79 protein-coding genes and 1 tRNA gene (1 of these 80 only partly in view) are annotated in these 50988 nt (G+C 69.5%); 70 read left to right on the top strand and 10 right to left on the bottom strand.

Annotated features, from left to right (window positions below; all coding sequences use genetic code 11):
• The 35 genes from QM714_RS00400 to QM714_RS00230 all read left to right on the top strand — a co-directional run.
• Positions 1 to 440: the 3' portion of an MT-A70 family methyltransferase gene (locus tag QM714_RS00400; protein ID WP_415096515.1), read on the top strand. Its footprint begins 454 nt before the window's first position; the window shows 440 of its 894 coding nt (coding positions 455-894); its start codon lies off the left edge, out of view; it ends in the stop codon at positions 438 to 440.
• On the top strand, positions 437 to 871 hold the full coding sequence (locus QM714_RS00395; RefSeq protein ID WP_415096513.1) for a hypothetical protein: 435 nt from the start codon (positions 437 to 439) through the stop codon (positions 869 to 871). Before QM714_RS00400 ends, QM714_RS00395 begins: the two co-directional genes overlap by 4 nt.
• Positions 856 to 1056 carry a hypothetical protein gene (locus QM714_RS00390; RefSeq protein ID WP_415096511.1) on the top strand — a complete coding sequence of 67 codons (201 nt, stop codon included), beginning with the start codon at positions 856 to 858 and terminating at the stop codon, positions 1054 to 1056. Before QM714_RS00395 ends, QM714_RS00390 begins: the two co-directional genes overlap by 16 nt.
• A 378-nt stretch (positions 1057 to 1434) precedes the next feature.
• Complete coding sequence (locus tag QM714_RS00385; RefSeq protein WP_415096509.1) at positions 1435 to 1611, top strand: hypothetical protein; 177 nt, start codon at positions 1435 to 1437, stop codon at positions 1609 to 1611.
• Positions 1608 to 1955 carry a hypothetical protein gene (locus tag QM714_RS00380; RefSeq protein ID WP_415096507.1) on the top strand — a complete coding sequence of 116 codons (348 nt, stop codon included), beginning with the start codon at positions 1608 to 1610 and terminating at the stop codon, positions 1953 to 1955. The genes QM714_RS00385 and QM714_RS00380 overlap by 4 nt, the downstream gene beginning before the upstream one ends.
• Positions 1952 to 2191: a hypothetical protein gene (locus QM714_RS00375; protein ID WP_415096505.1), complete on the top strand. Its 240-nt coding sequence runs from the start codon at positions 1952 to 1954 to the stop codon at positions 2189 to 2191. Before QM714_RS00380 ends, QM714_RS00375 begins: the two co-directional genes overlap by 4 nt.
• Positions 2191 to 2502 carry a hypothetical protein gene (locus tag QM714_RS00370; protein WP_415096503.1) on the top strand — a complete coding sequence of 104 codons (312 nt, stop codon included), beginning with the start codon at positions 2191 to 2193 and terminating at the stop codon, positions 2500 to 2502. Before QM714_RS00375 ends, QM714_RS00370 begins: the two co-directional genes overlap by 1 nt.
• Positions 2499 to 2654 carry a hypothetical protein gene (locus QM714_RS00365; protein WP_415096501.1) on the top strand — a complete coding sequence of 52 codons (156 nt, stop codon included), beginning with the start codon at positions 2499 to 2501 and terminating at the stop codon, positions 2652 to 2654. The genes QM714_RS00370 and QM714_RS00365 overlap by 4 nt, the downstream gene beginning before the upstream one ends.
• Positions 2648 to 3442, top strand: coding sequence for a PD-(D/E)XK nuclease-like domain-containing protein (locus tag QM714_RS00360; protein ID WP_415096499.1), 795 nt, complete (start codon positions 2648 to 2650; stop codon positions 3440 to 3442). Before QM714_RS00365 ends, QM714_RS00360 begins: the two co-directional genes overlap by 7 nt.
• The gene (locus QM714_RS00355) at positions 3439 to 4401 is read left to right on the top strand and encodes a RecT family recombinase (protein WP_415096497.1); all 963 of its coding nucleotides are present in this window, start codon (positions 3439 to 3441) and stop codon (positions 4399 to 4401) included. Before QM714_RS00360 ends, QM714_RS00355 begins: the two co-directional genes overlap by 4 nt.
• A complete protein-coding gene (locus tag QM714_RS00350; RefSeq protein ID WP_415096495.1) occupies positions 4398 to 4541 on the top strand; it encodes a hypothetical protein in 144 nt (47 codons plus the stop codon). The genes QM714_RS00355 and QM714_RS00350 overlap by 4 nt, the downstream gene beginning before the upstream one ends.
• On the top strand, positions 4541 to 5224 hold the full coding sequence (locus QM714_RS00345; RefSeq protein WP_415096493.1) for a hypothetical protein: 684 nt from the start codon (positions 4541 to 4543) through the stop codon (positions 5222 to 5224). Before QM714_RS00350 ends, QM714_RS00345 begins: the two co-directional genes overlap by 1 nt.
• The gene (locus QM714_RS00340; RefSeq protein ID WP_415096491.1) at positions 5221 to 5535 is read left to right on the top strand and encodes a hypothetical protein; all 315 of its coding nucleotides are present in this window, start codon (positions 5221 to 5223) and stop codon (positions 5533 to 5535) included. The genes QM714_RS00345 and QM714_RS00340 overlap by 4 nt, the downstream gene beginning before the upstream one ends.
• 461 nt (positions 5536 to 5996) lie before the next feature.
• A complete protein-coding gene (locus tag QM714_RS00335; RefSeq protein WP_415096489.1) occupies positions 5997 to 6284 on the top strand; it encodes a hypothetical protein in 288 nt (95 codons plus the stop codon).
• 76 nt (positions 6285 to 6360) lie between these two features.
• Positions 6361 to 7188, top strand: coding sequence for a class I SAM-dependent methyltransferase (locus tag QM714_RS00330; protein ID WP_415096487.1), 828 nt, complete (start codon positions 6361 to 6363; stop codon positions 7186 to 7188).
• A gap of 192 nt (positions 7189 to 7380) precedes the next feature.
• Positions 7381 to 7644 (top strand): hypothetical protein, encoded by a 264-nt coding sequence (locus QM714_RS00325; protein ID WP_415096485.1) that lies wholly within the window; start codon positions 7381 to 7383, stop codon positions 7642 to 7644.
• 274 nt (positions 7645 to 7918) lie between these two features.
• Entirely contained in the window at positions 7919 to 8095 is a 177-nt protein-coding gene (locus QM714_RS00320; protein WP_415096483.1) for a hypothetical protein, read from the top strand.
• A complete protein-coding gene (locus QM714_RS00315; protein WP_415096481.1) occupies positions 8095 to 8961 on the top strand; it encodes a hypothetical protein in 867 nt (288 codons plus the stop codon). Before QM714_RS00320 ends, QM714_RS00315 begins: the two co-directional genes overlap by 1 nt.
• Positions 8958 to 10289, top strand: coding sequence for a replicative DNA helicase (locus tag QM714_RS00310; RefSeq protein WP_415096479.1), 1332 nt, complete (start codon positions 8958 to 8960; stop codon positions 10287 to 10289). Before QM714_RS00315 ends, QM714_RS00310 begins: the two co-directional genes overlap by 4 nt.
• Before the next feature lie 311 nt (positions 10290 to 10600).
• On the top strand, positions 10601 to 11494 hold the full coding sequence (locus tag QM714_RS00305; protein ID WP_415096477.1) for a hypothetical protein: 894 nt from the start codon (positions 10601 to 10603) through the stop codon (positions 11492 to 11494).
• A gap of 115 nt (positions 11495 to 11609) precedes the next feature.
• The gene (locus tag QM714_RS00300; RefSeq protein WP_415096475.1) at positions 11610 to 11777 is read left to right on the top strand and encodes a hypothetical protein; all 168 of its coding nucleotides are present in this window, start codon (positions 11610 to 11612) and stop codon (positions 11775 to 11777) included.
• Between the two features lie 374 nt (positions 11778 to 12151).
• Positions 12152 to 12436: a hypothetical protein gene (locus QM714_RS00295; protein ID WP_415096473.1), complete on the top strand. Its 285-nt coding sequence runs from the start codon at positions 12152 to 12154 to the stop codon at positions 12434 to 12436.
• Positions 12437 to 12530: 94 nt separating this feature from the next.
• The gene (locus QM714_RS00290) at positions 12531 to 13928 is read left to right on the top strand and encodes a hypothetical protein (protein ID WP_415096471.1); all 1398 of its coding nucleotides are present in this window, start codon (positions 12531 to 12533) and stop codon (positions 13926 to 13928) included.
• A 3-nt stretch (positions 13929 to 13931) separates the two neighbouring features.
• Positions 13932 to 15347, top strand: coding sequence for a phage portal protein (locus QM714_RS00285; protein ID WP_415096469.1), 1416 nt, complete (start codon positions 13932 to 13934; stop codon positions 15345 to 15347).
• A 25-nt stretch (positions 15348 to 15372) separates the two neighbouring features.
• Positions 15373 to 16041, top strand: coding sequence for a hypothetical protein (locus QM714_RS00280; RefSeq protein WP_415096467.1), 669 nt, complete (start codon positions 15373 to 15375; stop codon positions 16039 to 16041).
• Between the two features lie 88 nt (positions 16042 to 16129).
• Positions 16130 to 16603, top strand: a complete 474-nt coding sequence (locus QM714_RS00275; protein WP_415096465.1) for a hypothetical protein — start codon at positions 16130 to 16132, stop codon at positions 16601 to 16603.
• A 15-nt stretch (positions 16604 to 16618) separates the two neighbouring features.
• On the top strand, positions 16619 to 17515 hold the full coding sequence (locus QM714_RS00270; protein ID WP_415096463.1) for a phage major capsid protein: 897 nt from the start codon (positions 16619 to 16621) through the stop codon (positions 17513 to 17515).
• Complete coding sequence (locus QM714_RS00265) at positions 17515 to 17658, top strand: hypothetical protein (protein WP_415096461.1); 144 nt, start codon at positions 17515 to 17517, stop codon at positions 17656 to 17658. The genes QM714_RS00270 and QM714_RS00265 overlap by 1 nt, the downstream gene beginning before the upstream one ends.
• A 15-nt stretch (positions 17659 to 17673) precedes the next feature.
• Positions 17674 to 18162, top strand: coding sequence for a hypothetical protein (locus QM714_RS00260; RefSeq protein WP_415096460.1), 489 nt, complete (start codon positions 17674 to 17676; stop codon positions 18160 to 18162).
• Positions 18159 to 18977 (top strand): DUF6093 family protein, encoded by an 819-nt coding sequence (locus QM714_RS00255; RefSeq protein WP_415096458.1) that lies wholly within the window; start codon positions 18159 to 18161, stop codon positions 18975 to 18977. Before QM714_RS00260 ends, QM714_RS00255 begins: the two co-directional genes overlap by 4 nt.
• 18 nt (positions 18978 to 18995) lie before the next feature.
• Positions 18996 to 19187 carry a hypothetical protein gene (locus QM714_RS00250; protein WP_415096456.1) on the top strand — a complete coding sequence of 64 codons (192 nt, stop codon included), beginning with the start codon at positions 18996 to 18998 and terminating at the stop codon, positions 19185 to 19187.
• Positions 19187 to 19705: a hypothetical protein gene (locus QM714_RS00245; RefSeq protein ID WP_415096454.1), complete on the top strand. Its 519-nt coding sequence runs from the start codon at positions 19187 to 19189 to the stop codon at positions 19703 to 19705. The genes QM714_RS00250 and QM714_RS00245 overlap by 1 nt, the downstream gene beginning before the upstream one ends.
• Before the next feature lies 1 nt (position 19706).
• Positions 19707 to 20099: a hypothetical protein gene (locus QM714_RS00240; RefSeq protein ID WP_415096452.1), complete on the top strand. Its 393-nt coding sequence runs from the start codon at positions 19707 to 19709 to the stop codon at positions 20097 to 20099.
• 66 nt (positions 20100 to 20165) lie between these two features.
• A complete protein-coding gene (locus QM714_RS00235; protein WP_415096450.1) occupies positions 20166 to 20675 on the top strand; it encodes a hypothetical protein in 510 nt (169 codons plus the stop codon).
• Complete coding sequence (locus QM714_RS00230) at positions 20597 to 20986, top strand: hypothetical protein (RefSeq protein WP_415096448.1); 390 nt, start codon at positions 20597 to 20599, stop codon at positions 20984 to 20986. Before QM714_RS00235 ends, QM714_RS00230 begins: the two co-directional genes overlap by 79 nt.
• Here QM714_RS00230 and QM714_RS00225 read toward each other — a convergent pair.
• Positions 20983 to 21369, bottom strand: a complete 387-nt coding sequence (locus QM714_RS00225; protein WP_415096446.1) for a hypothetical protein — start codon at positions 21367 to 21369, stop codon at positions 20983 to 20985. The two genes, QM714_RS00230 and QM714_RS00225, sit on opposite strands and share 4 nt — an antisense overlap.
• 31 nt (positions 21370 to 21400) lie before the next feature.
• Here QM714_RS00225 and QM714_RS00220 point away from each other — a divergent pair, with 31 nt between their 5' ends.
• From QM714_RS00220 to QM714_RS00165, 12 genes are read left to right on the top strand one after another with little or no spacing between them, the layout of a single operon-like run.
• Positions 21401 to 22891, top strand: a complete 1491-nt coding sequence (locus QM714_RS00220; protein ID WP_415096444.1) for a phage tail tape measure protein — start codon at positions 21401 to 21403, stop codon at positions 22889 to 22891.
• Between the two features lie 13 nt (positions 22892 to 22904).
• Positions 22905 to 24116: a hypothetical protein gene (locus tag QM714_RS00215; protein WP_415096442.1), complete on the top strand. Its 1212-nt coding sequence runs from the start codon at positions 22905 to 22907 to the stop codon at positions 24114 to 24116.
• A 4-nt stretch (positions 24117 to 24120) separates the two neighbouring features.
• Positions 24121 to 25542, top strand: coding sequence for a hypothetical protein (locus QM714_RS00210; protein WP_415096440.1), 1422 nt, complete (start codon positions 24121 to 24123; stop codon positions 25540 to 25542).
• A complete protein-coding gene (locus tag QM714_RS00205) occupies positions 25539 to 27170 on the top strand; it encodes a hypothetical protein (RefSeq protein WP_415096438.1) in 1632 nt (543 codons plus the stop codon). Before QM714_RS00210 ends, QM714_RS00205 begins: the two co-directional genes overlap by 4 nt.
• Complete coding sequence (locus QM714_RS00200; protein WP_415096436.1) at positions 27167 to 27607, top strand: hypothetical protein; 441 nt, start codon at positions 27167 to 27169, stop codon at positions 27605 to 27607. The genes QM714_RS00205 and QM714_RS00200 overlap by 4 nt, the downstream gene beginning before the upstream one ends.
• Entirely contained in the window at positions 27604 to 28365 is a 762-nt protein-coding gene (locus QM714_RS00195; RefSeq protein ID WP_415096434.1) for a hypothetical protein, read from the top strand. Before QM714_RS00200 ends, QM714_RS00195 begins: the two co-directional genes overlap by 4 nt.
• On the top strand, positions 28362 to 28925 hold the full coding sequence (locus QM714_RS00190) for a M15 family metallopeptidase (RefSeq protein ID WP_415096432.1): 564 nt from the start codon (positions 28362 to 28364) through the stop codon (positions 28923 to 28925). The genes QM714_RS00195 and QM714_RS00190 overlap by 4 nt, the downstream gene beginning before the upstream one ends.
• Positions 28926 to 28935: 10 nt before the next feature.
• Positions 28936 to 29163: a holin gene (locus QM714_RS00185; RefSeq protein ID WP_415096430.1), complete on the top strand. Its 228-nt coding sequence runs from the start codon at positions 28936 to 28938 to the stop codon at positions 29161 to 29163.
• A 5-nt stretch (positions 29164 to 29168) separates the two neighbouring features.
• The gene (locus tag QM714_RS00180) at positions 29169 to 29435 is read left to right on the top strand and encodes a hypothetical protein (protein WP_415096428.1); all 267 of its coding nucleotides are present in this window, start codon (positions 29169 to 29171) and stop codon (positions 29433 to 29435) included.
• Positions 29435 to 31999 carry a hypothetical protein gene (locus QM714_RS00175; protein ID WP_415096426.1) on the top strand — a complete coding sequence of 855 codons (2565 nt, stop codon included), beginning with the start codon at positions 29435 to 29437 and terminating at the stop codon, positions 31997 to 31999. The genes QM714_RS00180 and QM714_RS00175 overlap by 1 nt, the downstream gene beginning before the upstream one ends.
• Complete coding sequence (locus QM714_RS00170; RefSeq protein WP_415096424.1) at positions 31996 to 32754, top strand: hypothetical protein; 759 nt, start codon at positions 31996 to 31998, stop codon at positions 32752 to 32754. Before QM714_RS00175 ends, QM714_RS00170 begins: the two co-directional genes overlap by 4 nt.
• A 9-nt stretch (positions 32755 to 32763) precedes the next feature.
• The gene (locus QM714_RS00165) at positions 32764 to 33633 is read left to right on the top strand and encodes a hypothetical protein (RefSeq protein WP_415096422.1); all 870 of its coding nucleotides are present in this window, start codon (positions 32764 to 32766) and stop codon (positions 33631 to 33633) included.
• Between the two features lie 159 nt (positions 33634 to 33792).
• Here the strand turns inward: QM714_RS00165 and QM714_RS00160 are convergent, their stop codons facing one another.
• From QM714_RS00160 to QM714_RS00140, 5 genes are all read right to left on the bottom strand, one after another.
• Complete coding sequence (locus QM714_RS00160) at positions 33793 to 34344, bottom strand: hypothetical protein (protein WP_415096420.1); 552 nt, start codon at positions 34342 to 34344, stop codon at positions 33793 to 33795.
• A gap of 1 nt (position 34345) precedes the next feature.
• Complete coding sequence (locus tag QM714_RS00155; protein WP_415096418.1) at positions 34346 to 34792, bottom strand: hypothetical protein; 447 nt, start codon at positions 34790 to 34792, stop codon at positions 34346 to 34348.
• A gap of 66 nt (positions 34793 to 34858) precedes the next feature.
• Entirely contained in the window at positions 34859 to 35020 is a 162-nt protein-coding gene (locus QM714_RS00150) for a DUF4236 domain-containing protein (RefSeq protein WP_415096416.1), read from the bottom strand.
• A gap of 3 nt (positions 35021 to 35023) precedes the next feature.
• Positions 35024 to 35311: an excalibur calcium-binding domain-containing protein gene (locus tag QM714_RS00145; protein WP_415096414.1), complete on the bottom strand. Its 288-nt coding sequence runs from the start codon at positions 35309 to 35311 to the stop codon at positions 35024 to 35026.
• A gap of 132 nt (positions 35312 to 35443) precedes the next feature.
• The gene (locus QM714_RS00140) at positions 35444 to 36415 is read right to left on the bottom strand and encodes a helix-turn-helix transcriptional regulator (RefSeq protein WP_415096412.1); all 972 of its coding nucleotides are present in this window, start codon (positions 36413 to 36415) and stop codon (positions 35444 to 35446) included.
• 61 nt (positions 36416 to 36476) lie between these two features.
• Between QM714_RS00140 and QM714_RS00135 the strand changes: the two genes are divergently transcribed.
• Positions 36477 to 37109, top strand: a complete 633-nt coding sequence (locus QM714_RS00135) for a TIGR03086 family metal-binding protein (protein ID WP_415096410.1) — start codon at positions 36477 to 36479, stop codon at positions 37107 to 37109.
• Here QM714_RS00135 and QM714_RS00130 read toward each other — a convergent pair.
• Positions 37094 to 38041, bottom strand: a complete 948-nt coding sequence (locus QM714_RS00130) for a pirin family protein (RefSeq protein WP_415096408.1) — start codon at positions 38039 to 38041, stop codon at positions 37094 to 37096. The genes QM714_RS00135 and QM714_RS00130 overlap by 16 nt on opposite strands.
• Before the next feature lie 120 nt (positions 38042 to 38161).
• Here QM714_RS00130 and QM714_RS00125 point away from each other — a divergent pair.
• Positions 38162 to 38237: transfer RNA gene (locus QM714_RS00125), tRNA-Lys, on the top strand.
• Here QM714_RS00125 and QM714_RS00120 read toward each other — a convergent pair.
• Positions 38200 to 38457, bottom strand: coding sequence for a helix-turn-helix domain-containing protein (locus QM714_RS00120; RefSeq protein ID WP_415100919.1), 258 nt, complete (start codon positions 38455 to 38457; stop codon positions 38200 to 38202). The genes QM714_RS00125 and QM714_RS00120 overlap by 38 nt on opposite strands.
• Before the next feature lie 419 nt (positions 38458 to 38876).
• Between QM714_RS00120 and QM714_RS00115 the strand changes: the two genes are divergently transcribed.
• The 21 genes from QM714_RS00115 (at position 38877) to QM714_RS00015 (ending at position 49160) form a co-directional block, all read left to right on the top strand.
• Positions 38877 to 39905: a hypothetical protein gene (locus tag QM714_RS00115; protein ID WP_415096406.1), complete on the top strand. Its 1029-nt coding sequence runs from the start codon at positions 38877 to 38879 to the stop codon at positions 39903 to 39905.
• 21 nt (positions 39906 to 39926) lie between these two features.
• Positions 39927 to 40952 carry an N-acetylmuramoyl-L-alanine amidase gene (locus tag QM714_RS00110; RefSeq protein ID WP_415096404.1) on the top strand — a complete coding sequence of 342 codons (1026 nt, stop codon included), beginning with the start codon at positions 39927 to 39929 and terminating at the stop codon, positions 40950 to 40952.
• Positions 40949 to 41110 carry a hypothetical protein gene (locus QM714_RS00105; RefSeq protein WP_415096402.1) on the top strand — a complete coding sequence of 54 codons (162 nt, stop codon included), beginning with the start codon at positions 40949 to 40951 and terminating at the stop codon, positions 41108 to 41110. The genes QM714_RS00110 and QM714_RS00105 overlap by 4 nt, the downstream gene beginning before the upstream one ends.
• Positions 41110 to 41844, top strand: a complete 735-nt coding sequence (locus QM714_RS00100; protein ID WP_415096400.1) for an endonuclease/exonuclease/phosphatase family protein — start codon at positions 41110 to 41112, stop codon at positions 41842 to 41844. The genes QM714_RS00105 and QM714_RS00100 overlap by 1 nt, the downstream gene beginning before the upstream one ends.
• Before the next feature lie 95 nt (positions 41845 to 41939).
• Positions 41940 to 42110: a hypothetical protein gene (locus tag QM714_RS00095; protein WP_415096398.1), complete on the top strand. Its 171-nt coding sequence runs from the start codon at positions 41940 to 41942 to the stop codon at positions 42108 to 42110.
• Positions 42111 to 42277: 167 nt separating this feature from the next.
• Entirely contained in the window at positions 42278 to 42427 is a 150-nt protein-coding gene (locus tag QM714_RS00090; protein ID WP_415096396.1) for a hypothetical protein, read from the top strand.
• A gap of 27 nt (positions 42428 to 42454) precedes the next feature.
• A complete protein-coding gene (locus tag QM714_RS00085; RefSeq protein ID WP_415096394.1) occupies positions 42455 to 43624 on the top strand; it encodes a hypothetical protein in 1170 nt (389 codons plus the stop codon).
• 3 nt (positions 43625 to 43627) lie between these two features.
• Positions 43628 to 43846 (top strand): hypothetical protein, encoded by a 219-nt coding sequence (locus tag QM714_RS00080; RefSeq protein WP_415096392.1) that lies wholly within the window; start codon positions 43628 to 43630, stop codon positions 43844 to 43846.
• A 22-nt stretch (positions 43847 to 43868) separates the two neighbouring features.
• On the top strand, positions 43869 to 44387 hold the full coding sequence (locus tag QM714_RS00075; RefSeq protein ID WP_415096390.1) for a hypothetical protein: 519 nt from the start codon (positions 43869 to 43871) through the stop codon (positions 44385 to 44387).
• A 99-nt stretch (positions 44388 to 44486) separates the two neighbouring features.
• Positions 44487 to 44783 carry a hypothetical protein gene (locus tag QM714_RS00070; protein ID WP_415096388.1) on the top strand — a complete coding sequence of 99 codons (297 nt, stop codon included), beginning with the start codon at positions 44487 to 44489 and terminating at the stop codon, positions 44781 to 44783.
• A 31-nt stretch (positions 44784 to 44814) separates the two neighbouring features.
• On the top strand, positions 44815 to 44952 hold the full coding sequence (locus QM714_RS00065; RefSeq protein WP_415096386.1) for a hypothetical protein: 138 nt from the start codon (positions 44815 to 44817) through the stop codon (positions 44950 to 44952).
• 1 nt (position 44953) lies between these two features.
• Positions 44954 to 45280: a hypothetical protein gene (locus tag QM714_RS00060; protein ID WP_415096384.1), complete on the top strand. Its 327-nt coding sequence runs from the start codon at positions 44954 to 44956 to the stop codon at positions 45278 to 45280.
• A complete protein-coding gene (locus tag QM714_RS00055; RefSeq protein ID WP_415096382.1) occupies positions 45277 to 45873 on the top strand; it encodes a LysM peptidoglycan-binding domain-containing protein in 597 nt (198 codons plus the stop codon). The genes QM714_RS00060 and QM714_RS00055 overlap by 4 nt, the downstream gene beginning before the upstream one ends.
• A 3-nt stretch (positions 45874 to 45876) precedes the next feature.
• Complete coding sequence (locus tag QM714_RS00050) at positions 45877 to 46542, top strand: hypothetical protein (RefSeq protein WP_415096380.1); 666 nt, start codon at positions 45877 to 45879, stop codon at positions 46540 to 46542.
• Positions 46539 to 47279 carry a hypothetical protein gene (locus QM714_RS00045; protein ID WP_415096378.1) on the top strand — a complete coding sequence of 247 codons (741 nt, stop codon included), beginning with the start codon at positions 46539 to 46541 and terminating at the stop codon, positions 47277 to 47279. The genes QM714_RS00050 and QM714_RS00045 overlap by 4 nt, the downstream gene beginning before the upstream one ends.
• On the top strand, positions 47276 to 47659 hold the full coding sequence (locus QM714_RS00040; protein WP_415096376.1) for a hypothetical protein: 384 nt from the start codon (positions 47276 to 47278) through the stop codon (positions 47657 to 47659). Before QM714_RS00045 ends, QM714_RS00040 begins: the two co-directional genes overlap by 4 nt.
• The gene (locus QM714_RS00035) at positions 47656 to 48219 is read left to right on the top strand and encodes a hypothetical protein (RefSeq protein WP_415096374.1); all 564 of its coding nucleotides are present in this window, start codon (positions 47656 to 47658) and stop codon (positions 48217 to 48219) included. The genes QM714_RS00040 and QM714_RS00035 overlap by 4 nt, the downstream gene beginning before the upstream one ends.
• Positions 48216 to 48434 carry a hypothetical protein gene (locus QM714_RS00030; RefSeq protein WP_415096372.1) on the top strand — a complete coding sequence of 73 codons (219 nt, stop codon included), beginning with the start codon at positions 48216 to 48218 and terminating at the stop codon, positions 48432 to 48434. The genes QM714_RS00035 and QM714_RS00030 overlap by 4 nt, the downstream gene beginning before the upstream one ends.
• Complete coding sequence (locus QM714_RS00025) at positions 48431 to 48610, top strand: hypothetical protein (RefSeq protein WP_415096370.1); 180 nt, start codon at positions 48431 to 48433, stop codon at positions 48608 to 48610. Before QM714_RS00030 ends, QM714_RS00025 begins: the two co-directional genes overlap by 4 nt.
• Positions 48607 to 48762 carry a hypothetical protein gene (locus QM714_RS00020; protein ID WP_415096368.1) on the top strand — a complete coding sequence of 52 codons (156 nt, stop codon included), beginning with the start codon at positions 48607 to 48609 and terminating at the stop codon, positions 48760 to 48762. Before QM714_RS00025 ends, QM714_RS00020 begins: the two co-directional genes overlap by 4 nt.
• 5 nt (positions 48763 to 48767) lie before the next feature.
• Positions 48768 to 49160 carry a hypothetical protein gene (locus QM714_RS00015; RefSeq protein WP_415096366.1) on the top strand — a complete coding sequence of 131 codons (393 nt, stop codon included), beginning with the start codon at positions 48768 to 48770 and terminating at the stop codon, positions 49158 to 49160.
• Here the strand turns inward: QM714_RS00015 and QM714_RS00010 are convergent.
• Positions 49157 to 49591 carry a hypothetical protein gene (locus QM714_RS00010; protein ID WP_415096364.1) on the bottom strand — a complete coding sequence of 145 codons (435 nt, stop codon included), beginning with the start codon at positions 49589 to 49591 and terminating at the stop codon, positions 49157 to 49159. The genes QM714_RS00015 and QM714_RS00010 overlap by 4 nt on opposite strands.
• Positions 49592 to 49792: 201 nt before the next feature.
• A complete protein-coding gene (locus QM714_RS00005; RefSeq protein ID WP_415096362.1) occupies positions 49793 to 50494 on the bottom strand; it encodes a hypothetical protein in 702 nt (233 codons plus the stop codon).
• Between the last annotated feature and the right edge of the window lie 494 nt (positions 50495 to 50988).

The raw sequence follows: 50988 nt of genomic DNA, 5'->3' as shown, positions 1-50988 counted from the left end.
GCACCGAGGACCTGTGCGCCCTCGACGTAGTGCCCGAGCACGCGGCCGACGAAGCACACCTCTACCTGTGGACCACGTCGAGCCACCTGCCCGAGGCGTTCGCGGTGATGTCCGCGTGGGGCTTCGACTACAAGACATATCTGGTCTGGGTCAAGCCGCAGATCGGCATGGGCAACTACTTCCGCGTCTCCACCGAGCTGGCGCTGTTCGGCGTCCGTGGCGGGATGCGGACCCTGCGCCGGGACGTGCGCAACCACTTCGAGGTGTCCCGCTCCAAGCACTCCGCGAAGCCGCCACAGTTCCACGACCTCGTGGCCTCGTGCTCGCCCGGGCCGTACATGGAGCTGTTCTCGCGCTGCGGCCAGGACGACATGCTCGACGGCCTTTGCCAGTGCTCCAAGTGCCGTCTCGGCTGGACCGTATGGGGAGACCAATCATGACCGGCTATCGCTGCTCCAAGTTCCGCTGGGACTGCTCCATGGACGGCTGCTACCACGAGTCGCTGCCGGACTGGGAGGACATCTGCACGACCGTCTTCCCTCGCGGCATCTACCCGACCGACGTGGACGGCATGGTCGAAATGAACGGCCACCTGCTGTTCCTTGAACAGAAGGGGCCGGGCGTCGGAATCGATACCGGTCAGCGGCTCGCCATGCGTCACCTGGCGAACCTCTCGACCAAGGTCACGGTCCTGTTCATGCGGCCCGGCAAGGCGTCCGACCTCGAAGTGCTGCTGTACCGCCGCGATGTCGAGGCGATGGGTTGGCAGCCGTGGACGCGGCCTCAACTCCTGGACTGGCTCAGACATTGGGCCGGCCGAGCAGCCCAAGACCTCACCCCGGAAGTAGGTGTCGCATGTTCAAGGAACTGATGGTGAAAGTCGTAGAGGACGTACTTGTCGACGTAGTGGCCGACAGGGTCGTCAACGAGGGCTGGATTCACAATATCGAGACCGGCCTAATCGTCCGTCGCGACCTTGCGACCGACGAGGACAAGAAGGAAGCCGTCGCGGCGTACGCCCGGATGCTCAGGATCCACGGGTTCCCAGAGTCATGACCGCCGACCTCCTCTGGTTCGACCAGCTCTTCCAGACTCCCGCCGCACCGGCGATTGGGGAATACCCGGTCGCGGCGGGACACAACGCCCTCCCCGACCCGCCCGTGTCGGGTTGAGGGCAGCCCGGGTCGCGCTACGAGGTCGCGGCCCGGGCACAGACTTCCGGCCCGCATATGGGGAGTGGGCCGGAGCAAACCAAATAACAGCGGGGCCGCCCGGACACCCAGTCACAAGCGGCCCCACCAACCACAGCAAAGGATACGTGATGACCGACCCAGTCGCAGCCATCCAGGCCGCCGAGGCGCGAGCCCTGGCCGAGCACGAGGCGGGCACCTGCTCGGAGTCCGAGTGGACGTGCAGCACATGCGAGGCGGCCCGATGAGCCCCGCCGCCCTCGTCGCCTTCGTCGTCGCTGCCGTCGTCTGTGCCATCGGCCTGTCCGGCCACGCGCAGGACTTCCTGATCGCCGTCTGGTCCCTGCGCGGGCCCATCGTCGTCGCTGCCGTGCTCGCGCTGGTCGCGGGTGCGCTCGACCGGATGGGGGTGCGGGCATGAGCGCCATGGCCCCCGAGCAAGAGCCCACCGTCATCGAGCGCACCGCGCCCCGCGTGTGGCGCGAGGTGGACGAGTCCGGGCTGCCCCGTGCGACACGGCGGGCGGTCGAGGCGTGGGTGCGGACGGTGTGCGAGTGGGTCGGGGTCCGCAAGCCACGCATCGGCTTCAATGCCGAGGACGCGGAGGTTGCGGTCACCCTGCGCAGCACCCGGGAGATCGAGCGGCTCGGCCTGGCGCTGCTGGCCGACTACTGGCAGGTGGGCATCGGTGGTGGCGGGCTGTGGCTTGTGGACCATCCGCTCGGGGTCGGGGTCATCTTCCGCACGAAGGTCGGTGCGGCATGAGCGACGACGGCCACTGGCAGAACGCCGACGGCACGTGCCCCGAGGCCACCTGGCCGCAGCCCGAGCGTGGCGTCCCTCGCACCTACATCGCGACCCTTCCCATTCCCGGCGAAGTGCCCTTCGGGCTCGACCTCCTCATCACCGTCCACCCCGACGAGGCAGACGGCATCGAGGTCGCCCCGCGCCTGGACGAGACGCGCTGGGGTGCGCCGCTGCCGGTCAGGAGGGCGGACTAGTGCCTGACGTGCCGAGCCCAAGGCCTGCCCCCGACGACCTGACCGCCCTCGCTGATGCCGTCGGCGTCCTGCGCACACCACTGGACGCGCTGGACTTCGAGCACGTGCCGATGTGCGAGGCGCGGCCCGGCTTCCACGACAAGGTGCCGCCTGCTGACTTCCTGGTCATTGTCGGCCCGACCTGCTCGTGCCCCATTCACCCGAGTAACGCCTATCTGTGCTCGGGTTGCTGGCGGTGCTACGCGGGCAAGTTCGCGGTCTGCAACGCGTGCAAGCGGTTCGTCGCCTTCCGAGCGGAGGCGCTGCGATGAGCACGCCGACCAACCTCCGCGAGGGCCTCGACGCCGCCGAGCGCGCCGAGGCAGCAGACAACGAGCGGGCGCTGCGGGTCGCCGAGTTCCTGGCGTGCGCTGACGACGAGGAGAAGGCCGAGTACTGGCGGGCGAGGGGGCGGCGATGCTAGATCCCGGCATCTACCCCAACCTCGACCGCGCCGACCTCCCGCCCGGACTGTCGTACTCCGGCGCGAAGGACATCCTCAACTGCCCCGCGCTCTACAGGTGGAAGCGCGCCAACCCGAGCGCGCCCAGCGAGGCGATGGAGACCGGTACCGTCACCCACGCCCTCATCCTCGACACGCCCCAATGCTGGCGCACCATCGACGGCGGACGCGGAGTCACCGAGCGACGCAAGGCAGCCCGCGCCGAAGGGCTCATCCCCATCACCACCGACGCGCTGGCCACCGCAGCACGCATGGCCGTCGCAGTCCGGGACCTGCCCGAGGCCGCCGACCTGCTCGACCGTTGCAGCTCCGAGAACCGCGAGGTCGCCGCCATCGCACAAGACCCCGAGACGGGCGTGTGGGTGCGCTGCTACTTCGACGCCCTGCACGACGGCGGCCGCTACGGCGTAGACGTCAAGACAGGCCGAGAGGGCACCCTGGGCGACTTCGCCCGGACCGCCGCGAATCTCGGCTACGACCTACAGGCAGCCACTTATGCCGCCGTCATGGAGTGGCTGGGGCAACCGATCGACGCGCTGCTGTTCTGCATCGTCGAGTCCTCCGAACCGCACTTCGTCGGGGTCCGCGAACTGGACGCCGACTTCCTCGCCCGCGGCCGAGCACGACTCCGGCGCGCCCTCGACACCTACGCCGCGTGCGTCGAGACGGACACCTGGCCCGGACCGGCCACCTACCAGACCATCAGCGCCCCGCCCTGGGCGCTCCGAGCAGAAGGAATCCCAGCGTGACCGTCGCAATCCACGAGCCCAGCGGCTCAACCCTCGCCATCGCCGCCGAACAGAGCGGCTTCACCGACGCCCAGGTATCCGCGCTCCAACAGATCGGCGTAGACAAGGCGTCCTCGGGCGACCTGCAAGTGTTCTTCCACGTCTGCCAGCGCACCGGCCTCGACCCCTTCGCCAGGCAGATCCATCTCATCGGCCGCCAGGTCAGCGAGATGGGCGCAGACGGCCAGTGGACCAAGGTCACCAAGCAGACCATCCAGACCGGCATCGACGGCTTCCGCCTCATCGGCCGCCGCGCCGCCGACCGGGCACACCACAAGCTGAGCGTCGGCGCGGCCGAGTGGGCGCACCCGGACGGCACCTGGCGGCCCGTGTGGTCCAAGGAGTGGGGCTTCCCGGTCGCAGCCCGCGTCACCATCCACCGCGACGGCGAGCCGTTCACAGCCGTGGCGATGTTCGACGAGTACAAGCAGACCAAGCGCGGCGGCGACCTCAACAGCATGTGGTCGCAGCGTCCGGCCGGGCAGATCGCCAAGTGCGCCGAGGCGCTGGCGTGGCGAATGGCGTTCCCGCAGGACCTCGCCGGGCTCTACTCCGACGACGAGATGGGGCAGGCCGACAACCGCCACCATGAGCCCGCGCCCAACCCGACCACCCGCCTCGCGGACCTGACCGCAGAGCCCGAGGTCGTCACCGCCGAGCGCGAGGAGTACGACGCCCTCCTCGCCGAGGCTGAGGAGAACTACCAACTGCTCGACACCACGAGCCAACTCGCCAAGCGGCTCTACGCCACGGTCGGACAGGCGGGCATCCCCGAGGAGCAGATGCACGAGTTCCTGTCCTCAGCGGTCGGGCGCGACATCCCATCCAGCAAAGACCTCCTCGAGCGAGAGGTCCGGGAGATCCTCGACAACTTCGACGCCCTCCTCGCCGCCTTCATGGCAGACGGGAGCGCGTCATGAGCAGAGCACCACGCCGCACGCCCGGGCAGATGGCCGCCGCCGACCTCACCCGAGCGCGCGGCGAGCAGCGGCGACTCAAGGCCCTGCGCAACTACCAGGCCGCGCACCCGCTGCTGGCCGAGAGCAAGGAGGACGAGTGATGGCACGCCTCCCGCACCCGACCAAGTGTGTCGGGGTCTGCACGGGCTGCAGTCACTGGCAGGTCGACGTCCCGCCCATCGCAGGCCGCGACTTCGACGGCCCCAACGCCATCGTCTGGGCCATCGGCGAACTGCACCATGAGCACGTCTACGGCGACTGCCCCGGCGGCACCGAGGGCCGCATCAAGGTCATGGGCCAATGGGTCGAGCGTCCCGGCGTCGACGACGGCACCCCCGTACAAGGCGCGCTGGCCTTCCAGATGCTGCCCGAGTGGTGGGTCTGGCGTGGACTGATGGCGGTGAACGCGGCACGGGAGTTGGCGGTGAACGCGGCACGGGAGTTGGCGGTGAACGCGGCACGGGAGTTGGCGGCGACGGGGACACCTGGCGAGTGGGTGGTACTCGGCAACTCGATCGGCGCGTCGATCGGACAGTGCAACTGCGGCACGCAAGGCATGGATGGCTATGGCCACGAGCCCGGCTGCGGCCTAGAGCAGGTTGCCTCAACTCAGGCCGACGATGCCGTCAAGATCACCAAGGCCGTCAACGCCCTGCCCGCGATAGGCGACCTGCTCGACGCGGTGGAGGGCCTGCGCAGGCACTGCGCCAAGGGGTCTGCCTGCGACTGGGCGCCGTGTCGCACCGTGCGTGCTGCGGACGCGCTCACGGAGGCACTGCGATGACCGCCCCGACGCTCGCCGAGCGGCTGAATGAGCATCAATGGACCACGTGGCGGTCGTTCACCAACGACAACACCATCCGCCGCTGCTGTGGGCAGGACTTCGGCAACGCCACCCGCAAGGGCCGGCGAGGCGATGCCGAGGCCGCTGCGGCCGCACTGAACGAGCACCTTGCCTCCGTCGCCCTCGCGTGGATGCGGGAGCGGCTGGCGGAGGTCGAAGCGCCGGGATACCTCGGGCACGGGTCTCCTGGCCGCTTCTGGTATCAAGTCGCGCTCGCCGAGGTGGCCGAGGCGCTTGGAGGCGAGTCGTGAGCGCCAAGTGCCTGTGCGACCAACTCTCGGCTGACTTCGGAGTCGGCATCAACCACTCCCGGCGGTGTCCAGCAGGCCACGGCTACCAGCCCCCCGGTGGGCTGAGCCTTGCGCCGGGCGGCAAGGCCTGCCGTCAATGCGGACACCCCGCACGAGACCACGCCGCGGAAGGTGAGTCGTGAGTATGCAATGGCTGGGCCAGTCGATCCGGGTCGAGCACCTTGTGGCTCCTGGTGGCTGGCTGACCAGTCTGGGTCGACATGTGGCCTCTTGCCACTGTCGGTGCAGCGAAGTGCAGACATGTCCCAAGTGTTTCGGACCGGCCTCCCCTGCGGCCATCAAGGGTCGCTGGGACGCCGAGGGCGGCCACACGGCGCGACCATTCGACCCCGTGTGGGTGCGGCTCTCCTGCGGCTGCGAGTTCGGAGACGCCTCGCTGGCCCACCCACTTGGAGGCAGCGATGACTGACGTCGTGCACCTGACCGAGGCCGAGATCGCCAAGATGCGCGAGGCCAGCGAGTGGCTACGCACTCACCCCGGCGCCGTGGACGTGCAGCTGTGCGCCGTGGAGCGCATCCTCACCGCCCGCCTCGCTGCCCGTGACGCCGAGTGGCGGGTCAAGATCAAGGCGCTGGCGGACGAGTGGCAGGCGCAGTACGAGGCCAGCGACTACAGCGAGCACATGTCACTCGCAGGCACCGTCGCGGTCCTCCGCCGCCTCCTGCGCGACATGGAGGCCGACTCATGATCGACCCCGTCGTCTGGTGGGACGAGGACGAGCAGCGATGGTTCCGGGTCAGCGATGTGCTCGCAGAGGGGGAAGCATGAGGCGGCCACGGCTCTTGGACCTGTTCTGCGGCGAGGGCGGGGCCGGCATGGGCTACCACCGCGCCGGCTTCGACGTGACCGGCGTGGACAACGACGACAAGCGCCTCGCGCACTACCCCTTCGAGCACCACCGCGCCGACGCACTGGAGTACCTGCTCGCCCGCGGCCGCGAGTACGACGCCATCCACGCCTCGCCCACCTGCACCGGATACACCCGCGGCACCGCAGCAATCCCCAACCGATACGAGCGCTACGACCGCCTCATCGCAGCAACCCGCGAGGCACTGCGCGAGATCGGCCGGCCGTACGTGATCGAGAACGTCGAGGGCGCACGCCCCGAGCTCATCTCACCTGTCCTGCTGTGCGGACGCATGTTCGGGCTCAGCGCCACCGACACCGACGGCACGTCACTGGTGATGGACCGACACCGCCTGTTCGAGTCCAACATCCTGCTGCTGGCACCCGAGCACGTCAAGCACGACCGCAAGCTTGCAGGTCGCCGGAGCGTACGGCGGCGCCAGACGCGACAAGCACGAGGCCCGGCACGTCCGGAAGGGCGGCTACGTCCCGGCCGACCTGGGCGTGCTGCGCGACCTCCTCAACACGCCCTGGATGACCGAGCGCGGCTGCTTCCTGTCGATCCCGCCCGCCTACACGACCTTCATCGGCGCCCAGCTCATCGAGCACCTGGAGGCCGCAGTATGACCCACCGCCCACCACCCGCAGCAGTCCCCGCCGCCCTCGCGCGCCTCATCGCCCGCCGCCCCGAGCTCGCACACATCGGCCTCGGGTGGGTCGTCGTGGTCAGGAGCGCCAATGCGTGAGACCCCCGCCCGCTGCATCGTCTGCGGGTCATCGCCAACCAAGGCCCGCGGGCGCTGCGGCGCCTGCTACCAGCGGCTCCGGTACCACTCGCGGCGAGAGGCCCTCCATGACACCGTCGCGGACCTCGCCTACACCGGCGGCTGGACGCGGCAGGGGCTCGTGCTGGTGCCCAACCAACGGAGGTGTGCGGAGTGAAGGGCTGGGAACTGCGAGCACTCAGCGACCACGCCCGGCAGCGAGCACAGTGGACCAGCGCGAAGATGGCCCGGCTCGCCTGCTCGGACCGGACGGCATTCGGGACACCGAAGCCACCCGACCACGCCAACTGCGGCGACGAGTACGGGTGCGCGTGCGAGTGTCACCGGCCCACTGACCGCGAGCGGAGGCTGTGGACGCAGATCGCCGACGAGCTGGACGCCTACCTCGCCGACGAGCAGGAGGAGGCGCTGTGGTGACCACCTGCCCCTGCGGCACCCCCATCGCCTCCGAGGCCGCCGCGCAACGCCACGCCAAGGTCTGCCCCTACCAGGGATGGCCACAGGCGGCCTACGAGCGCGACCAGGGAGCGCTGGGGCGGCTGGTGCGCACAGGCACTGTCGACAGCACCGGCAACTTGTCGGCAACACGTGGTGCACTTGTGACCACAGGGACGACGACAGAAGTCGGCCCCGGTGGCGCGCCAACGCCGAACCCGGGGCCTCGCCGATCAGAAAGGACAACGACCGACTCATGACCACCGTAAACGCGCCCCCTGACACAACACCACCCGCCACCTGTCCGACCTGCGGGCTGCCCGGCGAGGGATTCACCCGCAGCGAGCGCACCATTCACCACGCGCAGTACCAGTGCCCGGCCGGACACATCTGGATCACCAAGTGGGCCGACCTGACGGGAGGCGCCGCCTGATGCGCATCAGGTCGACCAAGCCGGAGTTCTGGCGCAGCGAGCGAATCGCCTCGGTGAGCTGGGACGCGAGGCTCGTCCTCAAGGGACTGGAGTCCTACGTCGACGACAACGGCGTGGGCAAGGACGACATCGCCCTCATCGTCTCCGACGTGTTCCCTCGCGACATGGTGCGAGACCCTCGCGAGACCCTCGCGAGGGTTGCAGACGCCATTTCTGAGCTCCACGAAGCCGGACTCGTGCACCGATACGAGGACGACGACACCGAACTGCTCTTCGTCTCATGGTGGGAATCGGTCCAGCGCATCGACAGACCCAACAAACCGCGTTTCCGCAGGCCAGACGGCACATGGGCCTACTCGGAGTCCGAAATTCGCGGAACCCTCGCGACACCCTCGCGAGTATCTCGCGACACCCTCGCGACTGGAACAGGGGAACAGGGGAACAGGGGAACAGGGGAGAACCCCTCTTGCCCATCGGCTGACGCCGATGAGGCGACGGAGGCCGACTCGCGCTTCGACGAGTTCTGGAACACCTACGCCAAGAAGGTCGGCCGCAAGAAGGCCGAGCAGCGCTGGCGCATCGCACTGAGGAAGCCCGGCGTTGACGCGGACCGGCTCATCGCGGCTGCTGGCCGCTACGTCACGGCGCAGCAGGTCAAGGGCAAGCACCCCGAGTTCACCAAGGACGCAGCGACCTGGCTCAACGGCGAGCACTGGAACGACGAGGCCGCCACGGCGACCACGACCACCACCACCCCGGCGGCGTACGCCGGGCCCATCGAGCGACCCCCGGACAACCTCAGCCCCGAGGAGTACCACGCCTGGCATATGGAGCAGGTCGCCAGGAGACGGGCGGCCAGCCAGTGATCGACGAGCCCCCGATCGACCCCGACGACGAGCCGACCCCGGGCAGCCAGATGGCCGACGTCCGCGACGCCGAGATCTCGCTGCTCGGCGCGGTGATGTCCGGCTACGACGACCTCGACGGCCTGGCCGAGCAGGTCACCGGCGCGGACTTCTACCGCCCCGAGCACGAGGAGACCTGGGACGCCGTGATGCGCGTCCACCGCGGCGGCGTCAAGCCCGACCCCGTCTCGGTGCGGCTCGCGCTCGACAAGGGCTCCCGCGTCGACCCGCTCTCGCTGCTGCACATGACGCAGATGGTGCCGCTGGTCAGCCAGGCGCCCTACTACGCCGACCGGGTCGCCACCGCCTCCGGGCTCCGCCGCATCCAAGCCGCGGGCCTGCGCATCCAGCAGCTCGGCAACGCCACCGGAGGCGACCTCGACGACATCCGCGAACGAGCCCGCGCCGAGGTCGACGCCGCCACCACCGGCCGCGTCGTCTCCCGCGCCCGCACCGTCGCGGACCTGCTGCCCGACGTCCTCGACATCGCCGAGCACGGACAGGCCAACGTGCTGGGCACCGGCTGGCCCGACGTCGACGACAGCATCGGCGGACTGGGTCCCGGCAGGCTCGTGGTCGTCGGCGCGAGGCCCGGTGTCGGCAAGTCCCTGATGGGCACCAACCTCGCGCTGCACATGGCCCACCACCACGGCCATGCCGTCCTGCTCGCCTCCCTGGAGATGCCCGAGCGCGAGGTTGGCCAGCGGATGCTCGCCGCGTTCGCACAGGCCAACCTCACCGACCTGCAGACCGGTCGCACCGACGAGCGCACCTGGGAGCGCATCGGCCGCCACGCCCAAGCCCTGATGGACCTGCCGATCACCATCGACGACAGCCCCGACCAGACCGTGACCAGCATCCGACGCGCCGCCCGCAACGTCCAACGCAAGCGCGACGACCTGGCGCTCATCGTCGTGGACTACCTCCAGCTCGTCCGGCCGGTCGACAACCGCCCCAACCGCGCCGAGCAGTTGGGCGAGGTCTCCCGCGGGCTCAAGCTGCTGGCCCGCGAGACCGGCGCCTGCGTGGTCGCCATGGCGCAGGTCAACCGCGAGTCCACCAAGCGCACCGACGGCCGCCCGATGCTCGCAGACCTCCGTGAGTCCGGGTCCATCGAGGCCGACGCCGACCAGGTGCTGCTGCTGCACCACCCCGACGACGAGCTTCCCGACCTTGAGGTCATCACCGCCAAGAACCGGCACGGACCCAAGGCGACCCGCCACCTGTACATGCAAGGCCACTACGCCCGGCTCACCTCCACGACCTGGGCACCACGGGAGGACGCATGACCTGCGGCAACTGCGGCAAGCCCACCGAGGAGCGTTGCGAGCACTCCGACCTCCCTCGCTCGTCCTGTGCGCACTGTCGGCCAGGCCAGGAATACCCCGAGAACGCACAGAAAGGCCCCTCTGAGCGCCGCAGGGCCGAAACGGGCACCGAATTACGCGGATGTGGTTCTAGGCCCTCAGAGCCCCGATTTCGCCGAATCTGGCCACCCGTCGCACCGACCCGGCCGACAGCCTCCACGTCGCCGCCCGCCGAGGAGCCCACCGACGACCCGCGCGTCCAGGTCGCCCGAGACCTCCGCGCCATCGGTCACATGGCCGCGATGCTGTCCGACCGGGCGCTCGACCTCGCCGACGACCCACACATCCCCGGCGGCGACGCGATGGTCAACCTCGCGCCGGCCGCCAACCTCGAAGCGTGGCAGCACCAGGTCGAGACCGACGAGCGGCTAGAGCTCGCCAAGCTGCGGCACGCGCCCTACACGTCCGCGGCCGACGAGGACCCCGACGAGTCCTGGCCCGCCTACCAGACGCTGCGGTACTGGTCCGAGGACTGGCGGCGCGACCTCGAACAGCCCGACATCGAGCTGCCCACCATCGCCACCGAGACCCGCTTCCTCGGCAGGCTCATCGACTGGGCATGGAGCACCGAGCCGCACTTCGAGGAGTTCGCCGCCGACATCCACGCCGCCCGCGTCAAGCTGGAGAACGTCGTACGCGACGGCATCCGTGAGACCCGCTCCCGCGTCCTGTGCGACCGGTGCAACCACCCGAAGCGACTCATCCGCAAGTACGGCAAGCGCGACCGCGAGGACACATGGAAGGCGCCGTGCTGCAAGGCCGTGCTCACCGCCGACGAGGCCAAGCGCGCCCTGGCCAGGCAACTGCGCTCAGCGGGTGCCGAGCGGTGGGTGACGCTGACCGAGGCGTTCGGTGCACTGAGCGTCAAGGGCTGGACCGAGGCGACCGTACGCGGCTGGCTCGCCGACCCCGACGTGGCGGTCGGGCAGCTGGATGACGGACGCCTGGCGATCTGGTGGCCGGACCTGTGGCGATGTCACCTGACCGCAAGTGCCCAGCGCGAGGAGCGGGCACGACGACGGGCCGAGAAGGCGGCAAGGAAGGCGGCGTGCGAGCAGGCTCACGGCACCGACTGCTGGGAACGCGGGCGCTGCACGGCGGGGAAGCGAGAGGCGCGTGTGGTCTAATGGGTCTCGCGAGGGCCCTGGTCGCCGCCGTTTACTGCGTGATACGACCGCGCCCTCAGCCGCCCACCGTCGTCGCCAAGGCCACGGTGGGTTTGTACGTTCGGGGGTGAGCCGCATGGCGTTCGTGCCACTGATGGTCCGCCTCGACCACGCACGGGGCCACCAGGGCGCGTACGACGACACGTCCTACGCGCTCGCACAGGCTGCCGTCGAGTGGGCCGAGGACAGGCTGGCTGCCGAGGGCATGGACCCCGAGGTCATCACCATCCTTCGGCAGCCGTGATGAGTCAGCACCACCGCCGGATGTCCGGACGCAAGCGACAGGAACGGAACCGCCGCATCCTCGCCGCCACCGACGTGTGTCACATCTGCGGTCACCCCGGCTCCGACGCGGTGGACCACGTGGTCGCACTAGCCCGAGGTGGCAGCGATACAGACCCGACGAACCTGCGGCCTGCACACCACGACGTACCGTGCCCGACGTGCGGGCATCGCTGCAACCGCGAGAAGGCGTCCAAGCCCTGGGCGCCCGTCGTCAGGCACTCGATGAGCCTCACGAGGCCAGGGGGCTCGCCCCCTCCCCCCACTTAGCCGGGGACTGCGGGGCCTAGGACCAATATCCCTCCGGCGTTTTCCTCATCCCCAGGAGGTGACCTCGTGGCCGCTCTCCGTGCCGTTACCCCCGACGAGAAGGCGCCTCCGAAGACGGTCACCCAGGCCGCAGCGACGGGGACGCACCGTGAGCTGCTGGTCGCGATGCGCGACCGGATCGCGAAGGCAGTCGAGGACCCGAAGTGCCCGCCGCGAGATCTCGCCGCACTGACTCGCCGGCTGCACGAGATCGCCCGCGAGATCGAGAACAACGATGCGGCCGACGAACACGAGGTGGCATCCCGTGGCGAAAACCTCGCCGACGAGAAGTTCGACCCGGAAGCCATCTGATCCACCGCGGCTGAGCGAGGCTGCTCGACACCTGGTCTATCCGGCGACGATCAAGACCTCGGGCTGGCCGCGGATTCGCCGTCGCTTGTACGACATGGGAGTCACGTTCGACCCGTGGCAAGAGGGCGCGGCGCGGCTGGTGCTCGGTAAGGACAAGGCCGACCGGTACGCCTGCACGGTTGGCGGCGTGGTCTGGTCGATCCCGCGGCAGGTCGGCAAGACGTTCACGGTCGGCTCGCTGATCATCGCGATATGCATCGAGTTCCCTGGCACGAAGGTGCTGTGGACGGCGCACCGCACCAAGACCGCCACGGATGCATTCCGAGCGATGCAGGGCATGGTGAAGCGGAAGCGGGTACGGCCGCATCTGGCGCCGACTCGCACCGATGGAATCAAGGCCGGTCACGCAGACCAAGAGATCATGTTCCGCAACGGATCCCTGATCATGTTCGGCGCCCGGGAGCAAGGCTTCGGCCGCGGCTTTACCAACATCGACATCGAGGTGTTCGACGAGGCTCAGATCCTCGGCACGAAGGCGCTTGAGGACATGGTGGCGGCGACCAACCAAGCCCAGCATCCACACGGCGCGCTGCTGTTCTACCTCGGCACTCCACCTCGCCCCGAAGACCCCTCGGAGGCGTTCCGCGAGAAGCGGAACAAGGCACTCTCGGGCAAGTCGACCAATCTGATCTACATCGAGTTCTCGGCCGAGCCGGACAGTGACCCGGACGACCGCGCGCAGTGGCCGATGATGAACCCGTCCTACCCGAAGCGAACCCCCACCGAGTCACTGCTGCGGCTGCGGGAGAACCTTCCGGGCGATGACTCGTGGAACCGCGAAGGCCGTGGCATCTGGGATCCGGTCGCCTCGGCAGGCGTCATTCCGGCGACGTCGTGGGCCGAACGCGCCGACGAGCGGTCACTGGCGGTCGACAGGTTCGCTCTCGGCGTGGAGTGCGGCCCGGACCTGTCCTGGGCGTCAGTGGCGTTCGCCGGCCAGCGCAAGGATGAGGCCTGGCACTTCGAGCTCGACGAGGACCAGCACACCAAGGGCCGTGGCGTGGCGTGGCTGGTCCCTCACGTGCAGTACCTGACCGAGCACAACTCGCAGATCCGGTCCGTGGTGGTCGATGTCGCCGGCCCGGTCGCGGCGCTGTTGGAGCAGCGGGCGGACCGCTGGTTCTTCAAGGGCACCCGACTGGCGGTCACGCCGGTCAAGGTGGCCGAGCTGGGCGCTGGCTGTTCCCGGGTGTTGGACGGCGTGGTTACCGGGTGGCTGCGCCACATCGACCAGCCGCAGTTCACGGCGGCGGCACTCGCGGCCGGCAAGCGGCCCTTGGGTGACACCGGCATGTGGGTGTGGTCACGAAAGACCGCGGAATCTGACATCACCCCGATCCAGGCAGGGACGCTGGCGCTGATCGGAGCACAGGCCTCGACGGTGCGGAAGCCGACCCGCAAGAGCGGTGGACGAAGGGTGGTGACGACCTAAGTGGTGGACACCTTCCGGCGCACCGTCGTCTCGACGCTCTCCGTCGACGAGCAGGCGGCCCTCGACGAACTTCTCGCGCAGTGGCGGGCGAAGCGCCCACGTAACAACCTGCGCACGGCGTTCTACGACATGAAGAACTCCGAGCGGAAGCTGATGAGCCGACAAGTGCCGGACGTGATCCGAAACCGCAGGTTCGTGCTCGGCTGGTCTGCCATTGCCGTGGACAAGCTGAACCGTCGTTGCAACCTGGATGGCTTCTACGAGTCCGGCGGCATCGACTTGGATGACCTCGGCCTGTCCGAGATCGTTCGGACCAATCGACTGATCCCCGAGGTCTCGCAGGGCGGGGTCTCGTCCCTGATCCACGCAGTCTCGTTCCTGGTCACTACACAGGGCGACGAGTCGGCCGGCGAGCCTCCGGTACTCATCACGGCCCGCGATGCCTCGACGTCGACCGGCACCTGGGACGTTCGCCGTCGCTGCGTCACGCAGTTCTTGTCGATCACTGCGCTTGACGACGACGGCGAGCCGGCGGCGATGACGATGTACCTGCCGAACCTGAACGTCATCATGTCCAAGGCGGGCGGCAGGTGGACCGCCGAGCGGAGCCCCCACCCCTACGGCGTCCCGGTGGACCCGATGCGCTACAAGCCGCGGCTGGGTCGTCCGTTCGGCTCCTCGCGGATCACCAGAGCCGTGATGTCATATCACCAACAGGCGCTCGCGGCGATGATTCGAGCCGACGTCAATGGCGAGGCCTACAGCCTGCCGAGGTACGTGCTCCTGGGCGCCACTGAGCAGGCGTTCCAGAACGCCGACGGGTCGCCCAAGGCGGCCTGGCAGGCAGCGTGGGACGCGGTCTGGGCGGTCGGTGACGACCCCGACGCCGACGATCCGCGCCTGGCTCGCGCGGACGTGAAGCAGTTCACCGGACAGTCCCCAGAGCCGCAGAACGCCCATCTGAGGATGCTGGCTCAGATGTTCTCAGGCGAGACCGGCATACCGATCGGCGAACTGGGCATCATCGGCGACTCGAACCCCACCAGCGCTGAGGCGCTGGTCGTCTCTCGCGATGACCTGATCGCCGAGGCAGAGCGCACTACTGACGATTGGTCGCCAGACGTATCCTCGGCGATCACCCGGGCGATGACGATGCTGAACAAGGGTGACTTGCCGCCTCGTCTCGACGTGCGTCCGGTATGGCGCAGCCCGATCTACGTTGCCCGCGCGCAGGCTGCAGACGCCGGGTCGAAGATCCTCGACAAGCTGCCATGGCTCGCTGACACGAGCGTGGGCCTCGAACTGGTTGGCTTGACGCCCGAGCAGGCTCGCCGCGCGAATGCGGAGCGGGAGCGCGCCAACGGGCTGGCTGTCCTGGACGAACTGCTCCAGCGGGGCGCACCAAGTGCCGACGCCTGACCAGGTCCGTTCCGGCCTACACCTAGTGACCTCCTCGGCGAGCGCCGACCTGGCGGATCTCGCCCGCAGGGCTCGCACTGCCAGCCAAGTCCGCCGAGTCCTGTTCGCGGCCACCCCCCTGCTGGCTCATCACTACATCGCCGGGTCGTCTGCACTGGCGGTGGACTGGTATGCGGAGGCACGAGAGGAAGCCGACCCCCCCGACCCATACTCTGCGACGCCGTTCAGGGTGGTCGACGAAGACGGCTTGGCTTCCTCGGTCGGCTGGGCCACCAGCGACCTGTACGACCTGGAGCACAGCGGAGACCCCGGCGCCAGCCTCGCGGAAGCGACAGCCGCGGCCGTCACTCTCCTTGAGCCAGTCCTCGCTAAGGCCATCATGGGCGGCTTCTGGGACACCGTCACCAAGAATGTCGTCCGCGACAAGAGCGCGGTCGGCTACCAGCGTTACGCCCGAGCGGGCGCGTGCAAGTTCTGCGTCATGCTGGCTGACCGCGGCGCCGTCTATCGCCAGGAGACCGCCTACTTCGCAGCCCACAAGGGCTGCACCTGCACCGCCGGTCCATCTTTCGACCCACATGCGGCCGAGCCGACCGAGATGCAGTACGTCGCCTCCAGGCGCCACCGCACGCCCCAGCAGCGGGCCGACCTGCGCGCCTACCTGACCGAGCACTACCCCGACCTTCCCGGCTGAGCCCGGGCAGACCTACCCCTCGCGGGGGAAGCGCACACGGCAGCGCTCAATGCCGGAGCACCACCTGACGAGGCAACGGAGAAAACACATGTCCGACGACCCGACCCCCAAGCCAGAGCTGAAGCCTGAGCCGAAGGATCAGACCTTCACCCAGGCCGACGTAGACCGGATCGTGTCCGAGCGCGTGCAGCGCGAGCGGGCACGCTATGCCGACTACGACGACCTCAAGAAGCAGGCAGAGGGCGCCAAGACGCTCGAGGACCGCCTGACCGACCTGGAGGCGAAGGGCGTCAAGGCCGAGCAGCGCGCACTGCGCGCCGAGATCGCGGCCGAGTTCGGCATCAGCACCAAGCGCGGCGCGAAGGACGAACCGTCCGACGCCGACCTGTTCTTGACCGGAGCCGACGAGAAGTCGCTGCGGTCACAGGCCGAGCGGCTGGCCGCGCGGGAGTCGGACCGCAAGAAGCAAGGCAACCACGTGCCCCGCGAGGGCGAGAACCCCCAGCCGGCCGAGGACGTGACGCGCGAGTTCGTGCGTGAGCTCTTCGGCTCTGGCGACTAGCCAAGGAGAACAAGCATGACCTCCCTTGCCACCGGATCGCTGTTGATTCCGAAGCAGAAGCTCGACCCCTGGTTGGGCAAGATCAAGAACGGCTCCACCATCGCCACCCTGTCCGACTCCATCCCCATGGTGTTCGGCGAGGGCGAGTGGATGACCTTCAACATCGGCGAGGCCGAGTACGTCGGTGAGGGCGCCGACAAGGGCGCCTCGACGGTCACTCCGACCACCAAGACGACCAAGCCCTTCAAGTTCCACAAGACCATCCGCATGAACGAAGAGGTCTTGTGGGCCGACGAGGACCACCAGCTGCAGGCCGTGGAGCAGATCCTCGCCGAGATCCAGCCGGCCCTCTCCCGGGCGTTGGACTTCGGGGTGTTCCACGAGATCAACCCCACGGGCGGCGCCGTCGTGGCTGCCATGAACGGCGGCCTGACCGACGCCACCAACCTGGTGGAGTACGTGTCCACCGACAAGCCCTATGTCAGCCTGGACGCCGCTGACGCGCTGATCCTCGCCAATGGGTACGTGCCGCGAGACATCGCCCTGGACCCGGTCTACGCATCGAAGTTCTCGGCGCTGCGGGGCACCAACTCCGAGCAGAAGCTCTACCCGAACTTCCGCCTCGGCGTGGAGACCTCCGAGTTGGATGGCCACCGCGCCTCGGTGTCGAACACGGTCGGCGCCAAGGCCATCCTGGCCTCCGACACCAAGGTGCTCGGCTTCGTCGGGGACTTCTCGGCCATCCGCTGGGGCATCCAGCGCAGCATCGGCCTGGAAGTCATCAAGTACGGCGACCCGGACGGCGGCGGCGACCTGAAGCGGAAGAACCAGGTCGCGTTCCGCGCAGAGGTCGTCTACGGGTGGGGCATCGCCTCTCTCGACGCCTTCGCCAAGATCCACGATCTCGTCTGATGCTCCGCCTGCGCAACACCCAGTCCGGCGCGGTCGTCTCCTGCTCGGAGGAGACGGCCGCCCGACTGGGGCCGGGATGGGAGCCCGTCGAAGAGCCCAAGGCGGCGGCCAAGAAGGCGGCGCCTCGCAAGCCCAAGAAGTAGCGAGGAGGTGCGGCCGTGGTCACCCCCGACGACATCGCGGTAGAGCTCGGCCGCCCTCTCCTCGACCCGGGCACACTGGCGATCGAGCAGTGGGAGCAGTGGATCGCCGATGCCCGGATGCTCATCGAGGCCAGGCTGGGAGACCTGGCCGCGCTCAACCAGGATCGGCTCGACTACGTCGTACGACAGGCTGTCGCCGCCCACATTCGCCATCCCGATGACGCCACCCAAGTGGCCGTCAGCGTCGATGACGGGTCGGTCTCCCGCAGCTACCGCTCGGGGCGGGGCAGGATCACCATCCTCGACGAGTGGTGGGATCTGCTGTCACCCAAGTCCAACAGCGGGGCCTTCTCCATCGTCCCGGCCGGGTCGGGTACCTGTCATGCAGATGTCTGCTCGGCCAACACCTACGTGGACGGCAACGGCGCCATCATGTTCGGCGGCGCCTACTGCTCGTGCGGCGCAGAAGTGGCCGGGTACCCACTGTACGAGGCCGAGGCGTGAGCATCCGCGACGCACTCACGCACGCGCTCCCTGAATTGCGCGCCCGGGCCGAGTCGCTGATGACCCTCACCCTCGCCTGGCACGAGCCCAACGGCTGGACCACCGGCACCGACAAGCAGGTCCCCGCCTTCACTCCCCGCGGCACCACACCCGGCAAGTTGCAGGGCTCGGCGGGCTCGGACTCCACCACCCGCTGGGTCTCGGTCGGCGGCGTGGAGCGGCCCATCCTGCAAGCGGGCCTGCACATCCCCGCCGATGGCCTGGTGCCCGGCATCGACTGGGAGGCCGAGGTCACTGCCGTGGGCGACCTGGCCGACACCGCCCTGCTGGGTCGCCGCTACCGGGTGACCGGGCTCTCACTCGAAATCGTTCGCCACAGCTCGGCGCCTCGATGTGGTCGAGGTGACTCCCGAGGTGACACCGTGACGCAAGAGGCCGACATCCTCGCCGTCATCATCCCGGTCTGCCAGTCCGCGCTCGGCACCGTGCCCGTCCTGACCCCGACCGAGGTCAAGAATGTTCGACCTGCCCCACCGGCCGACTACCTGCAAGTCTCAGTCGACCAGCGTCCCGGCGGCGATGCCCGCCTGGACCCGGGCGCCTCGATCTCGCGGTGGCGGCTGCTGCTGCGCGGCGTCGGCGCGACCGAGCGCAACGCCCAGGACTTCCTCTCCAAGGTCACCCGCGCCTTGGAGTACCGGCAACTGGTCGTCGGCACCACGTCGACGACCCCCATCGAGCTTGAGACCAGTTCAGGCGTCGGCGAGGACGACGACCGCTGGTCCGGCTTGCGCACGTTGACCTTCACTCTCTGACCCTCCCGAGGAGCCCCGATGTTCGAGTCGTTCGTTCGCGTCCGCACGCCCGAGGGAGCCGAGTACTCCATGCGCGAGGGCAGCCCGGTCCCCGAGGGCTGCCAGGTGCTCAAGGGCACCCCCGCTACTCGCCCGGACGGCACGCCGTTGCCGCCGACCTACCCCGAGAAGCACGGCCAGAAGGCCGAGTCCAAGAAGGAGAACGACTGATGGCCGCACCTGTCCGCCCGACGCCGAGCAAGGCGTACGGCACCGAGAAGATCATCTTCTGCCCAACCCAGACCCTCAGCGTCGCCACGTTGACCGGCGCGACCGCGCTGGACGTGACGAAGATGTTCTTCGAGTCCTCGGCTCGCCCGGACGCGACCGCCAACATGGTCGAGTCGCCGCCCCGTGTGGGTGACATCGAGTCCTACGAGTTCGTGGGCGCCACGAAGTGGACCCTCGGCGAGGTCCGGTACTCCTACAACCCGCAGGGTGCCGCGCTGTCGGACGGCGTGAAGGCGTTCGAGAAGTTCCCGGCCGGAACCACCGGCTACCTGTACTTCCGCGGCGGCCTCAACCGCGACACCGACCTGGCGACCGGTCAGTTCGCCGAGGAGTACCCCGTCGAGTTCGGTCCGCAGGTCATCACCAAGGAAGGTGACGGCGAGGGCGCGGAGTGGGCGGTCAAGCAGGGTGTGGCGGTCACTGGTGCCCCTCGCCTGAAGCAGACTCTGGCCGCCTGACATGGGCTTCTTCCGCGGCGACGCCTCCGAGGTCTACGCGCTGGCGTCCGACCTCGCGCAGATCGGCGCGGAGTCGGTGCCCGCGATGCGTGGCGTGATCGACGACGCCGGTCAGGCGCTCGCCAAGGAGTGGCAGTCCAACGCCCGGGCAACCTCCGGTGCCCACGGCGTGCACTACCCGGACAGCATCAGCGCCGAGCTCGTGTTCGGGATGACCAACATCGCGGTCGATGTCGGCCCGGAGGCGGCTCTGCCGCAGGGCTCGATGGGCCGCGGCTTCGAATACGGGAGCATCAATTCGCCCCCACACCTGGATGGACTCAGGGCGCTCGACGGCATGCAGGGCCGGGTCGAGCGGATGACCGACGCCGCGATCGGCCACCTGTTCGGCTGACCAAACCCCCCGGCCGCGTTGGCGAGACGCGGCCGGGGTCTCGCCAACACTCGCCAGGAGTAACCGATGGCCCGCACTCGCAGCCTGCTGCTGATGACCGGCGACTACGCCGAACGCCTGACCGCGCTGTACGTGGCGGCACAGAACGCGGCCAACGACGACACCCCGACCCGCATCGGTGAGTCGCCGTACGCCGACCTGCGCGAGGAGTACGACGCCCTCAAGGCCGAGGCTGAGGAGAACGGCATCCGCGTCGTCATGGAGGCCGTCAACCGCAAGGTGTGGCGCGACCTCAAGGCCAAGCACCCGGCGCGCACCGAGCACCCCGACCCCGAGGTGCTCAAGGGCGACCGGATGGCCGGGGTGAACACCGAGACCGTCGAGGACGACCTTGTCTACGCCTCGCTGCGGACCCCGGAGTTCGCCAGCCGCGCCGCCTATGACGAGTGGGCCGACGGGCTGTCCGAGGGCGACTTCCAGACCGTGCTGGCCGCTGCATGGGAGTTGGCCAACGGGTCGCGATTCGACCCAAAATCGCTGCCCGCCTCGCCGACCCGGAGCGTCTCTTCGAGCTGAGCACCGCGAAGGCGTGGGGCTATGGGATCGAGGAGTGGGAGGCACTCCCAGACGAGAAGCGCGACGAGCTGTTGGAGTACGAGCGGCAGATCTGTCCCCGCTGCGGCAACCTGCGCTCGGTCTGCTCCAACCCGGATGTGCCGTGGTATCCGCAGCGGTCGATGTGCTACGCCACTGGGGCGCGTGAGCTGACCCTGAGGCGGCTGCACAAGAAGCACAAGGACCCCGGCACCGACGCAATGGCCCCGACCGACGGCATGACGGTGTGGATGTCGCGCGACGACCTCAGCCCGGACGACGAGTTCGTCTAGTTGCCCGTGACCTTGAGGTCTATCAGCGTTGATGCCTCGCCGTCGTGCTCAACGAGACAGCGGTAGCGATTGCGGATCATCGCGCCGAACGAGTTCTCGGAGTCCACGCTCCCGGTGACTTCATAGCGCGTCTCGCCATTCGGCTCCACGACCTCGTCTGAGAACTTCGCCGACGAAGGCGACTTGAGCCGGTCCTTCACCCAGTCGCGACAAGCGACCTTGGCGTAACCGCTGGCGTCGCCATCGTCACCCGCCACCGAGGCCCAGGCGAAGCACCCCCCGATTAAGAGCACCGGCAAGAGGACGGCCCAGAGCAGGCAGCCGCTCCCACCCTTGGCGGTCGGTTCGGGCTGCAACTCATCGCTCACGACCTCGTCATCCATGCGCGAACGGTACTCCGAGAGGCGGTGGCTCGTGGCAGATCGCACGGTCGTCTACCGCCTTCAGGCGGAGATCTCGCAGTTCAAGGCCCAGATGACGCAGGCCAGCGCATCTGTGCGCAAGGCCGCCGACGACATGACGGCCAGCAGCAAGTCGAGCAAGACGTGGCGTGCCGGGCTGGAAGAGGCCGGAAAGACGGCCGGGAAGGTCGGCCTCGTTGCTGCCGCCGGGCTCGGCGCAGCCATCCTCAAGGCCGCCAACTTCGACGAGGCCATGTCGCATGTCCAGGCGGCGACCCACGAGACCGCAGATACCATGGGGCAACTGCGCGACGCTGCCCTTGAGGCTGGCCAGCGCACCGTCTACTCGGCCACCGAAGCGGCCGGCGCCATCGAGGAGCTTGCCAAGGCAGGCGTATCCACCAGAGACATCCTCGGCGGCGGGCTCGACGGCGCTCTGGATCTCGCGGCGGCGGGCACGCTCGACGTCGGCCAGGCGGCCGAGATCGCCGCCTCGGCGATGAATCAGTTCGGGCTTGAAGGAACCCAGGTGCCGCACATCGCCGACCTGCTCGCCGCCGCGGCCGGCAAGGCGCAGGGCGAGGTGTCCGACATGGGCCAGGCGCTCGGCAACGTCGGCACCATCGCCTCCCAGATGGGTCTCTCGATCGAGGAGACCACCGGCGCGCTCGCTTCGTTCGCCTCGGCAGGGCTGATAGGTGCCGAGGCCGGGACAGCGTTTAAGTCATTCTTGCTGCACCTCCAGCCGACCACCAAGGCGGCGGCAGAGGCGATGGAGGACATCGGGTTCAACGCCTACGACGCCACCGGGAAGCTAAAGCCGCTCGACCAGATCGTCGGCCAGCTGAGCACCGGCCTGAACGGGCTCTCCTCCGACCAGGAGCGCGCGGCGGCGATGCAGAAGATCTTCGGCACCTACGCCATCCAGGCCGCGAACATCCTGTCCAACCAGGGCGCCCAGGGCATCCAGGACTGGATCGACAAGGTCAACGACGCCGGTTACGCCTCCGACACTGCGGCGATCAAGCTCGACAACCTCAAGGGCGACCTAGAGCAGCTCGGCGGCGCCCTTGAGACCGCGTTAATCGGAACGGGTAGCGGCTCCCAGGGGATGCTCCGCAATCTGACGCAGGGACTGACGGACGTCGTCAATGCCTACAACAAGTTGCCACAGGGCGCGCAGTCGTCCGTGGCGGCGACTCTCGGCGCAACCGCCGCCCTCGGCGGTGGCCTATGGGTCTTCTCCAAGGTCGTCCAGAGCGCCGCCAATACTCGGAAGGCGCTCGACGACCTTGGTATCGGCGCAGACCGAGTCACTGGCGCATTCAAGAAGATGTCCATCGCCGGCGGGGCGGTCGCCACGATCTTGGCCGTCGAGCAGGCGATGGCTGCGCTGGCTCGTACCGCCGACAAGGCTGCGCCCGCGACGGAGAAGCTTCACTCGCAACCTGCTCGACCTCGACAACGCCAAGGGTCTCTCAGGTGTCGCCAGCGATCTGGGTGACTTGCGGGGCGCGATGGACGCACTGGCCGACCCGGGCTTGGCTGCCAAGATCGGAAGTGTCTACGACAAGCTCCCGGGCGGCGGCGCTTTTGCCGACACCTTCATTCCTGGCGTGCGTGGGGTACGTGCTGAGGCGCGGGACGCCAAGACGGAGATCGACGCGCTGGATCAAGCACTGGCGAACATCGTCACCCAAGGCTCGCCAGAGAAGGCCGCCGAGGTGTTCGACCAGCTCGCCCAGGCGTATGGCCTGACTGCGGACGAGCAAGCCGAGCTCCGCAAACTGCTGCCGGGATACCAGTCCGCTATCGACGGTGCGGCGAACAGCGCGACTCTCAATGCGGACGCGACCGACAAAATGGGCAATGCCACGGACCGCGCCGCCAAGAAGGCCGACCGCGCCGCGAAGGCACTAGCAGCCTCCCGCAAGGCAGCCAACGAGACCGCTACCTCGTTCTTCGGCCTGGGCGACAAGGTCAACAAGGCCGGGGTCTCCCTCGGTGCCTGGTTGCGCGACCTGGAGAAGCAGGCGAAGGCGCTGCGGGACTTCCGGATCAACGCACAGAAGGCCGCCAAGCAGGGCCTCGACGAGGGACTGATCGCCTCACTGCAGGCGGCCGGTCCTGAGGGCGCGCTGCGGATGCGGCAATTGGCGAACGCGACGGACGCCGAGATCAAGCGGGCCAACAAGGCGTGGCGCGAGGGCCAGCGAGAGATCCAGGCGTACACCGACGCGGTGGGCGGCGTGCCGTCGAAGGCGACGACGAAGGTCGAGGCGCAGACCGCGGGCGCTATGTCCGGCATCAACGCCGTGGAGTACCGGCTCAACTCGCTGCCGAACTACAAGCGGGTCACCATCGAGGTCCGCACCGTCCGCACCGGCAGCGACGGCGCGGGCGGGCCTCGTGAGACCTATGCGACCGGCGGCTACGTGTCCGGCCCCGGCAGCGCGACCAGCGACTCCATCCACGCCCGCCTGTCCAACGGCGAGTACGTCGTCAACGCCGCCGCGACCGCCCGCCACCGCTCGCTGTTGGAGGCCATCAATGCTCACGCCTACGCGGGTGGCGGCCACGTCAGCCACGGAGGTGGCAGCAGGGTGCCGGACCTGCCGTCGAACCACGACATCGAGCGTGCGGTGACCCGGGTGCTGGACCGAGCCCAAATCCGGCTAGTCGGGGCGGACGCGGGGCAGAAGGCGTACTTGATGACCGGGAAGGTGTGAGCAGGTGGCGCACTCGATCGCGTTCGTGGACTCGGTGTCGGCCTCCCCGACGACACGGCTGGACCTGAACACGGCGTCCCTGCGGTGCACGGCGTTCGACTGCCCGCCGCCGCAGCTGAAGCAGGCGGTGGCGGACAACATGATGACCGACGGCGGCGAGGTGTCCGCGTCGGCCTACGGGCTGCGGCAGCTGCGCTTCGAACACGAGCTGGTCCAGTCCACCGAGGACGCCTGGGCGGCGGCGTGGCAGTCGCTGGCGCGCGAGCTGGACCGCGAGACGAACATCATCCGGTACTTGCCGGACGGCGCAACCTCGCCGGTGTTCTTCAAGACTTGCCGCGGAAACGTCACCGACCTGTATCAGCAGATCGCCTATCGCAAGCGCCGCGTGCTCACCTTCGACCTGCTCGCCGAGCCGTTCGCCCTCGGCGTCCGAGAGTCGATCTCGGTCGGCACGGTCACCACCGCGCAGGGACTGTTCGACGTAGGGTCCGCCTCGATCAAGGGTGACGTCGAGGCGCCGTTCGTGATGGTCGACGCGACGCCGCATTCGGGATTCTCGCCCGCGACCGGGAACGCCAAACTGCGCTGGACGCTGGCCCGCACCACCCGTGACGCATCCTCCAATCCGGTGATGACCACCTGTGGCGGCATGACGCTCGGCACCAACACCACCGTCTCCTCGACGTCGGCGCTGGTGAGCTTCGCCAACACCTCATCGGCCACCAGGGTCACCTGGACGCCATCGGGGACCACTGCCGCAGCGATGCGCGGCAAGTACCGGCTGATGATCGGCGCCCGCGGCAACGCGGTCACCTCGTCGGCGACGCTGACGGTCTCGGTGTCCTACGGGTCAGCGTCGGTAGCGTCGGCGAGCGCAGACGAGGTGACCAAGTCGATGTCGCCGCTAGGCCAGCAAAGCTGGCTGATCGACTGCGGCATCGTCGGCTTCGACGCGCCGGACGCCATGACGCTCGCACCCCGCATCGAGATCGCTGCCGCGGTGAGCAATGTGACGTACTCGCGGACCCTGTATCTCGACTGGCTTTGGCTGGTCCCGGTCGACGAGTCCTGCGCGACAGCCGGCGCGACCTTCCTGCCCTCGGGCTACATGCCGGGCGGCGGATCGTATCCGACATCAAGCCCGCTGGTGTTCGACGGCGAGGCTGACGACGGGTCGGGGTCGGTGTATATCGCCTCCTCGGCGTCGCTGTGGTCCTCGGCCACTCCGGTGCTGCCGGGGTGGGTCACCTACACCGGCGCCCTGCCCCGGCTGCGACCCGGCGTCGACAACCGCTTCGCCTACATGCGCTACGCCTCGGGGATCACCGGGACGCCTCCTGTCGCGGAGTTCGCCTCGGGGTCGGGCGCCATCACGCTCTACTACCACCCGCGCTACCTGTACGTGCGACCGGCGACCACATGACGCTCAATGTCCCGCTGACCGTCCGCGTCGGAGACCGCCACATCACCCGCCAGCTCAAAGACCTGTCGCTCCGCAAGGAGGCGGTCGGCGGCGTGCAGTCCATCACGCTGGGGCTGTCGGCGCGGCTGGACTCGATGGCGGTCAGCCCCCTGGACCGGGTCTATGTCTACGACGCCCGGACCGCGGAGGTGGTCGCTGAGGGTCGCGTCGCCGACCCCGGCCGGACTGCCGACGCCGACGGGCAGACGTGGACGATGACAGCGTTCGGGCCAGCCCAGCACGCCTCGGACCTGATCCAGCCGCTCATCTACGTCGACCAGTCCATCAGTGACGGGTGGCGACGCGCGAACCGCCTCGCCAACGTGTCCGGGGAGATCGACCGGACATCCAAGCCGGGATCTAGCAGCGACTCGGCGCCGGAGTGCATCGTGTGCCGCTGGCCCCGCAACTCTTATGCTCCGGGCCAGGCGGCGCTGACGATGCGCTACGAGCGGCTACAGCAGTCGGGGCAGAAGCTGGCTCGCTACTCGCTGTCCTGGGACGGCGGCAGATCCGACTCTGACTACAGGGTCCAGATCATCCCGCTGACCGACGGCACCACCGGGTCGGCGTCGCTCAACGCCGCGCTCGGCAACACGGTGTCGGCCGTGACCGGCGTGGTGGTCACCGACTGGACCAATGGCCGCAACACCCTCGACGTGTCACTGCTGTGCAACAACGCGTCCGGCACCGGCGCGCAGCAGACTGACGACCGGTGCTGGGTGGCGTTCTACTACCCGATCCTCCGCGCGATGCTGCTCGACCAAACGGGCGCCGACATCACCACCGGCTACAGCGCCGACTACGTGCTGGCCCACGAGGTGGTCACCGACGTCCTGGCGCGGGTACTCACCCAGTTCGACGGCGCGAACGCCAGCATCGCCACCACCGGCACCTATCAGATCGACCAGCTCGCCTACCCCGATGGCGTCTCCGCGGCAGAGTTGCTCGACGACGTGATGGAGCTGGAGCCCGGCTACTACTGGACGACCGGGCCGAGCAACAGCTCCGGCCTGTACGCCTTCGCCTGGCAGCAGTGGCCGACCACGGTGCGCTACGAGGCCACCTTGGAGGACGGCGGCGACTTCCCGGTCAGCACCCAAGAGCTGTACAACCAGGTCACGGTCCGGTGGGTCAACCGCAAGGGCTCGCGGCGTACGACGCTGCGCACTGGCTCCTGCCCCATCCTCGACGCGCAGGGCATCATCCGCCGCGCCAGCATCGACGTGGCCGACGAGCTGGGCAGCAGCAATGCGGCTGTCCGCATCGGTGACAACTTCCTGGCCGAGCACCAGTACCCGGCCAATGCGGGCACCCTGACGATCGCCCGCCCGATCCGCGACCTGAGCACTGGGCGGATGGTCGAGCCGCACGAGATCGAGCCTGCCGAGCTGATCCGAGTCCGTGGCGTGGAGTCCTACCCGGACTCCCTCAATGCTTCCAGCAGCGACGGGCAGAGCGTCTTCCGGGTCTGGGCACTGAACTACACCGCCGACTCGCACTCGGCGCAGCTGGAACTCGACACCTACCCGCGCACCACGGCAGCAGCCCTGGCGCGTCTGCATCGGCGGAGGAGGCGTAAGCGTTGACCCTCGCTGTCGCCCGCGATCTCGGCGCCCTCGTCGTCTCGCTGTCGGTCCTGCTCGGCATCGCCTGGCGCTTCGTGATCATCCCCAACCTGCGCCGCGAGTTCGGGCAGCCGATCGCCGAGGCCCACCAGGTGGTACGGCGCATCGAGCACGAGGTGTCTGACAACGGCAACAAGGACCCGGACAACCCGACACTCAAGGACTACCTGTCCCAGCTTGCCGCCCGGCTCGACGCCTTCGACGAGCGGATGCAGGCACAGGAGGCGGTCTCGGCCGAGCGGGCCACGGTGCTAGAGCAGATGTCGGGCGCCACTGAGCAGTTGGCAGGCGAGGTCCATCGACACCTGACCTGGTCGGAGGACTACGTGGAGCGTGCCGACAAGCGCTCCGACCGCCAGGAGCAGCGCCTCGCCGACTTGGAGCGGGGGTCGGAATGACCATCTTCTCTGCCGCGATGCTCAATCTCGGCCCGGGCTCCCCGTCTCGTCTGCAGCGTCTCCTCGGTGATCAGCGCGGACGTGTGTCGCTGTGGTGTCTGCAGGAGGGCTCGGACTGGTGGGGTCGCCGTGATCTGGGCGGCATCGCCAAGCGGGTCGGGCTGGACGTGATGCGCGGCACGGGGCGCACGGGGCAGCTGGCGACGCCGCTGCTGTACGACCCGGACGTGTGGGACCTGGTCCGCGCGTGGGACCGGCTGCTGCTCGGCAGGGTCGAGGACGGCAAGGTGCATCGCCTCTACGCCGGACCCGGTGCCGGCGGGACATGGCTCAAGCCCAAGTGGCTGATTGGCGCTCGGCTGCGGCACCGGGAGACGGGCTTCCCTCTGCGTGTCGCGTCGGCGCACTGGCCCGCGTCGCAGTACATGCCGCGTCGTGCTGTGCTGGCGCGGCGGATGAGCGAGCAGGTCGCCGGCGAGGCTGACTTGTACCAGCGGGCGCTCGTCTTGGTGGGCGCCGACACCAACGCCAAGCCCGATGCCCGCACGCTCGCGCCGCTGCGACACAAGGGCTGGCACCTGACCCAAGCGCAGACACCGCGGCCGATCGGCACTCACGGCCGCCGCCCGATCGACGGGTTCGCCTGGCGGGAGGGGCATCACGGGCGCGCGGAGTTCCTGGCCGCCGACACGCTCGACGGCATCGGGTCGGACCACCTGCCCTATGTGGCGACGTGGCGCATCAAGGAGGACAAGTGAGCACCACCGTGTCCGGCTGGCCCGTGCTGACCAGCAACCGCACCACCGGGGCACTTCCCCGGCTCCGGAAGTGGGTCGTTCCCGGCGCCAGCCGACACCTCTACCTCCGCGACGGGTCGGCCGGCTTCCTCCTCGTCCACCTTGCGCTGTGGTGGCACCAGAGGGTGGAGCGGCTCGACCTCGGCGTCTGGGACGACTGGGGCTGGGCCGTCCGCGCCGTCCGCGGACAGACGTCCGGCTACTCCAACCACGCCGGCGGCATCGCCGCAGACCTCAACGCCACCAGGCACCCGCGCGGCGTACCCACGCGCAGCACCCTGACCGACGCGCAGATCGCCGCGGTCCACAAGCGGCTGCGGCTCTACAAGGGCCTCATCATCTGGGGCGGCGACTGGCCCAGTCCGGGCGGCTCGGGCGTCACCGACGCCATGCACTTCGAGCTCGGCAACTACTCCCGCTTCGACGACATCGAGGTCCTCGCTCGTCGGCTCACCAAGAGCCCGCGAGGGAAGCGAATCCTGGCCGCCAATCCCGGCGCCCTGGCTGTCATCAACTCCTAGGAGACCCACCATGAAGAAGTACCTGCTCGCCATCGCGGAACGCGCCACCAAGACGGCAGCGCAGGCCGCGCTCGGCCTGATCGGCACCAATGCCGTCGGCCTCACCGACGTCGACTGGCAGCAGGCAGGCTCCGCGGCCGCGCTGGCAGCGATCTCGTCGGTGCTCATGTCGGTGGCCGCGATCAAGTTCACCAAGAGCGACGGCCCGGCCGCGTTCGGCCCGGAGAGCGTGGACTGACCCTCGTGGCCTACGTCGACTACACCGGCTGCACGGTCCGCTGCCAGGTCCGCCCCTACGCCTCGTCGGAGACGGTGCTCGACACCATTCCGGCGTCGGTGGACGGCGACGGCCACATCGTGTTGTCGGCGTCTGCTGAGCAGGCGCAGGACTGGGCGGGGTATGCGGCCTCGACGGTGTACGACGTGGAGGTCACCTGGCCGTCCGGCCGCGTGGAGACCATCCTGGCTGGCCGGTTCGCGCCGAAGACCGATGTGAGCAGGAGCGCGTGATGGGGCTGCCCGGCAAGTACGACTTCGCGCCCTACGTGGGCGACACCTTCGACCGCCTCATCCGCGTCATCGAGGGCGGCGGCGTGGAGGTCGTCGGGGACGGGCAGGTCACCACGGTCGAGGTCGGCGTCGTCGGGCCACAGGGACCTCAGGGACCCGCAGGCGCGGGCGAGGCCACGGCATCGGACATCACCTACGACGCCACTGCGTCGGGGCTCGCGGCCGAGGATGTGCAGGCGGCGATCGACGAGGTGGCAGCGGGTGGCGGCGCAGGTGGCGGCGGCGAGACCCCGCTGACCGGCTTCGCGCTCACCTCGACCAGTGAGACCACGCTCGACAGCAGCGACATCTACCCGATCGGCTCCATCGACGGCACCGTCTACGGCCGCCACCCCTCCGCCGGCCGCATCTACACCACAGCCGACGACGGCGGCACGTGGACCCTGCTCACCACGGCCGCGTCCCCGTACGCCCTGCTGCCCACCGGCGGCGGCGAGGTCCTCTCCGTCGAGGGCTCCATCATCAAGCGGTCAACCGGCTGGGCCGACGACCCGGCCACCGCGACCTTCGCGACCGTCGCGACCGCCAACGGCTCGTCCGCGTTCATCGCCTCCACCGTCGCCACCTGGGGCGACTTCGCGATCGCCGCGGAGTACGCCGTCCCCCGCACCGACGCCCGCTACGTCAAGGTCTCCACCGACAACGGGCAGACGTGGACCAACGTCCGCGACCTCAACACCATGCACCCCGGCCAGGAGACCGAGACCCACTGGCACGCCGTCGCCATCGACGGCTTCCACGACGAGGACACCCCTCGGCTGTGGGCCTCCCACGGCGACGGACCCCGCGGCGTCTACTACTCCGACGACCTCGGCTCCACCTGGACCCAGTACGCCGACGACTGGCAGCCCATGCCGCTGGCCGCCACCGCCAACGGCATCGTCACCAGCACCGACGCCAACGACCCAGACGGGATCTGGCTCATCGGCCGCGACCTCGGCGACCGGCAGCTCATCGCACGCATCCCCGCCCCGTTCTGGGCCGGCGCCCTCCTCGGCTTCGGCACCGCCGCCTACACCGACCCGGCGACCGGCATCGTCTACATCGCCCACCGCGCAGACCAGCAGACCTACTTCACCGCGGGTCGCCCGGCACTCCTGCTCGCCACAGACGGCTACAAGGCCGACATCATCTACGCCACCGAGGGCACTGGCACTGTCGGCATCGCGGAGTCCGTGACCTTCGACTCGCTGCCCGCGATCAGCGCCACCGGCAGGCTGGTCGTCTCCTACACCGACGCGACCGCGCGGCACCTGGTGGTCGGCACGCCCCGCCGCGCCGCCCGCACAGTCACCGAGATCGACCCGGGCAACGCGCTCACCGGTCAGTCCGAGGACCGCTACAGCATCGGTATCGGCCCCGGCGTCGTCGCGCGGCTCGGCAACGTCCTGATCGGCCCTCTGGCCGGCGCGGAGCTCGACGACACCGACGCCGAGACCGTCCTGATCGGCGGCGAGACCCTCGGCGGGAACCGGTCCACCGGCATCGGGCACCAGGCGTCAGCCACCGACCACTGCGTCGCCATCGGCTACACCGCCGCCTCCGATACCGAGTCGGTCGCCATCGGCTCCCAGGCCGACGCCACCGGAACCACCTCAGTCGCCATCGGACGCTCGGTCACCGCATCCGGGTCCAACGCCGTGGTCGTCGGCAAGGGCGCCACCGGCACCGCGCAGGGAGCGACCTCGGTCGGCAACAACGCCCACGCCACCGGCCAGGACTCCACCGCCCTCGGCTCCAACCCGACCGCGAGCAACTACGCCACCGTGGCGATCGGCGACTGGGGCACCCTCGCCGACGGCAACTCGGCCGTTGCCATCGGCGAGTCCGCCACGTCGTCCGGGCTCCGGTCGGTCGCACTCGGGGCACTCGCAGACGCCGACCACACCGACTCCGTGGTGCTCGGCAAGGGCGCCAGCAGCGCCGCCAACCAGGTGACCGTCGGCGCCAAGCACATCGAGCTGACCGAGACCTCCGACCCCGACGCGCCCGCAGCCGACAACGGCCGCCTATACCTCAAGGACGACGGCGCCGGGAACACCGTCCTGTGCCTGCGCACATCGGCAGGCGTGAGGGCCGTGGGTATCCCCGCCACCGCGAGCCTCGACGCCGACACCGACCAGATCACATCCCTGACCATCGTCGACGACGGCACCGCCACCAGCGGCTGGCCCAACCGGTGGGAGTGGCTGTACAAGCCCCTCGCCGGGGTCGCCAAGCTCGTGCAGTGGGTCAACGAGTACGGCGAGCTGCGCCTCATCCCCGCCAAGTCCAACACCGTCGCGCTCCGCATCTTCGGCCGCACCGCCCCCGCCGACACCGCGCACACCGGCCCCGTCTTCGAGATCCAGGACAACCGCACCGACCGCAACACCGTGTTCGCCGTGGACGAGACCGGCACCGTCACCGCCGCCAACATCGGCGCGATGGTGCTCGTCCTCGGGGCAGGCGACACCGTGCCCGCCGACACCCCGGCCGGGACCGTGATCTTGAGGACGTCGTGACCCTCAGCACCCCCGCACTGCTGATCGAGGGCAGCTCCAACACGGCCGCAGCCGCCTACACCACGGCCTCCGTCACCCCCGCCGCCGACGAGCGCGTCGTACTGTTCGTCGCGTCCTCCAAGTCCTCGGCGGGCGCCCTCTGCCCGACCGGAGTCACCCACGGCGCAATGGGCGCACTGACCAAGATCTGCGACCAGGCGATCGGCAACACCAACGTATGGCTCTCCGCATGGACCGGCGTCGGGACCGGCACCGCGGGAACCTTCGTCGTCACCCACGCCTCCGCGATGGGCAACTGCCTGTGGCAGGGCGTCACCGTCGCCTCCGACCTGGGCACCGCGATCATCTGGCAGTCCGCCGTCGCCGCAGCCGTCACTGCGGGCACCCAGGGCGCCACCCTCGCCGCCACCCCGGACGCCGCCGCCTGCGTCCTCGCCGCCTACGGGTACAACAACATCGCCGCCGGGCAGACCGCTGGCAGCGGATACACCCTCATCGGCAGCAGGCTGACCGGCTCGTCCCCGGCCGTGTCGATGCAGAGCGAGTACGACGCGACGACCCCACCGGCCTACGCCTCGTTCGGCTTCTCCAACTCCTCCGGCAAGGCCATCGCCGCCATCGAGGTCCGCGACCCCGCCGCCGCCGCTGCCGCCTGGTCGCTGTGGGACGGCACCACCGAGGAGCCGCTCACCCTCGACGGCACCTGGGACGGCACCACCATCCAGACGCTCGACTACGACACCGTCACCACCTAGGAGCACCCCATGACCGCACCCGCCGACAACTCCGCCCTCCTCCAAGCCGCCGACGACATCCGCGCCTACGAGTACGCCCGCGGCCAGGAGTCACGACAGGCAGACCTCGACGCCGCGCAAGCGACCATCGCCGACCTGCGCGCCCAACTCGCCGCGCTCACCAAGCCCGCCACCCTGTTCGGCGTCAACCTCGCCAACGCCACCCCCGGGCTGGTGCCAGCCGTCGCGCGCATCTACTTCGCCGGCGGCGACTTCGACAAGACCCAGACCTGGGCAGGCAGCAAGGCCGCCGCCGCGTACGACGCCGGGACCAGGACGTTCGTGGTCTCCGTCAAGGACTACACCGCCGCGCAGATGGCCCGGCTTGGCGCCTACCTCGACACGGTGCCCGACGACGCCGTCATCCTCGGCTGCCACTGGCACGAGATGGAGGACGACATCCTCCGCAAGCAGACCCTGACCGCCGAGGCCTACCGGACCCGGTTCGAGGTCGTCAAGCCCGTCTTCCGCTCCCGCGGCCACGGCTTCGGCCCCATCCACAACGGCATGACGTGGACGGGCGGCAAGTGGGTGTGGGGCAGCGGCTACGTCGAGCCCGACCTCACCGACTGCACCTTCTGGGGCTTCGACTGCTACGACCCCAACGGCAAGGGCCCGCAGCTCTTCCAGCCCGTCATCGACTACGCGAGCCAGCACGGCCTCCCCCTCGTCGTCGGAGAGACCGCCACCCCCGCCGGACCCAAGCAAGCCGCCTGGGCCGCCGAGGCGCGCGCCTGGTTCGCCGAGCGCGTCGTCGTGGCCTGCTGGTGGCATCAGCAGTTCGCCGGGAAGCCCGACTACGTCATGTCCGCCGAGACACAGGCAGCCTGGCTGGGCTGAGCCTCCCTACTTGCGACAGCGGTGCTCCCAGCCGCACACCCCCCGCTCTGAGCCGCTTGGCTCGGGGCGGGGGGGCTTTGTCGTACCTGGGCTCCGGCCATAGCCGCACACAATTGAGACTCCCGGGACGGATGGACCGACCCGCCGAGTAGCAGGCTACTACTTGCCCAGCGCCGCCCGCACAGTCATCCGCGACAGCCCCAGATGCTTGGCGATATCCACCTCCGACATGCCCTGCTCAGCCAAACGCCCGGCCCACCCCTTCGCCGCCGCCATCGCATCGTCGCGGGCACGCTGCGACACGTCCAGCTCGTCGGCCAGCAGCCGCGACAACTGGTGGTAGTAGCCGGCCGAGCACGTCGAGGCCTGAGTGGCCGAGTACTCGGCCGGGAGCTGGTCACCGATCCTCGCGCCGACCGACACCATGAGCCGCTCAATCTCCGGTCCACGGCGCGGGAAGTTGGCCCGGACCTTGCCCACGTGCCGCATGGTGATCTGCACCAGCCGCATGTAGCTGCGCCGCGGCCGACGCCAGACCTCCCCGAGCAGGCTCCCTACCGCCTTGCTGCCGCCACGCAGGCCGTCCAGGGTGCCCGCCTCGGACAGCGCACACACGGCGTCGCACAGTGCGGTGTAACGGCCGAGGAGGTAGGGCAGGTCGTCGCGGAGCTCGATGAGGTCGGGGTAGTTGTCACCCTTGGGCTCGGCCATCTCAGAACGCATCGCAATCGGCGCAGTCCTCGCTGAAGAGGCGACCGTGGGAGCAGTGGGTCTCCTGGACCACGGGGACGTAGTCGTCGGGCCAGAGCTCGTCGAACTTGGCGAGGATTGCGCGCTTGTCGGGGTTGGTCACTGTCCAGGGGACGAGCCGGTGACCCTGCGCCTTGGCCGCCTCGCCCAGCTCGACGGCCAGGTCGAGCAGTTCGGCGTGCTCGGGGCCGTTGGCCCGGACCCGCTCGGCGAACTCGGCGTCGCCGTCGTCGGCGAGCAGGTTGCCAGCCGCGACCAGGTACTGCTCGGTGGCGTACTTGGCCAGCGGATAGACGTGGACCCGCTGGCAGGTGCAGTTGGGTAGGTGCTCGGTGCAGCGGAAGCTCACGACCGTGGTGCTGCCGGTGCGAGCCTGGGCGAAGGGGCCGGTGGTCTGTGTCGTCGTCATGTATAGGACTATACAGACTCTCGGTACGCCTGTCTACCCCTATACAGATATTCGCGCAAGAAATCCTCAGAGCTTGATGCGGAAGCCCTTGCCCAGCCGGACGGACGCCCGGCCGCGAGAGTTGACCGAGACCGGGCCGACGCGCTTGGAGACGCTGGCGCCCGACTTCGAGACGTTCAGGTCGGTGTCCTTGGCGATGCGCTTGCGGCGCTGGAAGAGGATGCCCACCGCTCAAGCCTCGCAGGCCGTGCCATCGTTGTCACGGTCCAGGCGGGAGTGGTTGCGGGCGTACACCTTCTTCGCCGCCCTGCTCGTCGACGGGCGCCCGTAGCCATCACGGACCGCCCGGTTCGCCGCCGCCTTCGACCTCGCCACCCCATGCCGGTAGTCCTTGTGCAGCTTGTCGCAGGAGGAGTAGTACTTCCCGGGCGCGGCCTCGGCGGGGCTGGCCAGCCCGAGAGGCAGGGTCAGCGCGAGGGCGGTCAGGGAGGCTGCGGCGAGGGTACGAGGCGAAGTCATGTCGGTCAGAGTAGTGTTGATGTGTCAACACCGCACCCGTTTCGGGGGTATCCGAACCCCTCCGAGTTCGGCCGAGCCTGAGCGTTGAGAGACCCGCTGAGCGTGGGGGGCGGTCAGTTCAAGTCCCGTCACTCACCCCAAGACGGCCAAGGCCGAGCGGGCAGCGGTGCGGGCATCCTCTCGAAGGTCCGGCGGGTCGAGGATCTCGACACTGCCGCCCGAGGCGAGACACAGGCCGACGAGGGAGCGCCGCAACCGCACTTCCACGGTGAGGTCGACGCTCGTCGGGTCCCGTCGGACGACGCGGGCCTCGGTCCCCGGCAGCAGCATCGTCTGGATCGCGCCGCGCAGCTCGTCTTCGTCGCTCGCGGGCAGCCGAAGGGTGGCCGACGTCGAAGGCCCCGGCCGACGCTCGAAGGTCTGCCGCAGGTCGTCCCAGACCTCGGCAAGCACGGCACCGGACGGCAGCGTGGCCGGCTCGTCGAGCACCGTGAGCGTGCGGAATCTCGCCAGCCGGTAGGTGCGTGGCTCTCCCCGGTGGTAGGCGACGAGATACCACCTGTTGCCGTTCTCGACCAGGCCCAGCGGATCGAGGGTGCGGGTGCGTGGGCGATCCTGACGCGGCGACGCATAGCGCACCCGGACTCGCCGCCGGTCGACGGCCGCGCGGCGCAGCGTGGGCAGATGGGAGATGTCCTCCGGACTGGCGAACCAACGTCGGCGGTCGACGTGGACCACCTCGCGGAGGCGGTTCGCTGGTGCCTCCAGCCGCGCCGGCGCCGAGGCGGCGAGCTTGTCCAGCGCCGAACGCAGCTCCCGGCTGAGCCCTAGGTCGCCGAAGGTGTCCAGCCCGAGGTAGGCGAAGAGCACCTGCGCCTCGACGTCGTCGAAGCCGGAGACATCGGCGCGGAACCCTTCCAGCAGCGCGAACCCGCCGTGTCGACCACGCTCCGCATAGACCGGGACGCCCGCGGAGGAGAGCGCCTCGATGTCGCGCAGCACCGTCCGCTCGCTCACCTCGAGCCGCTCGGCCAGTTGACTCGCGGTCAACATCCGCTGGCTGCGCAAGAGCAGCATGATCGAGAGCAGCCGGTCAGCGCGCATGGTCCAAGTCTGCCTGAAATACCTGACAGAGGGTGTCAGGTATTGGCCAGATGCTGGTCGCATGACAACACAGGCACCGAATCCGTCCATCTCGTCCGTCCCCGACCCGCGTCCGTTGCTGCTGCGTGCGTGCGAGGTCGCGGACACATTGATCTCCGCCGTCGCCGCCACCGACCTCGACCGACCGACGCCGTGCACCGAGTTCGAGGTGCGCGACCTGCTCGGGCACCTGGTCATGGTGGCCACGCGCGTGCGGGTCGTCCTCGGCGGAGGCAGCTTCGCCGACGTTCCGCAGGTGATCGAGCTCGCCGACGACGAGCTCGTCACGGCGTGGCAGAGCTCGGTGGCCGACCTACGGGCGACTCTGCCGCACGTCGACCTGTCCGCGATGGTTACCGCGCCGTTCGGGGTCGTCCCGGCGTTCGCCGCGGTGGCGTCGTACGCCGGCGAGGTGGCGGTCCACGGCTGGGACCTCGCCGTCGCCATCGGGCGGACAGACCTGCTCGACCAGGCGCTCGCCGTGCCCCTCCTGGAGGCGGCGCTGCAACGGCTCCCGAGGGAGGGGCGTGAGCAGCTCCCGTTCAGTGACGTGGTCGACGTGCCCGACGACCGTTCGGCCTACGACCGGCTGGTGGGCTGGATGGGCCGCGACCCCGCCTGGCGAGCGCCGGTCAAGGGTCACGCCGGGATGTGACCGAAGCAGCCTTTCCGGAAGTCCTCGTAGGCCTGCACGACCTCGGCCTTGGTGTTCATCACGAACGGGCCGGCCCAGGCCAGCGGCTCCCGGATCGGGCGGCCGCCGAGGATGACCACGTCCAGCTTCGGCGAGCGGCTCTCCTGGTTGCCGTCGGCGGCAACGGTGAGGAAGTCACCGGCGCCGAACAGGGCAGACTGTCCGGTGTGGATCGGCTGCCGGTCCGTGCCGACGGTTCCGTCACCGTTCAGGACGTAGACCAGCGCGTTGAAGTCGACGTCCCAGGGCAGCTCGAGTTGCGCACCGGGCTCGAGGGTGGCGTGCACGAGGGTCATCGGGGTGTACGTCGCCCCGGGGCCCTCGTGGCCCTCCACCGAGCCGGCGATGACCCGCACGATGGCGCCAGCGTCCTCGCTGGACAGCAGCGCGACGGTGCTCGACCGCAGGTCCTGATACTTCGGGGCGTTCGCCTTCGCCTCACGCGGAAGGTTGACCCAGAGCTGGATGCCGTGGAACAGCCCACCCTGCTGGACCAGCCACTCCGGCGGAGTCTCGATGTGCAGGATGCCGGCGCCGGCGGTCATCCACTGGGTGTCGCCGTTGGTGATGGAGCCGCCACCTCCATGGGAGTCCTGGTGGTCGAAGACCCCGTCGATGATGTAGGTCACCGTCTCGAAGCCGCGGTGCGGGTGCCAGGGCGTGCCCTTGGGCTCACCGGGGGCATACTCCACCTCGCCCATCTGGTCCATCATCACGAAGGGGTCGAGCCGGGCCAGGTCGATTCCGGCGAAGGCCCGGCGCACCGGGAAGCCCTCACCCTCGTAGCCCGCGGGAGCAGTGGTCACCTGCCAGACCGGGCGTGGCTGGTCGCCCAGCCCCGGGCGCCGCACTCGCGGCAAGGTGGTCAGGTCGTCGACAGTCACTGCTGGCATGGCGTGCATCCTTTCGTCGCGGATGTCCCGTCCAACGATAGTTGAATCTTAAATATTCCGGCTCCCGACGATTTCGCCCGACCCTCGCCCCGCTGGTAGTCTGGACGACGCTTCCGGCACGCGCCATTAGCTCAATTGGCAGAGCAGCTGACTCTTAATCAGCGGGTTCGGGGTTCGAGTCCCTGATGGCGTACCACCTCACCAACTTCCAGGCCCTCCGGTCCGTCCGACCGGGGGGCCTTTCCCGTCTCTAGCCACTCGAGCGAGACGCCGGTCCGCAGGGCCCACAAGCGGCGAGTGCCGCGCTTCGTCGGACTATGGCCCCTAGTCCATCTGCTGATCGTGGCCGGGCCCACACCCAGGTACTCAGCCATCTGGTCGTTGGTCATCCCGGCGTGCTCGAGCGCCTTGCGCATCCGGTCGCCCTCGTGGAACTCGAGCGCGACGCCCTCGTTAGCCATCTCTGTCATGTGCACATACTCGCACAAATAGCGGGATTGACGCCGGAGTGTCGTCAAGGTATTTCGTGGAAGATCTTCCATTCTCGACGTTGTGCAGATACTCAGGGTAATCCTCGGCATCTCCGAAATCGTCGCCATCGCCTTCGCGGCGTGGGTGGTCGTCATCTTCCTGCGTGACTCGTGACGAGCAGCTGGGAGCGCCGGCAAGAGCGGGCGCAGTGGCTAGCTGCGTGGCGGCGCTACGAGGCCGACAACCAGCGGGCGGCTGATGCCTACGCCCACCGGCCGTACGCGCGCCCCAAGAGCGCGAAGTGTCGGATCTGCGGGAGGCGCCGCACCGTGTCGTACACCGGTCTCTGCTCGAGGTGTCGATCATGACGCGCCCGGACTGGTGGACGTGGCAGGCCGCGGTGACAGGGATGGCGCCCAACGCCGGCGTGATCGCGACGGCGATGGTGTGGGCCAGGTGCTGCTGGAGTTGGCAGCAGGCACCAGCTGAGGACCTCGAGCGTGCACGTCCGTTGACGGTCGAGAAGCTCGCGGCCGAGTTCCCGTACCACATCGGTGATCGTCGTCTCCGACACCACCTAGCCGAGCTGAGCCGGCTGGGCCTGGTCGAGATCATCCGGGGGCACTCCCCCTCGACCGGCGGCAACACCTACGCTCCGACGCTCCCTCAAGTCGGCAGCCAGGTGCCGAATTGGACCCGGCAAACCGGCAGTTCCCTACCGGATTACCCCACGCAAATCGGCAGTTCCCTACCGGATTACGCCTCCCAAACCGGCAGTTCCCTACCGGATTACGCCTCCCAAACCGGTACTCAGCGACCGGTTTGGAATCGGGACACTGTTCCCCTTCTAGCAGAGACCCCCAGCGCAGGCGCGCGCACGCACGCACGCGAGGCACAACCCGGGGGGTGGGGGGCGAATCCGATCGGGCTAGAGACGCTCGAGCTGCTGCTGCGCGCGATGGACGTCAAGGAACCCGGAATCTCGGCTCGAGTGGCGCGAGGCTGGCGCGCTCAAGCTGCTAGCAGACTGGCCGCGCTACGTGATGCTGGTTGGCCGGCTGACGAGCTGGTGGAGCGGTTGACCGCGCGGGACTGGCGTGGCGCCGGGTCGATCGGGCGCGTGCTGAAGGCACGGATTGATGACCTCGCGCTCGAGCCACCGCCGATGACCGCGCTCGAGCGGCACCAGGAGCGCCAGGCCGCGGCCGCGGTGGCGCCGTGCGACCACCAGACCCCGGGCGGCTGCGCGGCCTGTCCGTGGTGTGCCCGCGGCCAGGCCGACGACGAGGGCGTGGTCTGCGGCCAGTGCGCCGGCTACCGCGACGGGCTCGACCCTCCGGGCGTGACACCTCCCCTGTTTCCCGAGCCGTCCGGCCCGGGTCACCCCCAGTAACACCAACCAAGGAGATTCCCCATGAGTGAGACCGCGGTCTACGACCCGATGACCGATGCCGGGCCCGAGGTGCTGGACCTGCCCGACGAGCTGCGCCTGGCCGACCCCGAGGAGGCGGGGTCGTACATGGATTCCCCGCCACACATCCCGACCCCGGACCTGGCCCGGCTGGCCGGCGCCCCGGACTACGTGTGGTTGACCTGGCTGGCCGACGAGCTGCGCGCGGCCGGTTGCTCGGTGGTCGAGCACCCGGGATGGAAGACCCGCGGCCGGCCCCGCTCAGCAGGCCCGTTCATGCCGACCGGCGTGATGTGGCACCACGACGCGTCCGCGATCGGGCCCTCGCCGGCGATGGCGGCATTCATCGCGAGCATCGGCCGACCCGGCGACGGGATCCCCGCCCCACTGGCGCAGCTGTGGGTGTGCATGGGGTGTCGGGGCCTGCACCCGGTGGGCACCTGGCACGTGCTCGCCGCCGGCCGCGCGAACCACGCCGGCCTGGGTGACGGGTTCGGCCGGATCGGCCGCGACATGGGCAACACCCGGACGGTCGGCGTCGAGACCGACAACACCACCGGGGAGAAGACCCCGCTGGACATGCTGGCCAGCCTCGAGGTCGGGACCGCCGCGATCCTGCGGCGCCTCGGGTCCGATCCGGCCGACAGCTTGTGCGGGCACAAGGAGTACGCGCACGGCCGGAAGTTCGACCCCGACGACATCGACATGATCCTGGCCCGCAAGTCGGTCGCGGCCACGATCAACCGGCAGAACCACCCACACCGGCCCGAGCTGGTCAAGTTCCCCGGCCGCAAGCACTTCACCATCGGGCACCAGTGCACCCACGGCCACGTCAAGCTGCTCGAGATGTGGCTGCTCGAGCTGGCCCCGAAGTCCACCCACAAGTCGTCGGACACCTTCACCCGGTGGACCCAGCAGCAGGTCGCCAAGTTCCAGCGCAACGACCCGAAGCTGGCCGGCGACCCGGACGGGATCCCGGGCCCCAAGACCTGGCGGCTGATCCAGCTCGCCGCGAGGGCAACCCGATGACGCGGGCCGTGATGCTGGTCGCGGCGATCGTCTACGGCTATCTGGCCGGCTACCGCCGCGCCAGGGACGAGACGCTGCGCGAGCTGGGCCGCGCGTTGCTCGAGGCCCGCCAGGGCGAGGTCGTCGCCGCACCCGAGACCCTCTTCGAGGGCCGATGATGCCGCTCGAGCACGCCCCCACGATCAACGCCGGGACGTGGAACATCGGCAAGGGCAGCTTCCAAGACCTGGCGCTGATGGCGACGAGGTGCGACCTGCTCGGCTTGCAGGAGGCCTCCGACCAGGCCGGCAAGCTCGACCGGCTCACCCACGAGCCGCAGCTCCGCGAGCGGTTCGGGGTGTGGCGCCCTCACCACGAGGTCGGGCAGGCCGCGACCCCGGTGATCTGGGACCGGCACACGATGGAGCTGGTGCGGCCCTTCGCGCGGCTGCTCTACGACGGCGGGCCGATCGGGAAGGGCACCGGCCCCGACCACGGCAAGCCCAAGTGGCTGGTGGGCGGGATCTTCCTGCACCGCCGCACCCGCACCCGGGTCGCGTTCGGCAACCTGCACTGCTACGCCGGCCAGAAGGACGGCAACAAGCGCCAGGAGGTCTCGGCCGGCATGGTCGAGCGGGCCGGCGCCCACCTGGCCAAGCGCAAGGTGGCTGTGCGGGTCCTGGTGGGCGACTTCAACGCGCTACCGAACACGCCCACCACCGCCTGGCTGCGGGCACACAACTGGTCGTGCGACCAGCTCCACCACCGGATCGGCACCCACGACGACTGGTCGCCCGACCACGTGTGGTGGAAGGGCAACGCCAAGTTTCTCGACCACTACGTCCGCAAGACCGATAGCGACCACCGTGGCCTGGTCACCTCCCTCGAGCTGCACCCCAAGGGGCGGTCGTGAGCACCCGTCGTACGTCGACGGGCGACGTGACCGGGCCGCGCGGGAGCCGGCCTTGCCCGACTGGTTGCGGCCGGCCGGCCCGACCGGGGCACCTGATGTGTTGGCCGTGCTGGTCGCAGGTCCCGGTCGGGCTCAAGGGCGAGGTCTACCGGACCTGGCGGATGTGGCGCCGCGACCTGGCCGACGCCGACCGGTTCACCGCCTACGACGAGGCGAGCGACGCCGCGGTCAGATCGGTCACTGGCGTGCGACACGTCGAGCAATAGGCGGGTGTGTGCGTGGGGTAACGGCCAGAGTCCGCGGTGGCGGGCTCTGGCCCTACCCATGACCGAAAGAGGGAGATGCACATGTCCACGCGCGGGATTCTCTACACCGCTGCGATCGCGTTGGCGGTCGTGGTGGCTTACGACAAGTACGGCAAGCGGGCCGGCTGATGGCGCGGCGTCCGGGCCGGGGGCTGGCGTTTTGGGCGGCGACCGGGATCAGCGGCGTGATCGCGTTGACGGTCCTCAACGTCGCGGCCGACCGGGCCGGCGGCGGGCTGTCGTCTTTCCGTGACTACCTGGTCCGCCGCAACGGCTGACCCCTTCCCCTGAGAGAGAGCACACCCATGGCAACTGAGGCTCCGGCCCGCTACATGCAGGGGATCGCGGTCCCCGAGTCGAGCGTGAACCCGCGGGAGTTCTTCCTGCGCACGCGGCGGCGTACCCAGCTCGAGTCGTCCAAGGCCTACGCCGGCCTGGGCCAGACCGACACGTTCGAGCTGAAGAAGACCGACATTCTGGCCGGCCTGTTCATCCGGTTCGATGGCTCCCTGGTGACGGTGAAGGGCACCGGCCAGGTCAACACCCAGGCGCGGTGGCCCTACGACCTGATCAAGCAGCTGAAGTTCACCGCCAACGGCCAGTCCAACATCATCAACTGCTCGGGTCTGAAGCTGAAGGCCCGCGAGGCGATGGGCAAGGGTGATCTGACCGACCGCGGTGTCTCGCAGAACTACAACGGCGCCACGGTCACCCAGGGCACGCTGTCGCAGGCGTGTGAGTCGTGGGGTGTGGGCTCGAGGGCGACCAACGTCCCGGACGGCACCTACGACATCGACCTGTCGTGGTTCGTGCCGGTGGCCGAGGACCAGATCGACCTGTCCGGCGCGATCTTCGCGGCCAGCTCCTCGACGGACCTGACGGTCAACATCGACTGGGCGCCGCCCACCGACGTGTTCACCCTGTCCGGCACCGCGACCGCGACCCTGACCGGCACCGTGCAGGTCGTGGCGCTGCGCTACTCGATCCCGCTCGGCCCGGACGGGCAGATCGTGGTCCCCGACCTGTCGGTGTTCCACTCCCTGATCCAGACCCGCTACACCAACCTCGCCAACGGCGAGAACGAGCTGCGGCTCATCGGCCAGGGCGCGGGCAAGACCGTGCTGCGCGCGTTCTCCCAGCTGTGGAACGGTGCGCCGGCGGTCCCGGTGGTCGTCAACGAAGACAACTTCGGGAAGATGGCCTGGCGGTTCGGCGGCAACGAGACCCCCGATGAGTACCCCGACGCGCAGGTGCTGCGCTACATCAACGAGCGGATGTACTGCTCAGACATCGGCGCGGTGTGGGGGTTCCATTGCCACGAGTTCGCCTCGGAGAACGCCTTCCGCGACGCCGTCGATCTGGGCACCGCCTCGGAGTGGCGGCAGGTGATCAACGTGCTGCCGGCGGTGGTGTTGTCCAACGCCGCGGTCGAGACCACGGTGGAGTCGATCTTCACCGCGGGCGCGGGGAGCTGAGCCGTGAACACCTGGCTCAAGCCCGTCGAGGAGAAGTACGGCGGCTCGCTGGCCGGCCCTGCTCGAGCCACGGCTGACGCGACCGCGACCACCACGGTGGCGCCGGTCGCGACGCCGCGGCTGAGCGGGTTCACCTCGACCTCCGAGCCGTTGTTCTGGTTCGGGGTCGTGGCCGCGCTCGGGGTGGGCCTGATGGCCTACTCCACCGCGGTACCCGCCTGAGTCGGTCGGGGGGTGAGAGGCGATGGCCGCTGATCCGACCGAGCTCGCTGCGCTGACCAAGAAGCTGCGCGGCAAGGGGCTCAGTGATGAGCAGGTGGTCGAGAGCCTCCGCGGGCTCGGGTTCTCCAAGGCCCAGGCAGCCGAAGCGGCCGGCGTGGGGAAGACGCCGCCACCCCCCGCCCGCAAGGCCCGGTCCGGCAGTGCTCCCCCAGCTGCCGGACCGGCACCCGTCCCCACCGGGTCGCCGGCTCCGCAGCTGGGGGTCCCGGACCTGTCCGGGCTCACCTTGACCCCGCCGAAGAAGCTGCGGGCCGGCGACCTCGGCGGGTTCGCGGCCGGCCTGGTGCTCTACGTCCTCGCGCTCAACTACCTGAGGTTCGGCGGGGTCGGGGTGTCGGGGTGGCTACGCGCGAAGTTCCTCAACCAGCCCGCCGACCTCGGCACCAAGAAGAAGACCAACCCCGGCGGCAGGGCCGGCGGGGCCAAGAAGAGCAACACCGACAACGGGCTGACCTCCACCAAGGCAGCCGTGAACGCATAGGGAGGACCCGATGGGTGGTCTGTTCGTGATGGCGCTGGGGGTCTGGGTGCTGGTCCAGGTCCTCGGCGGCGACGCGCTCGGCCGGCTCGGGCTGGTCGCGTGAGCTGGCGCGGCGTGTTCGCCGGGGTGCTGGTGCTGGTCGCGCTCGAGGCGGTGCTGCGCACCAACGCCTCAGCCAACCGGTTCGGCGCGATGCTCAGCTCGGTCGCCGGCGGCATCGAGTGGCTGATGGACCCCAGCGTCCCGGCCATCCCCGACCTGGCCGGCCGCGGCACCCCCGACCTGCTCTCCGGGCTCGGCGGCACGGGCGGGCAGAAGGGCAAGGGCGGATCCGGTGGCTCGGGTGGGTTCGCCGGCGGTGAGGGCGGCGGCGCCGGCGGCGGCGGGTCCTGGTAATCGACAACAACCAAGCAAGAGGGAGGCCGGGATGAAGACGGCACTGAAGTACGGCGGCGGGCTGATCGCGCTCTACCTGGTGGTCGCGCACGGCACGCAGTTCGGCAAGGCCGCGCGCGGCGGCGCGGCCGGCGCGAGCAACATCATCAAGACCCTGCAGGGCCGCTGAGATGGGGTTCCGCAACCAGATCACCCGACCGGTGGCCGACTTCACCGTTGACCCCAACCGGCCGGGCGTGGACGTGTTCCGTGACGTCATCACCCGAGTGCAGGGGTTCTTGGTGCCGGCGATGGTCGGCGGCGACACCGACCCGGGCCTGCAGTTCTTCGGCTATGCCGAGTCCCCCCAGGAGTTCCGCGGGGTCGCTGCCCGGGTCACCACGCCCTCGGTGCTGCCTGACGGCACCGCCGACCTGGCCGACGCCGCGACCGCCGACCCGATGGGTGACCCGGTCCGCAAGATCTTCGCTGACCGACTCCGCCGGCGGATCGCATGAGCGCCGGCCCGGAGAAGGTCTTCCCCGCCGACCCCGCCAGCTCGAGCAGCTCGGGCGGCTCGGGCGGCTCGGGGGCGCTCGCGGGCACCATCGGGGTCGGGAAGCTCCGGATCCGCAAGCGCACCGCCGCGATCGCCGGCGCAGCTGTGGCCGTGGTCGCCGGCCTGATCGCCGCCAACCGCAACCCCGCCGACGACACCGAGGAGGCCGACGGCGAGGGCTCGACCGCGATCCTCGACACCACCGACACCGACGTCTACAACGACCTCCAGGGTGCGATCGAGCAGCTCACCGACGAGCTGGGCGACCGGCCCCGCCCACCCAAGCCCGGCGGCGGCAACGGCGGGAAGAAGCACCGCGGCAACAAGCCCGGCCCCCGCGGCGGATCGGGCACCAAGGGCAACACCTACCGAGTCGGCAAGGGCGACAAGCTCAGCGTGATCGCGAAGAAGTTCAAGATCTCCCCGGTCCGGCTGTACCACCACAACCGGAAGGTGATCGAGGCCGCGGCCCGTGCGCACGGTCGCAAGTCTTCCCAGGCCGGCCGCTACCTCTACGCCGGCACCGTGCTGGAGATCCCGAAGAAGAAGTAGCCGATGGCCAAGCTGTCATACGCCCAGGTCTACGGCCTGGCGCGCGGCGCCGGGCTGGGCCGTGACGCCGCGATCACGGCCACCGCGGTCGCGTTCGCTGAGTCCGGCGGGAACAGTGCCGCGGTCGGTGATGTGAACCTGCAAGACGCCACCTGGGGGCCCTCGATCGGGCTGTGGCAGATCCGGTCGATGAAGGACGACCGCGGCACCGGGAACGTCCGCGACGCCACCCGGCTCAAGCAGCCGAGCTTCAACGCCAGGTCGATGGCGACGATCTCGAGCAACGGGCGCGACTTCGGGCCCTGGTCGGTCTACAAGTCCGGCGCCTACCGGGCCCACCTCGCCGCGGCCAGGAAGGCCGCTGGCGGCTCGTCCGGCCCCTGGCCCGACGTTCCTGCCGCCGGCGGCGCCACGGGCGCCGCAACAGGCTCTGGTGGCGGCTCTGGCGGCATCAGGGCACCGCACCCGACCCGAGGTGACACCCAGACCGCCGGCTGGGACTGGTCCCCGCTGCCCGGCGACGACGGGCTGCCCGGCTACTTCGATGACTTGCTGGGCGCAGCTGGTGACGAGATCCGCGGCGCGGTCCTCCAAGGCGTCGTGCTGGCCTCGCTGGTCGCGCTCGGCGGCACCCTGATCGTGCTCGGCGCCTGGCGGGCGGTCCAATGAGCTGGCAGCTGGGCGGGACCAAGCCGTGGGTGGCGGCCGCGGGCCGCGAGATCGGCCACAAGTTCGGGGTGGGCACCATCTACGGGCTCGGCTCGAGGCCCACCGCCGGCTCGGACCACCCCAAGGGCCTGGCGCTGGACTTCATGACCGGATCCGGGACGCCGATCGCGAACTACGCCAAGGCCAACGCCGGCCGGCTCGGGGTGACCTACGTGATCTGGCGCCAGCACATCTGGTCGGTCGCCCGCTCGAGCGAGGGGTGGCGGCTGATGGAGGACCGAGGTGACCCGACCTCGAACCACATGGACCACGTGCACGTCAGCTTCCAGGCCACGGCCCCAGCTGGCGGCGGTGGGGTGAAGTCCGGGGCCGGCGGCGGCGCCCCCGGTCCCGGCAGCAGCACCGGCACCAGCACCGGCAGCGGGGCTGGTGGCGCGAAGGGCGGCAAGAGTGGGTCGGGGTCGGGACCGAAAGGCGCTCAGAACGCCGCTGACACAACTGTCTCGATGTCGAGCTCCATTCTCGGTGGGGTGGTGTCCCCGATGAGCAACGCGATCGTGCTCGGGGGGGTCTTGTTCACCGGCGTCGCGCTGATCGCGGTCGGGCTGGCACGGATCACCAAGCCGCTGACCGACCAGGCCGCCGAGGCCGGCACCCAAGCCGCCATGGTCGCCGCCCCCGAACTCAGGGCCGCCGGCCTCGCTGCCGGCGCCACAACGAAAGGCACCAGCAGATGAGCGAACAGTCCGAACTCGACGCCCAGATCATGTTCACCGAGTGGCTCGAGACCCTCCGCACCCAGGTCATCGAGTCGGTCAACGGCGTCGCCCTGCACGGCTCCCGGCCCGTCCCTGTCGGCGCCGGCGTCACCCGACTGGCCACCAGCCCCACCAGCCTGGTCGGGTTCGCGCTCCGCAACACCAACGCCGGCGTGAGCACCCTGCTGCTGCGCGACGGGTTCGACGCCACCGGCGAGGTGATCGTCCCTATCACGCTGGCGCCCGGGGAGTCCGTGCGCGACTGGTTCGGCCCCGCCGGCGTCAACCTCTCGATCGGGCTCTACGCCGAGCTGACCGGCTCCGTGGACGGCGCGGTGTTCCTGCGGGGTGCACAGTGAGCTCGAGCGGCGTCGTCGGCGGCGGTGGCGGCGGAAGCCCCTACGAGCTACGCGGCGCCGGAAGCCCTCAAGGTGTGGTCGCCGCCCCGGTCGGCTTCTACTACACCGACGAGGCTGGCACCAACGGCGCGGTCCGCTGGGCCAAGCTGGAGGGGATCGGGACCACCGGCTGGCGCTGCATCGCCGGCGACACCGGCCGGCGTCAGCTCGACGCGCTCCTGGTCAACGGCTGGACCGTTGACATGCACATCTACGTGCGCCGAATCAACGACCAGGTCGAGTGGCGATTCGAGGGCATCAACGGCGCCGCTCGCACGCACAACGTGGGCGGCGCCGCCGAAGACTTCCTGGCCCACATCAACGGGTTCCGGCCCGCGATCCAGCCCAGCGGCCAAGGCAACGGGTTCGGGATCCCGCTCAACACCGGCTCGTTGGTGCTGCTCAACCACCACCAGTCCGGCTACTGGCGAGCCGATGGCCCGGTCTACAACGCCTGGGACTCCGTGAGGCTGCTCACCGCCGATGACTGGCCTGCCGCGCTGCCCGGGGTGGCTGGGTGACCGCCATGGACGTCTTCTGGGTAGCGGTGACCGTGCTCGTGGGGCTGGCGGTGACCGCGCTGTGGCGTGCGCTCGCGCGGATCGCGCAGCTGCCCGAAGCCGTTGACAAGCTCCGCGAGACCGTCGAGCACGCCGTGGAGCGCTACCGGGACCACGAGGCCCGGCTCCGGGCCCTCGAGGTGCCCGCCCAACAACAGAAAGCAGGACGACGATGAAGTCTCAGCTCGACCTCCTGGTGCTCGCCGCCCTGACCGCGCTCGCGCTGATCGCGGTGGTGGTCCTCGCGCTCGCCGGCGTGGCGGTGCCCGATGTGTTCGGGTACGTGGTCGCGGCCTGCATCGGCGCGGTCACCGGGATCACCATGCCCAAGCGCCGAGGCGGCTCGCAGTGAGCAGGGCCCGCAAGCCGTTCATCCCCGACCGGCAGGTGGCGCTGTGGATCGGGTACGGCGGCATCATCATCGGGGCGGTCGCGCTGTGGGACGCCTACGAGGGCCGCGGCCGGCGGCGCCCGTTCGCGACCAAGCTGCTGCCCGGCGGATAACCCCCGTGCCCCGCACGCACCTGCCCACCCAGCTCGCGCCGGCCTCGGCGTGGCTGATCGAGGACTACCGCCGCGCCGCGGTCCGCTCCCAACCGGCCGCCGGCGGTCTCGCCCAGGTCGAGCTGCCCCAAGTCCCGCAAGACGAGCTGTGGCTGGTCGAGCGGATCGTGGTGCACTGCACCTCGAGCAACCAGACCGCCGCGAGGCTCTACCTCGACAGCATCGCTCCGGCCGGCGTGCTCGACGGCTCGAGGGCGGGGAACTTCGACGTGGCCGACCAGGGCTCACCCATCCAGGTCCCTGGCGGGTCGGTGCTGATCTGTCAATGGACCGGCGCCGACAACAACGCGGTCGGCACCATGCGGGTCCAATACGTCGTGCTCAAGCAGCGCCGCTAGGCCAGCGCCACCCAGAAGAACCCGACCGTCTGGCCGGCGTCGGCGACCGCGTTGGTGGTCACGTTGCGGGCCTCGAACCACAGGGTCGTCGCGGTGTTGCTGCCCCGCATGTTCAGCATCCGCCAGTTCGCCGTGGTGGTCACCGGGCCGGTGAGCACCGCCACCGGAGCACGGCCCAGGTCGTGTGCGACCGAGACCTGCCCCGAGGCGTCCGTGGTCGGGTTGACGAAGCCGAAATCGACGGCCCGCAGACCCCTCGAGCCGTTGAGCACCAGGCCGTCACCGGTGGTGTGGATCCCGACCTTGTCGGCGTAGGCGTCGAGCTGGTTCCACGACCCGTCAGCTGCGGCCGAGAGGATCAATGAGGCGTTGCCGGCCGGGTTCTCGCCAGGGCCAGCCAGGAGCAGCTGATAGGAGTCCGGCGCAAACACCCGCGCGGCCGACAGCCGGCCGGGAAATCTGAGGCCGGGTTCGTGAAGTAGTTGATGATCCCGCGGCCGGCGACCTCAGCGATCTCGACCCGGTTGCCGGTCTCGGCGGTCTTGATGATCGCACCCGCCAGCTTGTCAGCCACCAGCTCACTGATCGCGGTCGACGGGTTACGAAACCCCACCTCGGTCTCCTCCTGGTGCTCACTGCTCGGCGTGCTTGTAGCCGGCGCTGATTGGCAGGGGTGGGCACCGGTAGAGCTCGTGCGCGCGGGCGTCATAGAGCAGGTACCAGTGCGGGCCCCGGGCGCGGGTCTCGTCCAGCGCGCGGTTGAGGTCGCCGGGCGGGACGCCGATGCCGGCGGCGACGCGCTCGCGGTCGCGCGGGTGCGGGAGGTCGTAGATCACCACCCGGTCGGCCTGGGACAACAGCAGCGGGTCGATCGTGACCGGCCGCGGCGTGCACGCGATCAGGGAGGCGTACCAGTGCCGAGACTGCTGCAACAGGGTGCGAGCTGACGGACCGGTGCGGCCGGCGGGGAACACCTCGCCGGCCTCGTCCACCCACAACAACACCCTGCGGTGCTTGGGATACAGGGCCAGGCCCACAGCCCGGTCGAGATCCTCGCGGTAGGTCTTGCTCGAGGGGTCCGCGATCCAGCGGGTGGTCTTGAAGTCACCCTTGCGGATGCCCTCGGGCAGCTGGGCCGGCAGGGTGCGGATCGTGGTCGCTCCCGGGCCCGGATCGGCGTCGCCGGTCGGGTCGATCACGAACTTGTCGATGTAGGGCCAGCTAATGAAGACCTCGCGGGCGAACACCGACTTGCCCGACCCCTTGCGGCCGATCACCAACAAGATCTGGTTCAGGTCCGGGTTGAGCAGCGGGAACGAGACCGCATCGCTCACAGGGCAACCTCGTCGGGCTGCTCGGGCTCGGCCTCGTGGCGATCTCCCCGGCGAAGGCCTGGTAAAGCTGGGTGCGCTTGACCCGCTGCTTTACCACGTAGCCGAGCAGACCGATCGCCAGACCGATCAGGTCGGTCACGTAGGGTTCTCCGGGCCGTCGCCCATACCGCCTCGAGGCCAGCCCGGCCAGCGGGTCACCGATCGCCTTGGCGTCGTCGTCATCGGGCACCCACAGCGCGCCTCCCGCTGGCGGGGGTGCCCGGGCGGGCGAACAGCTCGGCCACGATCCCGCCGGCGGTGTGCACACCGGCCCGGATAGACGGCGAGTCTTGCGAGACCTAATCCAACGGACTCTGGAACCGGAACCGGCGTCGGCGCCGAGGTTCGGGCTCGCGTTGAGAGGGCCCGACAGTGGGTCCGGGCTCGGGATCTCCTCGCTCGGGGGCGGGGTCGCCTGGGAGAACAGGCTCGCCCCCGGCCCCGTCGTCTCCGCC

This window comes from Nocardioides sp. (assembly GCF_047602075.1).
Taxonomy (GTDB): domain Bacteria; phylum Actinomycetota; class Actinomycetes; order Propionibacteriales; family Nocardioidaceae; genus Nocardioides.
This window is presented reverse-complemented; position numbering and strand designations above follow the sequence as displayed.

Excerpts from the sequence above, each read along its gene's own strand:
- QM714_RS00235 (WP_415096450.1), top strand. The coding sequence starts at position 20,166 with ATGGCCCGCACTCGCAGCCTGCTGCTGATGACCGGCGACTACGCCGAA.
- QM714_RS00315 (WP_415096481.1), top strand. The coding sequence starts at position 8,095 with ATGCGCATCAGGTCGACCAAGCCGGAGTTCTGGCGCAGCGAGCGAATC.
- QM714_RS00105 (WP_415096402.1), top strand. The coding sequence starts at position 40,949 with ATGACGCGGGCCGTGATGCTGGTCGCGGCGATCGTCTACGGCTATCTG.
- QM714_RS00085 (WP_415096394.1), top strand. The coding sequence starts at position 42,455 with ATGGCAACTGAGGCTCCGGCCCGCTACATGCAGGGGATCGCGGTCCCC.
- QM714_RS00300 (WP_415096475.1), top strand. The coding sequence starts at position 11,610 with ATGGCGTTCGTGCCACTGATGGTCCGCCTCGACCACGCACGGGGCCAC.
- QM714_RS00115 (WP_415096406.1), top strand. The coding sequence starts at position 38,877 with ATGACGCGCCCGGACTGGTGGACGTGGCAGGCCGCGGTGACAGGGATG.
- QM714_RS00250 (WP_415096456.1), top strand. The coding sequence starts at position 18,996 with ATGTTCGAGTCGTTCGTTCGCGTCCGCACGCCCGAGGGAGCCGAGTAC.
- QM714_RS00175 (WP_415096426.1), top strand. The coding sequence starts at position 29,435 with ATGGGGCTGCCCGGCAAGTACGACTTCGCGCCCTACGTGGGCGACACC.
- QM714_RS00365 (WP_415096501.1), top strand. The coding sequence starts at position 2,499 with ATGAGCACGCCGACCAACCTCCGCGAGGGCCTCGACGCCGCCGAGCGC.
- QM714_RS00360 (WP_415096499.1), top strand. The coding sequence starts at position 2,648 with ATGCTAGATCCCGGCATCTACCCCAACCTCGACCGCGCCGACCTCCCG.
- QM714_RS00165 (WP_415096422.1), top strand. The coding sequence starts at position 32,764 with ATGACCGCACCCGCCGACAACTCCGCCCTCCTCCAAGCCGCCGACGAC.
- QM714_RS00195 (WP_415096434.1), top strand. The coding sequence starts at position 27,604 with ATGACCATCTTCTCTGCCGCGATGCTCAATCTCGGCCCGGGCTCCCCG.
- QM714_RS00040 (WP_415096376.1), top strand. The coding sequence starts at position 47,276 with ATGAGCGAACAGTCCGAACTCGACGCCCAGATCATGTTCACCGAGTGG.
- QM714_RS00320 (WP_415096483.1), top strand. The coding sequence starts at position 7,919 with ATGACCACCGTAAACGCGCCCCCTGACACAACACCACCCGCCACCTGT.
- QM714_RS00155 (WP_415096418.1), bottom strand. The coding sequence starts at position 34,792 with ATGACGACGACACAGACCACCGGCCCCTTCGCCCAGGCTCGCACCGGC.
- QM714_RS00025 (WP_415096370.1), top strand. The coding sequence starts at position 48,431 with ATGAAGTCTCAGCTCGACCTCCTGGTGCTCGCCGCCCTGACCGCGCTC.
- QM714_RS00145 (WP_415096414.1), bottom strand. The coding sequence starts at position 35,311 with ATGACTTCGCCTCGTACCCTCGCCGCAGCCTCCCTGACCGCCCTCGCG.
- QM714_RS00385 (WP_415096509.1), top strand. The coding sequence starts at position 1,435 with ATGAGCCCCGCCGCCCTCGTCGCCTTCGTCGTCGCTGCCGTCGTCTGT.
- QM714_RS00130 (WP_415096408.1), bottom strand. The coding sequence starts at position 38,041 with ATGCCAGCAGTGACTGTCGACGACCTGACCACCTTGCCGCGAGTGCGG.
- QM714_RS00050 (WP_415096380.1), top strand. The coding sequence starts at position 45,877 with ATGGCCAAGCTGTCATACGCCCAGGTCTACGGCCTGGCGCGCGGCGCC.
- QM714_RS00160 (WP_415096420.1), bottom strand. The coding sequence starts at position 34,344 with ATGGCCGAGCCCAAGGGTGACAACTACCCCGACCTCATCGAGCTCCGC.
- QM714_RS00060 (WP_415096384.1), top strand. The coding sequence starts at position 44,954 with ATGGGGTTCCGCAACCAGATCACCCGACCGGTGGCCGACTTCACCGTT.
- QM714_RS00100 (WP_415096400.1), top strand. The coding sequence starts at position 41,110 with ATGCCGCTCGAGCACGCCCCCACGATCAACGCCGGGACGTGGAACATC.
- QM714_RS00095 (WP_415096398.1), top strand. The coding sequence starts at position 41,940 with ATGTGTTGGCCGTGCTGGTCGCAGGTCCCGGTCGGGCTCAAGGGCGAG.
- QM714_RS00305 (WP_415096477.1), top strand. The coding sequence starts at position 10,601 with ATGGCCGCGATGCTGTCCGACCGGGCGCTCGACCTCGCCGACGACCCA.
- QM714_RS00265 (WP_415096461.1), top strand. The coding sequence starts at position 17,515 with ATGCTCCGCCTGCGCAACACCCAGTCCGGCGCGGTCGTCTCCTGCTCG.
- QM714_RS00090 (WP_415096396.1), top strand. The coding sequence starts at position 42,278 with ATGGCGCGGCGTCCGGGCCGGGGGCTGGCGTTTTGGGCGGCGACCGGG.
- QM714_RS00140 (WP_415096412.1), bottom strand. The coding sequence starts at position 36,415 with ATGCGCGCTGACCGGCTGCTCTCGATCATGCTGCTCTTGCGCAGCCAG.
- QM714_RS00380 (WP_415096507.1), top strand. The coding sequence starts at position 1,608 with ATGAGCGCCATGGCCCCCGAGCAAGAGCCCACCGTCATCGAGCGCACC.
- QM714_RS00075 (WP_415096390.1), top strand. The coding sequence starts at position 43,869 with ATGGCCGCTGATCCGACCGAGCTCGCTGCGCTGACCAAGAAGCTGCGC.
- QM714_RS00330 (WP_415096487.1), top strand. The coding sequence starts at position 6,361 with ATGAGGCGGCCACGGCTCTTGGACCTGTTCTGCGGCGAGGGCGGGGCC.
- QM714_RS00335 (WP_415096489.1), top strand. The coding sequence starts at position 5,997 with ATGACTGACGTCGTGCACCTGACCGAGGCCGAGATCGCCAAGATGCGC.
- QM714_RS00275 (WP_415096465.1), top strand. The coding sequence starts at position 16,130 with ATGTCCGACGACCCGACCCCCAAGCCAGAGCTGAAGCCTGAGCCGAAG.
- QM714_RS00205 (WP_415096438.1), top strand. The coding sequence starts at position 25,539 with ATGACGCTCAATGTCCCGCTGACCGTCCGCGTCGGAGACCGCCACATC.
- QM714_RS00345 (WP_415096493.1), top strand. The coding sequence starts at position 4,541 with ATGGCACGCCTCCCGCACCCGACCAAGTGTGTCGGGGTCTGCACGGGC.
- QM714_RS00390 (WP_415096511.1), top strand. The coding sequence starts at position 856 with ATGTTCAAGGAACTGATGGTGAAAGTCGTAGAGGACGTACTTGTCGAC.
- QM714_RS00245 (WP_415096454.1), top strand. The coding sequence starts at position 19,187 with ATGGCCGCACCTGTCCGCCCGACGCCGAGCAAGGCGTACGGCACCGAG.
- QM714_RS00270 (WP_415096463.1), top strand. The coding sequence starts at position 16,619 with ATGACCTCCCTTGCCACCGGATCGCTGTTGATTCCGAAGCAGAAGCTC.
- QM714_RS00185 (WP_415096430.1), top strand. The coding sequence starts at position 28,936 with ATGAAGAAGTACCTGCTCGCCATCGCGGAACGCGCCACCAAGACGGCA.
- QM714_RS00215 (WP_415096442.1), top strand. The coding sequence starts at position 22,905 with ATGGACGCACTGGCCGACCCGGGCTTGGCTGCCAAGATCGGAAGTGTC.
- QM714_RS00290 (WP_415096471.1), top strand. The coding sequence starts at position 12,531 with ATGGGAGTCACGTTCGACCCGTGGCAAGAGGGCGCGGCGCGGCTGGTG.
- QM714_RS00375 (WP_415096505.1), top strand. The coding sequence starts at position 1,952 with ATGAGCGACGACGGCCACTGGCAGAACGCCGACGGCACGTGCCCCGAG.
- QM714_RS00110 (WP_415096404.1), top strand. The coding sequence starts at position 39,927 with ATGAGTGAGACCGCGGTCTACGACCCGATGACCGATGCCGGGCCCGAG.
- QM714_RS00350 (WP_415096495.1), top strand. The coding sequence starts at position 4,398 with ATGAGCAGAGCACCACGCCGCACGCCCGGGCAGATGGCCGCCGCCGAC.
- QM714_RS00395 (WP_415096513.1), top strand. The coding sequence starts at position 437 with ATGACCGGCTATCGCTGCTCCAAGTTCCGCTGGGACTGCTCCATGGAC.
- QM714_RS00230 (WP_415096448.1), top strand. The coding sequence starts at position 20,597 with ATGGGAGTTGGCCAACGGGTCGCGATTCGACCCAAAATCGCTGCCCGC.
- QM714_RS00065 (WP_415096386.1), top strand. The coding sequence starts at position 44,815 with ATGAAGACGGCACTGAAGTACGGCGGCGGGCTGATCGCGCTCTACCTG.
- QM714_RS00120 (WP_415100919.1), bottom strand. The coding sequence starts at position 38,457 with ATGCGCAAGGCGCTCGAGCACGCCGGGATGACCAACGACCAGATGGCT.
- QM714_RS00340 (WP_415096491.1), top strand. The coding sequence starts at position 5,221 with ATGACCGCCCCGACGCTCGCCGAGCGGCTGAATGAGCATCAATGGACC.
- QM714_RS00055 (WP_415096382.1), top strand. The coding sequence starts at position 45,277 with ATGAGCGCCGGCCCGGAGAAGGTCTTCCCCGCCGACCCCGCCAGCTCG.
- QM714_RS00225 (WP_415096446.1), bottom strand. The coding sequence starts at position 21,369 with ATGGATGACGAGGTCGTGAGCGATGAGTTGCAGCCCGAACCGACCGCC.
- QM714_RS00045 (WP_415096378.1), top strand. The coding sequence starts at position 46,539 with ATGAGCTGGCAGCTGGGCGGGACCAAGCCGTGGGTGGCGGCCGCGGGC.
- QM714_RS00240 (WP_415096452.1), top strand. The coding sequence starts at position 19,707 with ATGGGCTTCTTCCGCGGCGACGCCTCCGAGGTCTACGCGCTGGCGTCC.
- QM714_RS00135 (WP_415096410.1), top strand. The coding sequence starts at position 36,477 with ATGACAACACAGGCACCGAATCCGTCCATCTCGTCCGTCCCCGACCCG.